Here is a 57,509-nt window from a genome sequence, read left to right on the forward strand (position 1 = left end):
CCAGCCAGCGGTTGGTCTCCAGCGCGCCGCGCAGCACCGCCTCCACCACGTCCGGGTGTTCGTCGAGGAAGGACTGGGACACCACCACCAGCGCGGTGACGAACGCCCCGTCCCGCCACAGGTCCGCCTCGTCCACCAGCACCCGCCCGCCGGCCGCGACGAGCTGCGCGGCCACCGGCTCCGGCACCCACGCGCCGTCGATCGCGCCCCGCCGGAAACTGGTCGGGATCTCCTTCGCGGACTGGCGTACGACGGTGACGTCGCCGCGGCCGGTGTGCGGATCGACGTCCCAGCCCTGGGCGCGGATCCAGTGCAGCAGCGCCACGTCCTGGGTGTTGCCCGCCTCCGGGGTGGCGATCCGCAGGCCCCGGATGTCGGTGCCCCGTACGCCGGTGTCCTCGTCGACGACCAGGGAGACCCCGCCGGAGGCGGCGCCCGACACGATCCGCAGCGAGCGGCCCCCGGAGCGCAGATAGCCGTTGACGGCGGGCGACGGCCCCATCCAGGCGATGTCGACCGCGCCCGCGTTCAGCGCCTCCAGCGCCGACGGGCCGCCGTTGAACACTTGCGTCCGCAGCCGGGTGCCGCCCAGCTCCTCGGTGAAGAAGCCTTTCTGCACCCCGGCCAGCGGCGTGGCGTGGGTGACGTTCGCGAAGTACCCGAGCGTCACGGACTCCGCCGACAGCGGCGGCCCGCTGCCGACCTCGGGCGCGGCGGCGGCCCCGGGTGCCCGGGAGCCGTAGCCGCACCCGGCCACGCCGAGCAGCAGGAACACCAGCAGCAGCGGTGTCAGGGCCGCGCGGGCGCGCTCACACCGGCGCATCGCTCGGGCCGATCATGCCGGCGGTGAGGGTCGCGCCGTCGGCCGGGTCGATGAGCAGGAAGGAGCCGGTGCGGCGGCTGTCCTCGTAGGCGTCGAACGCCAGCGGTTCGGCGGTGCGCAGCTCGATCCGGCCGATGTCGTTGAGGTCCAGGTGCCCCGCGCCGGCGACGCGGTGGACGACCGCGCGGACCGTGCGCGTGGTGTGCCGCAGCAGGACGTGGTCGCCGGGGCGCAGCGGCTTCTCGTGCAGGTGGCACACGGCCGCCGTGATCCGCCGCGCCACGGTGGGCGGCGCGTCCGCCGGGGCGATGAGGTCGCCGCGGGAGACGTCCAGGTCGTCGGCGAGGCGCAGCGCCCCCGACTGGGGTGCGGTGATCCGCCCGGCGTCCGCGCCGAGCAGGTCGACGCCGGTGACGGTGGTGGTACGGCCGGACGGCAGTACGGTCACCCGGTCACCGGCCCGCAGCGTGCCCGCGGCGAGCTGACCGGCGTACAGGCGGACGTCCCCGGACCGGATGACGTACTGGACCGGGAAGCGCGCGGGCGTCCGGGCCGTCTCCTCGGCGACCGGCACGGTCTCCAGGTGGGCGAGGACCGTGGGGCCGCCGTACCAGTCCATCCGGGTGGACGGCTCGACGACGTTGTCCCCGGCGAGCGCCGAGATGGGGATCGCGGTGACGTGGGGGATGCCCAGCCCGGCGGCGAGCCGGCCGAACTCCGCGGCGATCTCCGCGAAGACCGGCTCCGCGTAGCCGGCGAGGTCCATCTTGTTCACCGCCAGCACCACGTGCGGCACCCGCAGCAGTGCCGCCACCGCCGCGTGCCGCCGGGTCTGCTCGACCACGCCCTTGCGGGCGTCGACGAGGATCACGGTCAGTTCGGCGGTCGAGGCGCCCGTGACCATGTTGCGGGTGTACTGCACATGGCCGGGGGTGTCGGCGAGGATGAAGCGTCTGCGGGGCGTGGCGAAGTAGCGGTACGCCACGTCGATGGTGATGCCCTGTTCCCGTTCGGCGCGCAGGCCGTCGGTGAGGAGGGCGAGGTCGGGGGTGCCCTGCCGGGACACCGACTCCAGCTGGTCGGCGAGGACCGACTTGGAGTCGTGCAGCAGGCGGCCCACGAGGGTGGACTTGCCGTCGTCGACCGAGCCCGCGGTGGCCCAGCGCAGCAGGTCCGGCTCGGCCGCCGGGCCGGTGCCGGCCACGGCACGGTCCTGGGTGAGGTGGGGCATGGGGTTCGGGTGTCCCTCCTGTACGGCGGCCGGGGACCCGCTGGTCAGCCGGGACCTGGCCTCCTGGAAGATGCCGCGCATCATGAGGGCGGCGGTGGAATGCGGGGGGTGGCCGTAGGCCCACACGTCTGCCGTCATGTCAGAAGTACCCCTCGCGTTTACGGTCCTCCATGGCGGCCTCGGAGAGCCGGTCGTCGGCGCGGGTGGCGCCGCGCTCGGTGAGCCGGGACGCGGTGATCTCGGCGATCACCTGCTCCACGTCCGCCGCCTCGGAGAGCACCGCTCCGGTGCAGGACATGTCGCCGACGGTCCGGTAGCGCACCCGGCGCCGCTCCACGGGCTCGCCGTCCTTCGGGCCGCCCCACGCGCCGGGCGCGAGCCACATCCCGGAGCGCAGGAACACCTCCCGTTCGTGCGCGAAGTAGATCGACGGCAGCTCGATCCGCTCGCGGGCGATGTAGTGCCACACGTCCAGCTCGGTCCAGTTGGAGAGCGGGAAGACCCGGACGTGCTCGCCGGGCAGATGGCGGCCGTTGTACAGCTGCCACAGCTCGGGCCGCTGGCGGCGCGGGTCCCAGGTGCCGAACTCGTCCCGCAGCGAGAACACCCGCTCCTTGGCGCGGGCCTTCTCCTCGTCGCGCCGCCCGCCGCCGAACACCGCGTCGAAGCCGCCGCCGGTGATGGCCTCCAGCAGAGGCAGGGTCTGCAGCGGGTTGCGGGTGCCGTCGGGGCGTTCGCGCAGCACACCGCGGTCGATGTAGTCCTGTACGGAGGCCACATGGAGCCGTAGCCCATGGGCGGCCACCACACGGTCGCGGTAGGCCAGCACCTCGGGGAAGTTGTGCCCGGTGTCCACGTGCAGCAGCGCGAACGGCGGCGGTGCCGGCGCGAACGCCTTCAGTGCCAGATGCAGCATCACCACCGAGTCCTTGCCGCCGGAGAACAGCAGCACCGGCTTCTCGAACTCCCCGGCCACCTCGCGGAAGATGTGCACCGCCTCCGACTCCAGCACGTCGGTGTGCGTCAGGAAACCGGTCGCGGCCGTCACAGCAGCCCCCGCTCGGCCATCAGCGCGTGCAGGGTGTCCACCGACTCGGCGACGGACTGGAGCTGGGTCTCCACCCGGGCGTCCGGCGCCTGCGGCGGCTCGTACGGGTCGTCGACGCCGGTCAGCCCGGACAGCCGCCCGGCGCGGGCCTGCGCGTACAGGCCCTTCACGTCACGGACCGCGCACACCTGGAGCGGGGTGGCGACATGCACCTCCAAGTACGGGGTGTTGCTCGCCTCGTGCCGTTTGCGCACCGCCTCGCGGCTGTCGGCGTACGGCGCGATCACCGGGACCAGGACGAGGATGCCGTTGCGGGCCAGCACCTCCGCGACCAGCCCGATGCGCTGCACGTTGGTGTCGCGGTCCTCGCGGGTGAAGCCGAGGCCCGCGCTGAGGAAGGTGCGGATCTCGTCGCCGTCCAGCACCTCGACCCGGTGCCCCTCGCGGGTGAGCCGGCTGGCCAGCGCCTGCGCCAGGGTGGTCTTGCCGGAGCTGGGCAGCCCGGTCAGCCAGACGGTGGCGCCGGGGGTGGGGGGAGTTCTCATGCGCCGCTCCCCACGGTCGGGGCCGCCGTACCGGCCGTCGGGGCCGCCGTACCGGCCGTGAGGGCTGTCGTACCGGCCGTCGGAGTCGCAGTCCCGGCCCGGGGCACCACACCGTGCGCGGCGAGCACCGAGAACCCGGCCGCGCACGCCTCGTCCAGCTCCGCGCGCTCGGCGGCGGGCAGGTCCCGCCAGGTGGAGGAGGGCGCGCCCACCTTGGCCGCGGCCCGGCTCTCCCAGTCGGAGTCCACGAAGTCCGGCCCGAGGAACTCCGCGATCCGGCGCAGTTCCTCACCGGGCTCGGCCAGCAGGTCCTCGTACCAGACGTGCAGCACGTTCTCCGGCGGCAGCGCGGCCATCGCCTCCATGCCGCGTTTCATCTCGTCCGACCAGTAGGTGCCGAACAGCGAGGTGGGGATGCGGTAGTCGCGCACCGCCGCCGCGTCGAAACGTTCCGGCAGGAACGGCGCCAGCTCCTCCGGTACGAAGCCCAGGTCCCGCTCACCGGCACCGGCCGGCTCCTCGGCGTACGGGTCGTGGCCGAGCGTGAGGTGCAGGGCCATCACCACGGCCGCCATCCGGAAGCCGTTGTGGCGGCTCATCGACAGAGCGGTGTCCCGGCCGTCGCGCACGATGTGCAGATAGCGCGCGCCGGGGAAGTGGTCGCGGAACTGCCCGGCGAGGATCAGCGAGCCGCCGCTGCGCTCGGCCCACAGGGACTTGCCGAAGCGGGCGCACAGCCAGGAGAACAGGCGGGCGTAGTGCTCGCCGACGACCGCCTCCGGGAACCCGGCGACGGCCGCCTCCAGCTCGTCGTACAGCTCGTCCGGGGTCTCGCTCAGATGCGGCAGGGTGGTTAGCAGGACGGCCGGGATGCCGGTGTCGGCCTGGAAGCGGGTCGCGGGCGACGGGCGGTAGAGGACTTCCTTGGGGGCCAGTCCGTGTGTGGTCAGCAGCCGGTTGACGGCGTTGCGGGAGGACAGGATCCCCCAGAACTCCCCGGCGGTGACCTTCCCTTCGGGGAAGACCCGGGCGGTGAGCCGGTACATGTCCGTGAGGTGGTTGAACAGCTCCGACAGGCTGAGCACCTGAGGATGCTCACGCAACAACTCGGAGACGAGCGTGGAACCACACCGCCCGGTCCCGGTCACGAAGACCTGACCCGGCTGGTTCTGATGAGGCATGAGAGGCGTTTCCTTCCGTGCGTCCGTTGAGATGCGGGGTCGTACGGGGAAGGGGGTGCCGGAAGCGCGCCACAGAGGGGCGCGGGGCTGTGTCGATAGGCGGCTCCGCCGCGTGGGCGCGACCAGCCATGACGCCGCCGCGGACAACAGACGACAGCACACGGCCGACGCACAGGAACACGGCACCCGGCGGAGCGCTACGCGCGGCGCAGCAACGCCGCGTACAGCGTCAGACCGGGCCCGAAGGCCATCGCCACCACGGGCCCGTCACTGCGCGGCAGGCGCTCCAGCACCATCAGCACGGTGGGCGAGGAGCAGTTGCCCGCCTCGTCGAGGACGCCGTACGACGCGTCCAGCGCGCCCGCCGGCAGCTTCAGCCGCTCGCCGACGACCTCCAGGATGCGCTTGCCGCCGGGGTGCACGGCCCAGCCGGTGACGTCCTCCGGGGTGAGCCCGTGCGGGGCGAGCAGCTGGTCGCGGACGACTTCGCCGACGTGCCTCGCGAGCACGTCCGGCACCTTGGGCGACAGGCCCATCTTGAAGCCGAGGTCGGTGATCTGCCAGCTCATGTGGTCGGCGGTGGTGTGGTCGGTGACCGCGACGACGTCGATCACCTCGTAGCCGCTGCCCGCGTCGGGCTCCAGGACGACCGCGGCGGCGGCGTCCGCGAACAGCGCGTGCGCGACGATCTGCTCGATGTCCTTGGAGGGCGGCTGGACGTGCAGCGAGGTGAGTTCGAGGCAGAGCAGCACGGCCGGGCGGCCACGGGAGGCGACGAAGTCGGAGACCGCGCCGAGCGAGGGCACGGCGGCGTAGCAGCCCATGTGGCCGATGAACAGCCGCTGGACCCTGCTGCTCATGCCCAGCTCGTCGGCGAGCCGTAAGTCCAGGCCGGGCGTGGTGTAGCCGGTACAGGACGCCACCGCCAGCAGGCCGACGTCCTGCGGGGCGAGGCCGGCGGACTCCAGGGCCCGGGTGACGGTGCGCTTGCCGAGCGGGACGGCCTCCTCGATGTAGCGGGCCATCCGCTGCCCGGTGCTCCACCGGGAGACCTCCTTCTCGGCGCGCGGGTCGACGGCCGTGGAGCGGGAACTGATTCCGGAATTCTGGAATATCCGGCGGGCCAGCGGAAAGCCTTCGTAGTGCTCGTGGAAAAAGTCCTGCCACAGTTCGTCCTGGCTGCTGCGGGTGCCGGGAAACGAATGTGACGAGCCGGTGATGACGGGCCTGGCGGCGGCGCGCAGACCACGCGGAGCAGGGGCAATCTTTTCTTCGAGGTGCATGCCTGATTCCTTTTCTTGGGCACGGCAAAAGGCCGTATGAGGGTAGGAGGGGGAATCGTGCATGAAGGCGCGGCAAAAGCGCCTGAGAACTCGGCGCCGCGCGACTTTGCGCAGGTCAGGCCGAGTAGTCGAGGTTTCGTAGCCTCAGTCAAACACAGGTTCTCCGGTGGAATCAAATATTCCGGAGGTAATTTCCTCACCGGAAACAATGGGGGCCGAAAAACGACGGCCTGCCTTCCGGGGTCCCGGAAAGCAGGCCTGATTTATGCGTGAGTAATTCAGCCAGTCGGGTCTCGATTTCAGTCGGCGGTGACGTGGCTCACGGAGACTTCGTGGGGTGTTTCACTTTTCTCCGCGGATGGTTTCCCGTGCAGTCGCGCACCCTCGATGTCGAGGTCCGGAAGCACCCGGTCCAGACCCCGCGGCAGCCACCAGGCGCCGCGCCCCACCATGGCCAGCACCGCCGGCACCAGCGTCATCCGGACGACGAAGGCGTCCACCAGCACCCCGAACGCCAGCGAGAAGGCGATGGGCTTGACGATGGCGTCCTCCGACGTCACGAAACTCGCGAAGACGAAGAACATGATGAGCGCCGCCGCCGTCACCACCCGCGAGGCGTGCGCCGCCCCATCGACCACCGCGTCCCGGGCCCGGCGGGTGCGCACCCACTCCTCGCGCATGCTGGACACCAGGAACACCTCGTAGTCCATGGCCAGTCCGAACAGCACCGCCATCAGCACGATCGGCAGGAAACTGACCACCGGCCCGGTCCGCGCCACGCCCAGCGCGTCGGCGAGCCAGCCCCACTGGAACACCGCCACCACCGCGCCGAACGACGCCCCGACCGACAGCAGGAAGCCGGCCGTCGCCTTCACCGGCACCACCAGCGACCGGAACACCAGCAGCAACAGGATCAGGCACAGCCCGACGACGACCGCCGCGAACGGCAGCAGCGAGGCGCGCAGCCGGTCGGAGACATCGATGCCGATGGCCGTCGTACCGGTCACGGACACCGTGGTGCCCGTCTCCCGCTCGATGGTGTCCGCGTCGGCGCGGATCGCGTCGACCAGGTCCTTGGTGGCGTCGTCCTGCGGTCCGCCGTCGGGGACCACGGAGATCACCGCCCGCCCGGACTCCGGCGCGTACTGCGGCTGCCCGACCTTCACCACGCCCGGCAGCTCCTTCAGCCGCGCGGCCACCGCCCCCGCCTGGCGCTGCCCGGACTCCCCGGGGGTGTCGGCCTCGGCGAGCACCAGCAGCGGCCCGTTGAAGCCGGGCCCGAAGGCCTCGTCGATCGTGTCGTACGTCTCGCGCTGCGGGGTGTCGTGCGCGGCGCTGCCGTTGTCGGGGAGGGCAAGGCGCAGATCGGCGGCGGGCACCGCCGCGGTCACCAGGGCCGCGACCGTGGCGAGGAGGAAGAGGAGGGGGCGGCGGGTGACGAGCCCGGCCCAGCGGCGGCCCATGACGGCGGGGGGACGCTCGCCCTCCCAACGCTCACCCTCCGCGTGTTCGGCCTTCGGGTGTTCGGCCTCCGGGCGGTCGGCCTCGGGGGTCCTGCCCTCCGGCGTGCCGGGGCCCTCCGGCTCGGCGGGGCTCTCGGCGTCCTGGTTCCCGTGGGTGATGGCCGCCGCCCGGCGGGCCGCCCGCGATCCCGGCCGGGGTGCGAGCCGCGCGCCCGCGAAGCCGAACAGCGCGGGCAGCAAGGTGACCGCGACCAGGACCGCGATCAGCACGGTCGCCGCCGCGCTGAGACCCATCACGGTCAGGAAGGGGATCCGTACGACGGCCAGCCCGACCAGCGCGATGATCACCGTCGTCCCCGCGAACACCACCGCGCTGCCCGCCGTGCCGACCGCCCGCCCCGCCGACTCGCGCGGGTCCATGCCCTGGGCGAGCTGGGTGCGGTGCCGGGAGAGCACGAACAGGGCGTAGTCGATGCCGACCGCGAGCCCGAGCATCAGCGCGAGGCTCAGCGCGGTGGAGGACACCGTCACCGCGGAGGACACCGCCAGCAGCCCCACCAGCCCGGTGCCGATCCCGACGAACGCGGTGAACAGCGGCATCCCGGCCGCGAGCAGCGAGCCGAAGGTGAGGGCGAGCACGACCAGAGCGACGACCACGCCGAGCAGTTCGAGGACGCTCGGGGTGAGGACGCCGTTGCCGTACGCCTGCCCGCCGACCGAGACCTCCAGGCCCGCCTCCTCTGCGGCCTTCGCGGTGTCCTCCAGCGCGTCGAGGGTGCCGTCGTCGAGGTCGGAGCGGGTGACGTCGTAGTTGACCTGGGCCAGGGCGGTACGGCCGTCGGGCGTGACCGTGCCGGCCTTGTCCGGCGGGATGACGGCGGCGACCTGCGGGGCGTCCTGGGCGGCGGTCAGGGTGTGCTGCACCGCCCGGGCCGCCGCCGGGTCGGTGATCTTCGACCCCTCGGGCGCGGTGAACACGATCTGGGCGCTGGTGCCGGCGGCGGCCGGGAAGTCCTCCGCCATCGTGTCCTGCGCCTGCTGGGATTCGGAGCCGGGGATCGTGAACTCGTTGTCGAGTCTGCCGCCGACGGCGATCAGCGTGCCGACGGCGGCGGCCAGGACGGCCAGCCAGGCCGCCAGGACCAGCCGTCGGCGGCGGTGGGCGCCGAGCCCGAGCCGGTAGAGCCAAGTCGCCACGGAAATGCTCCTCGTGCAGTAGTGGCAGGTGCGGGAGGGAGGAGGAAGCAGGGGGGAGGAGAAGGGGGGAAGGGGGAGAGGAGAAGGGGGAGAAGGGGAGGAGGGGGAGGAGGTTCAGGCCTTCACGGTCGCCGGGCCTCCCGTCAGCTCCAGCCGGAGCCCGTCCGGGGTGACCGCGACGCGTTCCGGCTCCAGCCCGAGCGGCAGCCCGGACAGATCGAGTTCCTGCGGGGTGTCCCCGAGCAGCTGGGAGGCGAGGGAGTCAGGGACGACCCGGTCGCCGATCCGTACGCCGGTGCGCTCGAACCGGATGCCGTCCTTCTCCAGCTCCGGCCGGAATCCGACGGCGATCCGCCCGGCGGGCCCCGCGTGCACCACCAGCTCGCGCGCGGCCGGGTCGGTCGTCACGGCCGCCTGGCCCAGCGCGCCGCCGGTCATGGTGGACACCGCCTCGGCGAGCGCCGCGTCGGCCAGTTCCGCGCTGACCCGGCTGTCGCGCACCGACAGTCCCTCGCCGGTACGGACCACGTCGGCCAGCTCGGCGTGCAGGTCCACCCCGCTGAACCGGCGGAACGTGGCGCCCTCGCCCTCGACCTCCACGCGCGGGAAGGAGCCGCGCGCCAGCTGGTAGGTCACCGGCGTGGGGCCGAAGCCCACGTCGAGACCGGTGTGCAGCCGCTTCTCCATCCGGTCGGCGAAGCGGTCGGCCGTGTAGTGGCGGGCCACCGCCTCCGCGATCCCGCCGACGGCCAGTACGGCGCCGACGGTGGCGAGCGCGACGAGACGCGCCCTGCGGGGTACCGGCCGTGACGCCGGCCGTCGCCCGGGGCGCGTGCCGGACCGGGCCCCGGGCGGGGACACACGCCTCCTCCGTAAAAGTGTCATGACTGACAGCATAGCGAAAGTGTCATGACTGACAGATTCTTTGCCGTCGGTTTTGAGCCTGCGATACTCCTCGCATGGCAACCCTCGACACCCCCGCCGCCGAGCCACGGGGCCGCCGCGAGGCGCACAAGGCGGCGACCCGCAAGGCGCTCCAGGAGGCGGCCCACCGCATGTTCGAGGAGCGGGGGTACGCGCGGACGACCGTGCGGGACATCGCCGCAGCCGCCGGGGTCACCGAGCGGACCTTCTTCCGCTACTTCCCGTCCAAAGAGGACCTGGTCCTCGACGAGATCCTGGACCTGATCCCGGTCGTCCGGGACAAGGTCGTCGCCCGCCCCGCCGCGGAGGACCCGTACGCCGCCGTGCTCGGCGCGGCGCTGGAGCTCACCGCCGCCGGCGGGGTCGGCCTGATGTTCAGTGGGCCGCCGCAGCACTTCCCCGGCCGGCAGGTACGCCAGTTCCTGCCCGTGCTCAGCAAGTTCGAGACCGGCCTCGCGGACGCGCTGCTGGAGCGGCTGACCGCGCAGGACCCGCAGACGGCCACGCCGCTGCGCGCGGCGGTGCTGGCACGGGCGGCCGTCGGCGCGATGCGCTCCGCGCTCTTCGCGTACACGGACCTGCCGGAGGAGCGGCGTGAGCCCGCGGTCGCCCGCGACCTGCTGCGGGAGGCCTTCGCGTATCTACGGCAGAGCTGAGGCGGGAGCCGAGGCCGGAACCGAGGCCGGAACCGAGGGCCGGAACCGGCGCGGGGAGCTGACGCGGGACCATTGCCCGCCGGAGACTCCATGAGTAGCCTGTGTTCGCTATTCCGACCATCTGTTGAAATCTCGAACACAGGGAGGGGGCCGGTCGTGGGACGCCTCGTACCTGCCGTGACCCGGGCTCTCGACATCCTGGAGCTCTTCCTCGACGGTGACGGGACGCTGTCCGCCCCCGACATCGTGCGCAAGCTCCAGCTGCCCCGCACCACCGTCCACGAGCTGGTCACCACGCTCGCCGCCCGGTCGTACATCGTCCAGGTGCCCGGCCAGCCCGGACGCTACCGGCTCGGCGTACGGCCGTACCAGCTCGGCAGCCGGTACGCCGAACAGCTCGACCTCGCCGCGGAGGGCCAGCAGGTCGCCCGGTCCGTCGCCGAGACCTGCGACGAGACGGTCCACGTGGCGATCCTCGAGGGCACCGACGTCATCTACATCGCCAAGGTCGACTCCACGCACGCCGTGCGCATGGTCTCCGCGGCCGGCCGCCGCCTTCCGGCGCACTGCACGTCCGTCGGCAAGATGCTGCTTGCCTCCCTCCCGGAGCAGGAACTCGCGGCCCGCGTCCCGGACGACGCCGAGCTGGTCGCGATGACGCCGAACAGCATCACCGAACCGGCCGCGCTGCGCGAGGCCCTGGCCGAAATCCGCCGCCGCGGGATCGCCGTGGAGAGCCGTGAGTCCAACCCGGACGTCAGCTGTGTGGCCGCCCCGGTCCGCGACCGCACCGGCCAGGTCGTCGCCGCGCTCTCCATCTCCGTGCCGATGATCCGCTGGAGCGAGGAGCGCCGCGCGGAACTGGAAGAGCTCGCCGCGAAGGGCGCCGCGGAACTCTCCGAGCGGCTCGGCCACCGGAGCGTGGCATGAGGACGTACGAGATCGAGGTCGCGGTCCGTGCCGAGGCCACCCTGGGCGAGGGCCCGACCTGGGACGCGGCGCGGGGCCGCCTCCTGTGGATCGACATCCTCGGCTCCCGCATCCACGGCTACGACCCGTCGACGGGCCGCCGCACGGTCCGTACGACGGAGCAGCACATCGGCGCGGTGAAGCCACGCGCGGGCGGCGGGCTGGTCCTCAACCTCCGCGACGGGGTTGGTCTCCTCGACCCGGACGGCAGCTTCCGCTGGCTCCACCACGAGCCGGTCCCCGGCCGCCGCGCCAACGACGCGGCCGTCGCCCCCGACGGCGCGCTGTGGGCGGGCACCATGCGCTACGACGAGGCGCCGGGCGGGGGCACGCTGTCCCGGGTGACCGGCGACGGCACGGTGGACGTCGTCCTCGACGACGTCGCGGTGAGCAACGGCACGGGCTGGAGCCCCGACGGCCGCCGCATGTACTACATCGACTCCCCGACCCGCCGCGTCGACGTCTTCGACGTCGACGGCCCCCGCGTGGTGAACCGCCGTCCCCTCGCCGAGATCGAGGAGGGCGCCGGCTTCCCCGACGGCCTCACCGTCGACGCCGACGGCTGCGTCTGGGTCGCCCTCTGGGACGGCGCCGCCCTCCGCCGCTACACCCCCACCGGCGCCCTGGACCGCGAGATCCCCCTCCCCACCCCCCGAGTCACCGCCTGTGCCTTCGGCGGCCCCGACCTGAGGGACCTCTACATCACCACAGCCAGAGTCGGCCTCCCCAGCCCGCACCCCCTCTCGGGCTCCCTCCTGGTCATCCCGGGAGCGGGCCAGGGCTTTCCCCAGCCGGCGTTCGCCGGCTGAGACCTCCGGCCCACGGCGCCCTACGGCAACCCCGCCACCTTCCGCTCCTCCACACTCAACGGCGGCCCGGTCAAAGGCGGTTTGACCGGGCCGATCGCCGCGGCGAGGACCGCGCGGGGACGCAGCAGCCGAGTCGGCCCCGCGGTCATGCTGGTGACGTCCCAGACGGCGGTGGCCGCGCTGTAGGAGCCGGTGGTGGCCCGGATCATGCGGCGGGTGTAGCGCATCATCAGCCGGTCCGGGAGGCCCGGACTGCCGCCGCGCGTCCCGGGAAACCAGATGTCCTGCCCGACGGCCAGGGTCCAGGCCGCCTCCACGACCCCGGCGACCCCCCGCTGCACCCGCCGGGCGAGACCGGGCTCGTCGACACCCGTGCGGCCCAGCTCCCGGGCGAGCACCCGCGCGCCGAGCGCCGCCACCGACATCCCCTGCCCGTACGCCGGGTTGAAGCCGGCCAGCGCGTCCCCGAGGACGACGAACCGCTCGGGCCAGTGCCGCGCCTTCTCCGCATAGCGGCGGTGGTTGCTGGTGGAGCGGCTGACGTGGACGCCGGTCAGGGGTTCCGCGCCGGAGATCAGCCTGCCCACGAGGGGATGCGGCAACTCCAGCGCGTACCGGAGGAAGGCGTCCGGGTCCGACGGCGGCTCGCCGCCGCGCGTACCGGCGAGGCTCGCCATCCACCGGCCGCCCTCGATCGGCAGCACCATCCCGCTGCGGCCGGGCCGGGACCCGTACGGGTCGGCGTTGAGGACCGTGACGGGGAAGTCCTCCGCGCCCTCGGGTATGCGGTAGATCCGGGTCGCGTTGACCAGCCCCGCGTCGACGGTCCGCTCCCGCACGTCCGTGACGCCGACCGCCCTGAGCCAGCCGCTCACCCGCGAGCCCCGGCCGCTCGCGTCGACCACGAAGTCCGCGTGGAGGTCCTCGTCGCCGTCCGGCGTCGACACCCGTACGCCCTCGATCCGCCGCCGGTCACCGGCCAGTTCGACGACCTGCCCCTTGCGCAGCCGCACGGCGGTGTGCGCGAGCACCGCGTCCCGGACCACCCAGTCGAGCAGCGCCCGGCTGCACGACAGCATCCGCGGCCCCGGCCCGCGCCAGCGCCGGAACCAGCCCTCCGTGCCCAGCGACACCATGCCCGAGGCGAGCGAGACCTCCCGGGCGCCCGCGGCGAGCAGCCGCTCCCGGATGCTCACCCCCGGCACCAGGGCCTCCATCGCCTCCAGGCCCCCGGCCATCAGCAGATGCGCGTGCAGGCCCTGCGGCAGCCCCTTGCGGTGCTCCGGCCCGTCGGGCAGGTCGTCACGGTCCCAGAGGACGACCTCGTCCACGACGGTGGACAGCGCCGCCGCGGCCAGGACGCCGGCCAGACCGGCACCGATGACGACACCTCTACGCGACACGGGGCTCCTCGCACTCCGCCATGGGATACCCCCCTAGTCCTGGAAAGCTCTCACCGTACCTTCACGCCCCGTCCCCCAGGGAGGGGTTCGGCCCAGGGCCTGGGCCAGTTCGACGAGGCCGCCGGCGCCGGAGACCTCCGTGGCGTGGAGGCGGTAGGTGCTGGGCGTGGCCAGCGGGGCCTCGCGGGCGGCGGCCCGGTGCGCGGCGGCGGCGAGCATGGCCGCCTCCGCGGCGACCCGCGCCTCGTGCGGCGAGCGGCCGTCGCCGAGGGCGGCCGACAGCGCCGTCTGCCGCACCCGTTCGTCGAAGTACGGCGCCAGGGCGAGCAGCGCGTCATGGATGGCGACCTCGCGCCAGTGCAGCCGCTCCAGCGGGAGCTGCCACCAGGACGTGGGCGGCTTGGGGGCCGTCGACACGAACGCCACCCGCGACCACAGCGGCCCCAGCCGCCAGTAGTCCCGCAGCCCGCACCAGTGCGCCACGGCGGCGGGCAGCAGCCGCGGCAGCACGAACCCGGCGGAGCAGACGAGCGCCCCGAGGGAGGCCATCGGCGGCGCCACGCTCGTGGAGAGGAAGTCGAGGTCGTGCCCCGTCCAACGCGCCGCGACCGCAGTGTACTTGGCGAGCTGGAACCCCACCAGGTCGAGCAGCGCCCCGATGAGGATCAGCCGCAGTCCCGCGCGCAGCAGCCCGGTGACCTCGCGGCCCCACTTCCGGCACACGGCGCACATCGCCACCATGGCCGCGGTGTGCCCGAGCAGATACAGCACGATCATCTCGCGCATGAACGGCGTGTTCGCGTAGTACGTGTCGAGGTCGGTCAGCCGCTCGGTGCGCGCGTCCGCGAGGGCGAACAGCGCGACGATGGCCACGATCAGCAGGCCGTAGGCGACGACGCAGTCCCGGATCAGCCGCCGCACCCGGTCGCGGGCCCCGCCCCGCCAGTTGATCAGCAGGATCAGCAGCGAGCAGCTGTACGCCGAGAGCATGCCGTAGGTCAGCGGCGCCCCGAAGTTGGGGACGCCGGTCAGCTCGTTGACGGCGGCCAGCGTCGCCGGCGCCGAGCAGCAGAACACGAGCGCGCCGAGCAGGATCGCCACACAGGTGGACACGGTCAGCGGGTTGCGCACGGGCCGCGGTGGCCGCCGGAACAGCACGACGGCGGACAGCGCGAGCGCCACGGCCGCCACGTACACGACGAGGCTCATGCGCGCGAGCCCCGCGCGGCCGGCACCGGCTGCGGCCCGTCGGCGCCGCGCGGCGGCGCGCCGGTGGCGAGAACATCGACGAGCGCGTCGGCGATGTCCACCAGCGCTTCCGGGTCGGGCGCCCGGTCGGGGAACCGGTCGGGCGGCGCCTCGGGCGGCCGGACGGCCGCCGGACCCGCGGCGTCGCGCACGGCCGCCGGACCCGCGGCGTCGCGCACGGCCGCCGGACCCGCGGCGTCCCGCACGGCCGCCGGACCCGCGGCGTCCCGCACCGCCGCCGGGTCCGCGGGGTGGCGCACCACGGCCGGGTTCCCGGCGTCCCGCACCGCCGCCGCGATGACCGCCGCCCACGCCATGGCCGCGGCCCGCTCCGGATCGCCCGTCGTGCGCAGCGCGGCGCGCAGGGTCTCGTCGTACAGCTCCCGGTCGACGTACGCGTCGAGATAGCTCAGCGCGTTGTGGATGCTGGTCTGCCGCCACACCAGCCGGGTCGCGGGCGACGCCCAGCGCGGGCGGGGCAGGCGCAGGGCACGGCGCGCGAGGATGTCGTCCAGTTCGCGCTCCAGGGGTGCGAGGCGCAGGTACGCCCGCCGGGCCCGCCGCCACTCCGTCAGCCGGGGCCCGGCGAGCGGGATGAGGATGCCGAAGACCGTCACGAGGGCGCCCAGACCGGCGGCGGCCGGGGACACGCTGTGGTCGAGCGCCGACCAGTCGAGGCCGTTCCAGCGGGCGACGACGGCGATGAGCTTGGTGACGCTGTACCCGGCGCCGCACAGGGTGCCGAGGCCGAGCGTCACCAGGCCGGCGCGCAGCCAGCCGTGCACCTGGCGGGCCCAGCGCAGGGCGGAGACGGTGGTGAAGCCGACGGCGGTGAGGTGCGCGAGCAGGTAGAGCAGGATCATCTCGCGGATGTACGGCGTGCTCGCGTAGTAGGTGTCCAGGTCGGTGCGGCGCTCCACGGGGGCGTCGCCGAGGACGAACATGGTCACGATGCCGGTGACGACCGCGGCGTAGGCGAGGACCCAGCGCCGGGTGGTGCGCCGCACCCCGGGACCGCCGCGCCAGCGGACGACCAGCACCTGGGAGGCCGCGCTGTACGCGGTGATCGTCACGTACGTCACCGGCGCGGCGAGGTTGGGGATGCCGCTGATCCGGTTGACGGCGCCGACGGTGGGCGGGGCGCCGAGGACGAAGCAGAGGCCGGCCAGGGCGAGGACCGTGCACAGGGAGCGCAGGTAGGGGTCGTGCCGGTGGCGGAGCAGGTCCGGTGACTTCAGGAGCAGGCCGAAGCCGAGGAGGCCGGCGCTGAGGTAGTTGGTCAGTGCGTTCATCGCCGGGTCCCGCGGTAGTTGAGCGCGGCCCCGATACGGCCCGCGAGGTCCTGCGGGTCGCCGCCCCGGTCCGCGTACACGGAGTCCGCCGGGGCTTCCAGCCAGGTGCGCAGCCGACGGCCCATCAGCATGCCGAAGCGGTCGGCCTCCTGCTCGTCGGCGAGTGTGAAGTCGGTGCGCGCGGCGGTGGCCCTGCCGTCGTCCTGGCGGGCGGCGGTCTGCCGCTGGTGCATGTGCCACACCTCGTGGCAGAAGATCACGATCTGGTGCCAGACGGCGGCGCGCCGGTCGACGACGACGTCGTCGTGCGTCTCGCCCTCCAGCCAGAGTCCGCTGGCGGTGTGCGGCGGGAACACCTCCCGGTGGACGACGATCTTGCGGCCCCGCCACTTGACGGCCGACTCGACGACCGCCTGGAACATGACCTCGGGATCCGCGGGAACCGGCACTCGGATGGGTTCGATGAGGGCGTCGGCGAGGCGACGCATCTCCCTGTTCGTACGCACGGTTCTCCCCGTGGCTGCGCGGGTGTTCGATGCAGCAATATGCCAAGACCGGTGGCGCTTCAGCCACCTCCCGGCACCCCGCCGCGCACGGTGCGGCGGGAGAAATGAGGCCGTTAGGGACGAAGAAGGCCGCCGCACCGGACAACAATGGCCGAAAAGCGGACACCCGCCCCCGGCGGGGCCGTGGGGTGGGTGTGCCGGGGTGTGCGGTGAGTTCCGTTCGTGGTGGATGGGGTGGCGTCCCGGACCGCGTACGACGGTGCGCCCGGCGCACGGACCGTGGCCCGACCCCGCCCGCCGGCCACCGAGGCCCCCGGCGGGCCCGTACGGCCACGGCGGGCCGGCCGGACGGACCGGGAGCGCGCGACCGGCCGGGCTCGCGGCCACCGCCGACGGCCCGCCGCACCGGCGCCGCCGCACCGGTCACGCCCCGTCCACCTCCCGGACCTGCGCCTTCACGACCGACCCCGGCCCGGGCAGGCGGCCGGACGCGCCTCCGCCGGTGGCGCCGCCACCACCGGCCCTCCTGGGCCGGCGGCCCACCGGCGAGCCGGTGCGGCAGTGCCTCGGGAAGCCCGGCCGGGCCGCTGGGGGCGGCGCCCGGGCCCGCCGTCGCCGACACGGGACCGTCCCGGCGCCCCTCGGGCACCTGCGGCCTCTGCGGCGGGCGCCGTTCCGCGCGACCGGGCGTGTGCGCCAATTCCGGTCGTTGTCAGACGTCTTCGCGCGACCTGGCCGAACCCGGCGCGGCGGCGGCCGCGTCGGCTAGGGCGGCGCCGTCCCCGCCGCCCAGCGGGTCGGTGCCGGACCAGGCCCGCACCGCCCATGCCCGCTGGGCGGGCATGGGGCCCGGCAGGGACCGTGGCAACGTCTGCCCGGTCGTGCCGTCGGGGCCCGCGTACGGCAGGCCAGAGGCGGTCGCGGCAGGTCAGTTGGCGACGCTCACCCCCTGCGCACCGGCGGAAACCCGGGACCGTATCCGCTCGACGGCCGTTCGCCGGCCCAGGGCGCGGGAGACCGCGCCGATGTCGCGGAGCAGGGCCGTGGTGTCCACCTGGGTGGTGGGGGGCTTGCGGGGCCGGTGTTCGGCGGCGTCCAGGATCGTGACCGCTGCGGCCAGCGCGGCGGCCTGGTCGGCGGGGAAGCCGAGGGAGAGGGCGGTGGCGCAGGAGCGTCGGCGCAGGTCCTCGTCGAGGAAGCGGCCCAGCGGCAGCAGTACGTCGCGGATGAACGTCTCGCGGCGGATGAGCCGCAGTTCGAGGCCCGCCCGCAGGGCGCGCGGGGGGCCGCCGCCGTGCACCGACCGCATCAGCAGGTACAGCGGGCGCAGTTCGCGGTGGGCGAGCCGGAGCCGTCGGCGGTCGCGCAGATACTGTCCGGCGTGCGGCAGGATGAAGCCCGCCGCGACGAGGACGGCGGACAGGGACGCGAGGGGCGGCGCGACGGCCGTGGACAGCCAGTCCAGGTTCCGGCCGGACCAGCGGGCGGCCACCGCGGTCAGCTTGACGGCGTCGAAGAGCAGCTGGAGCGCGAAGCCGACCCCGAGGAGCCGCAGCCCGGCGCGCAGCCAGACGTCGAGGCCGCCGGCGCTGACCCAGTCCCAGATCAGCCGGTTGACGATCAGCCCGGCGACGGTGTGCGCGAGCAGATAGAGGAGGATCATCTCGCGCGCGTACGGCGTGTCGGCGTAGTAGGTGTCCAGGTCCCGTAGCCGCTCGCGGGGCATCTCCGCGAGGAGGAACAGCACCCAGAGGGCGACGATCACCCCGAGGTAGCCGGCGCGCACCGCGCCTCTCACCCGGCGGGTGCGGTCCATCCGGTCCATCCGGTCCGTGCGGTTCGTCCGGTCCGTGCGGTCCGTGCGGTCGGCCGGTCCGTCGCGCCAGGTGACGATCAGCAGCAGGCAGGCGCTGGAGAACGCGGTGAGCAGGGAGTACGCCCAGGGCGCCGCGATGTTCGGCACGCCCGTGACCCGGTTGATCCAGCCGATCGTCGACGGCGCCACGAAGACGAACACCGCGCAGGCGAGCAGCAGCAGACCGCCGACCGCGCGCATCAGCGGGTCCCGCCACAGCCGGATGATGCCGGGCAGCTTGATGGCCAGGGCGGCGGCGAGGATGCCGGCGGGGATCCACCAGAGGGTGGGGTAGAACGCGTGGACGGTCTCGGCGGGGTCGAGGGCCAGGGGTGCGGCGGTGGCCGTCACCGGGCCGCCCTTCGGCCGCGGTAACCGAGGGACCGCTGCACCGGGTCGAGCGGCGTGCCGGGCGCGTCCCCGCCGCACACCAGTGGCCGCAGCGCACCGGCCAGCCGGTGTCCGAAGTCGTCCGCCTCCGCCTCCTCCCGCTGCCGGGAACCGTTGCGGGCGGCGACGGTGAGGGCGAGTTCCCGCCAGCCGGACCGGGCGGCGAGCGCGTCCGCGGCGGCCGTGCCGGACAGGTGGTGATGGCAGTGCCCGGCGTGCATGTGCCACAGCTCGTGTCCGAGGATGACGAGCTGCTGCACGGCCTCGGCCCGCTCCTCGACGATGACCAGGTCGAAGTCCTGGAACTCCACCCACAGGCCGGTGACCTCGATCTCGTCGGGGAACCGCTCGAAGCGCAGCTCCACCGGCCGGCCGCCGCGGCGCGCGGTCATCTCCTCGCACACCGCCCGGCACACCTGGCGTACGTCGGTGGGGGGTTCGGGCCGGGCCCGCAGCGCGGCGTCGAGCTGGTCCGCCAGCTCGCGCATCGCGGCACCGGTCCGCGCGCGCCGCAGCGCGGTGGCGATCCGGCCCGCCCTGGGCCGCGCGCCAGGGTTGTCCATCGCGCCCCTTTCTCGCACCGCCGGAGCGCCGCGTCTCTCGCACCGCCGCACCGCCGGAGCGCCGCGTTCTCGCACCGCCGCACCGGCCGAACCGCCGGGCGGCGACCGTCCGAGGGTACGCGGCGGGGTCCGGGCACGACCATGCCCGTCACGAAAGATTCGTGCCGAACCCATTGACGCGCACGCGCTTCGACCTTACGGTCCGTTCGAAGTTACGAGCGGCATCCGAAATACCGAACAATCCTCGTGCAATCTTTGAGAGTAAGGGCAGGGAATGGGACAACCTGGCCTGAACCGCAGGCAATTGCTGGCCACCCTCGGCGGACTGACGATCGCGGGAAGCTTCGGCTTCGCCGCACTCGGCACCGGCGCCGACGCCCTCGCCTCCGGGGCCCGTACACGCGTCCGGTACTGGAACCTCTTCAGTGGCGGCGACGGCTACAACATGATCGCGATGCTGGACGCCTTCCGCGCGGAGCACCCGGACATCGCGGTGAAGGACTCCACCCTCCAGTGGGGCAGCCCCTTCTACACCAAGCTGGCCATGGCCGCCGCGGGCAACCGCGCCCCCGACCTCGGTGTCATGCACCTGGGCCGGGTCCCCGGCTTCTCACCCGGCCGCCTCCTGGACCCCTGGGACGTGAACCTGCTCGCCAAGTACGGCGTCCACGAACGGGACTTCAACCCCGCCCTGTGGCAGCGCGCCGTCATCGACGGCAAGCTCTACGCCCTGCCCCTCGACATCCACGTCCAGCTCTGCTTCTACCGCAAGGACGTCCTGAAGAAGGCGGGCCTGCTCGGCGCCGACGGGCGGATGGTCACCCCGACGTCGACCGGCGAGTGGTTCGACATGCTCAAGGAGGCGAAGGCCGCCACCAAGAAGGGCCTCCAGACCATCGGCCTCTGGCACAACGACCAGAACTTCCAGTGGTGGTTCTTCGTCGCCTTCTACACCCAGCTCGGCGGCACCTGGTTCGACGACGCCAACACCGGCGTCACCTTCGACACCGGCAAGGCCGCCCAGGTCCTTCAGTTCCTGCGCCGTCACATCACCGACGGCTACGCCAACCCCGGCTACGGCGGCGCCGCGGGCGCCGAACAGCTCATCAACGGCTCCCCGTTCGCCTGGGAGGGCAACTGGTCGGTGCCCGTCTTCGACACGGCGAAGGTCGAGTACGGCGCGGCCCCGCTGCCGCCCGTCTTCGGCAAGCCGGCCACCCACGCCGAGTCGCACGCCTTCGTCCTGCCCCACCAGTCGGAACGCGGCGGCGCCGCCAACGAGGCCGCGCACCGGCTCGCCGCGTACATCGTCCGGCACGCCCAGCAGTGGGCGGGCGGCGGCCACATCCCCGCCTACACCCCCACGCTCTCCACGCCCGCCTACCGGAAGCTGAACCCCCAGAGCGAGTACGTCTCGGCGATGGACCACCAGGCCACCGAGCCCAAGGTGTGGTTCGCGGGCTCCACCGGCATCCTCGCCCAGCGCGTCGGCCCGATCGTCGTCTCCGCGACCACGGGCTCCGCGACCCCGGACGCCGCCGCCCGCCGGATGAAGCGCACGCTCACCGAACTGCTCGCCTCGAAGAACCCCATGGACGGCCGGACCGCCGCGCAGGGAGGTGCGGTCGCATGACGACGACCAGCGCAGAGACCGTCATCGCACCGGCCCGCACCCGGGCCGTCGCCGCCGGCGCCACCACCCGCCGGGGGCAGGGCTTCCAGCACGGCGGCTGGTTCGTCGCCCCGTTCCTGGCCCTGTTCGCGCTGTTCGTGGTCTGGCCGCTGCTGCGCGGCCTGTACCTCAGCTTCACCGACGCCAACATCTCCGGCGAGGGCGCGAGCTTCGTCGGCCTCGACAACTACCGCGAGGCCCTGCGGGACGACCTGATGTGGGAAGCCCTCGGCCACAGCGCCTACTTCACGCTCCTGGTCGTCCCCTGCATCACCGTCATGGCGTTCCTGCTCGCGATGCTCGCCCACCACATCGAGCGCGGCAAGTGGCTGTGGCGGCTGTGCTTCTTCGCCCCGTTCCTGCTGCCCTCCACCGTCGCCGCGAACCTGTGGCAGTGGCTGTTCAACCCCGGCACCGGGATGATCAACCACGTCTTCGGCATCGACACGCCCTGGCTGACCGACAAGTCGTACGCCATGCTCGCCGTCGTCATCACCACCCTGTGGTGGACGGTCGGCTTCAGCTTCCTGCTCTACCTCGCCGCCCTCCAGGGCATCCCCGGCCACCTCTACGAGGCCGCCAAACTGGACGGCGCGAACGCCTGGCACCGCATGGTCCACATCACCCTGCCGATGCTGCGCAACATCACCGGCCTCGTCATCGCCCTCCAGATCCTCGCCTCGCTCCAGGTCTTCGACCAGGCCGTCGTGATGCAGGACTTCGGGCCCGGGCCCGAGGGTTCGACCCGGACCTTCGTGCAGTACACCCTCGAAGAGGGCTTCACCAGCTACCGCGTGGGCTACGCCTCCGCCATCTCCATCATCTTCTTCGTGATCATCGCGGCCGTCGCCCTCGCGCGGATGTGGCTGCTGCGCAACCGTGAGGAGGGCGGCCGATGAGCGACGCCGCACAGATCCGCGTCAAGCCCCGCAAGGTCTGGACGCCGAGCCAGATCGTCCTCACCCTCCTCGGCACCGCCGTCTCCGCGGTGTTCCTCGCCCCGCTCGCCTGGGCGCTGTTCACCTCGCTCAAGTCGGAGACCGAGGCCGTCGAGGTGCCGACGCACTGGCTGCCGAGGGAGTGGACCGGCCAGGCCTGGAAAGCGATCTTCGAGAACGGCAACATCACCGACTGGTTCGTGAACTCGCTCGTCGTCTCCGTCTGCGTGACCACCATCGTGCTGGTCGTCTCCGCGCTCGCCGGATACGGCTTCGCCCGCACCGAGTTCCGCGGCAAGGCCGCCCTCATGGGTGTCGTCATGGCGGGCCTCATGGTCTCCCCGGCCGTCCTCGGCGTCCCGCTGTTCACCACCGTCCAGCAGATGGGGATGGTCGACACCTACTGGGGCATGATCCTGCCCCAGTGCGCGCCCGCCGCGATGGTCTTCATCCTCTACAAGTTCTTCCAGGGCATCCCGCGCGAACTGGAGGAGGCCGCGTTCATCGACGGCGCGGGCCGCTGGCGGGTCTTCTTCACCATCGTCGTCCCGCTCGCCCGCCCCTCCCTCGCGGCGGTCGGCATCTTCACCTTCATCGCGTCGTGGAACAACTTCCTGTGGCCGTACATGGTCACCAACAACCCCGACCTGATGACGATGCCGAACGGCATCGCGACCGTCATGAACTCCTACGGCATCCAGTGGGCGCAGCTCATGGCCGGCGGTCTGATGGCCGGCCTGCCCCTGATCGTCGTCTTCGTCTTCTTCCAGCGGCAGATCGTGGCGGGCGTCGCCCACACGGGATTGGCGGGACAGTGACCGTGACCGTGCGCAGAACCCTCACCGCCGTCGCGACGGCGACCCTCGTGGCCCTGCTGCCCCACACGGCCCAGGCGGCGGAGACCTATCCGGACCCGCGCCCCCTCACCGGCCAGGAGATCATCCACGACCCCACGGTCGCCCGCCTCAAGTCCGGCGGCTACGTGGCCTACTCGACCGGCGGCGTCATCGGCGCCCGCCTCTCCGAGGACGGCCGGCACTGGGACGACGCGGGCAACGCCTTCGCTACACCCCCCGCCTGGTGGTACGAGTACAACGACAAGGCCGACCCCTGGGCCCCCGACCTCTCCTGGCGCGACGGCCGCTACTGGCTCTACTACGCCGTCTCCTCCTGGGGCAGCAACCACTCCGCGATCGGCGTCGCCACCTCGCCCTCCGGCCGCCCCGGCACCTGGACCGACCACGGCAAGGTCCTCACCTCCGAACGCACCGACACCTGGAACGCCATCGACCCGGCGATCGTCAAGGCCGACGGCAGGCTGTGGATGTCGTTCGGCTCCTACTGGACCGGCATCCGCATGGTCGAAATCGACCCGGCGACCGGCAAGGCGCTCCCCGGTGCCACGGTCCACCACCTGGCGACCCGCCCCGACGCCCCGTACGCCGTCGAAGGCCCGTACATCGTCAAGCACGGCCGCCACTACTACCTCTTCGCCTCCTACGACGCCTGCTGCTCCGGCGTGAACTCCACCTACAAGATCAAGGTCGGCCGCTCCACCTCCGTGACGGGCCCGTACGTCGACAGCGACGGCACCCCGATGCTGAACGGCGGCGGCGACCTCGTCCTGGAGGGCCACGGCCGCTTCATCGGCACCGGCGGCCAGTCCGTCTTCAAGGACAAGGGCAAGGACTGGCTGGCGTACCACTACTACGACGCGCAGGACGAAGGCACCCCGAAGCTGGGCCTGAACAAGCTCACCTGGACAAGGGACGGCTGGCCCAAGGCTCTTTAGGGGCCCGGGGCTGCGTCCATATGCGGCTCCGCCGCGTGGGCGCGACCAGCCACAGACAACCGGCACTCGCCACCGAAACACAAGCCACACACACGGAAAGGCGCCCATGCGACCCGCCCGCTTCACCCTCGACCCCGCTTTCACCGTCGGCGAGGTCAACCCCCGCCTCTTCGGCAGCTTCGTCGAACACCTCGGCCGCTGCGTCTACACCGGCATCTTCGAACCGGACCACCCCACCGCGGACGAGGCCGGCCTCCGCCGGGACGTCCTGGACCTGGTCCGCGAACTCGGCGTGACGGCCATCCGCTACCCCGGCGGCAACTTCGTCTCGGGCTACAAGTGGGAGGACTCGGTCGGCCCCGTCGAGGACCGCCCCCGCCGCCTCGACCTGTCCTGGCACTCGACGGAGACGAACCGCTTCGGCCTCTCCGAGTACATCGCGTTCCTGAAGAAGATCGGCCCGCAGGCGGAGCCGATGATGGCCGTGAACCTCGGTACGCGGGGCGTCGCGGAGGCCCTGGAACTCCAGGAGTACGCCAACCACCCCTCCGGCACGGCCCTGTCCGACCTGCGCGTCTCCCACGGCGACAAGGACCCGTTCGGCATCCGCCTGTGGTGCCTGGGCAACGAGATGGACGGCCCCTGGCAGACGGGCCACAAGACGGCGCGGGAGTACGGCCGTATCGCCGCCGAGACGGCCCGCGCGATGCGCCAGGCGGACCCGACCGTGGAACTGGTCGCCTGCGGCTCGTCCGGCCAGTCGATGCCGACGTTCGCCGAGTGGGAGGCGACGGTCCTCCAGGAGACCTACGACCTGGTCGACTACATCTCCCTGCACGCCTACTACGAGCCGGTCGACGGCGACGTGGACTCCTTCCTTGCCTCCGCCGTCGACATGGAGTCCTTCATCGAGAACGTCGTCGCCACCTGCGACCACGTCGGCGCCCGGCTGAAGTCGAAGAAGAAGATCAACCTCTCCTTCGACGAGTGGAACGTCTGGTACCTCTCCCGCTGGGAGGCCCGGGCGAAGACCTTCGAGCAGCACGACTGGCCGGAGGCGCCGCGCCTGCTGGAGGACAACTACAGCGTCACGGACGCGGTGGTCTTCGGCTCGCTGCTGATCGCCCTGCTCCGCCACGCCGACCGCGTCACGGTCGCCTGCCTCGCCCAGCTGGTGAACGTGATCGCGCCGATCATGACGGAGCCCGGCGGCCCGGCCTGGCGCCAGACGACGTTCTTCCCCTTCGCCCAGGCGTCGAAGTACGGCCGCGGCGAGGTGCTGGACGTCCGCGTCGACTCCCCGACGTACGAGACGGCGAAGTACGGCGAGACCGACCTCCTCCACGCCACCGCCGTCCGCGCCGAGGACGGCACGGTCACCGTCTTCGCCGTCAACCGCAGCCGCACGGACGCGCTCCCCCTGGAGGTGACCCTGAACGGCCTCGGCCTCACCCGGGTCGTCGAGCACACCGCCCTCGCCGACGCCGACCCCGACGCCCGCAACACCCTCACCGAGCCCGAGCGGGTCACCCCGCACCCGGTCGAGGGCACGACCCTCACCGAAGGCCGCCTCACCACCGTCCTGGAACCCCTGTCCTGGAACGTCATCCGCCTGGCCTGACCCACCCCGCACACCACGCGACGGAACCACCGGAGAACCTCACCCTCCGGTGGCTCCGCCGCGCCCGCTACCGTGGCCGGCATGGCGGTACGTGACGTATGAACAGGCGACGGCGGAAGAAGCTGACGCGGGGGCTGGTGCTGGCGGCGATGCTCGGGGAGGAGGCGGAGGTGCGGCGGCTGTTGCGGGCCGGGGCCGATGCGGGCGGGCCCGATTCCGAGGGGACCACGCCGCTGTACGCGGCTTCCGTGCACGGGGCCGCCGCGGTCGCGCGGATGTTGTTGGAAGCCGGTGCCGAGCCCGACGCGGAGAGCGGGCACGGCAGCGAGGGGACGCCCCTGTGCGCGGCGGCGTGCTGGGGGTACACCGAGACGGTCCGTGTCCTTCTCGAGTACGGGGCGGATCCCCACCTGCGGGAGGACGGCGGGAGCGGGATGAGCCCTCTGGAGTGGGCGCTCAGGGGGCCGTATCCGAAGACGGCCGAGGTGCTGGGGAATGCCGCGGCCCCCGGCGGGGGGAGCCGGGGGCCGGGCGTGGGGTGTGGCTCGGGGGTGCTCAGAAGGTCAGAGTCCAGCCGTTGAGGGTGCCGGTGGCGCCCTCGGAGATGTCCTCGACGCGGAGCTTCCAGACGCCGTTCGCCGGGGAGGTACTGGCGTCGACCGTGTAGACGTGCTGGATGGTGCCACCGGTCTCCGTCGCGGAGTCCGGCTTGACCAGGTACAGCTTGCCGTCCGGGGCGACCAGGTTGATCTCCAGGTCACCGCGCCACTCGTGGGTGGCGTCGACGTACACCCGCAGCTTCTTCGGCGCGTTCCCGGCGAGCCCGGCGACGGTGACCGGCACGTCCACCGTGCCCGGGTCGGGCAGGGTGTGCTTGGTCTGGTTCTCGTACGACGGGAACGTCAGGGACCAGCCGTCGAGGGTGCCGGTGGCGCCCTCGGAGGTGTCCTGGACCTTCAGCTTCCAGGTGCCGTTCGCGACGGACGCGCTCGCGTCGACCGCGTACGTCGTCTTGATGACGCCGCCGTCCTCGGTCGCCGAAGGCGCCTTCAGCGGGAACGTGGTGCCGTTCGGGGCGACGAGGTCGATACGCACGTCACCGCGCCACTCGTGGACCGCGTCCACGGCCACCTGGAGCGCCGCCGGCGCGTTGCCGGCGATGCCGTCCACCGTGATCTCGGAGGTCAGCGTGGCGTTGTCCGGGACGGCGACCGCGCCGGTCTTCGTGAACGGGGTGGGGAACGCCAGCGACCACTGCTTGAGGGTGCCGGTGGCGCCCTCGGAGCCGTCCTGGACCCTCAGCTTCCAGGCGCCGTTGGCGGCGGACGCGCTCGCGTCGACGGTGTACGTGGTGTTGAGCGTGCCGCCGTCCTCGGTGCCGGACATCGCCTTCAGCGGGAACACGGTGCCGCCCGGGGCCACCAGGTCGATCTTCATGTCGCCGCGCCACTCGTGCGTGGCCTCGACGGACACCCGGAGGTTCTTCGGCGCGCTGCCGGAGATGCCGGACACCGTGATCGGCGACTCGACCGTGCCCGCGTCGGGGATCGCGTGGTCGGTGTCGTTCACGATGTGGGAGGCGCGGGGCTTGGCCGACGGCTGGGGCTCCGGCTCCGGCTGGGGCTCGGGCTGGGCCGAGCCGAGCGCCTGGCCGAGGTCGATCCGGGGCGTGGTGGCGCCGGTGTACGTGACGGCCTTGCCGGAGGACTCCAGCAGCGTCTCCAGCTCGGCGACGCTCTTGGCCGGGAACGCCTCCCGGAGCACCGCGTAGGCGCCGGCCACGTGCGGCGCGGCCATCGAGGTGCCGTTCTTCGAGCCGTAGGTGTCGCCGGGCAGGGCGGAGACGATGCCGGTGCCGGGCGCGAGGACGTCCAGCAGCGCGCCGCGGTTGCCGAACGAGGACAGCTGGTCGTCGTCGGTGGAGGAGCCGACCGCGATGGCGGACGGTACGCAGGCGGGGGCGCTGACCGCGTCGCCGTAGCCGTTGTTCCCGGACGCGACGACGGTGGCGACACCGGCGCCGAGCAGGTTGTCGATGGCCAGCTTGCGCGGGTCGCGGTCGCAGGCCGTGGTGTACCGGCCGCCGCCGAGGCTCAGGTTGGCGGTGACGATCGGAGTGCCGGCCTGACGCAGCTTCAGCACCTTCTCCAGGCCCGCGATCTGGGCGCTGGTGAAGCTGAGCACGCAGGGCGCGGCGCCGGGACCGCAGAAGTCCTCGGAGGCGAACCTGGAGAAGACCTGGATGGCGACGATGTCGGCGCCGGGCGCGACACCCCGCTTGGGCGCCCCGGTGAGCCCCGTGCCGTCACCGGCGGCGATACCGGCGACGTGGGTGCCGTGGGAGCAGGCGGCGCCCATGGTCGTGCAGGCCCCGGCCTCCGCGTCGGCGGTGCCCGGTCCCTCCTCGGCGGGAGTGCCGCCCGGGCAGAGGCTGGTGGCGGAGTACTCCTCGTCGGCGGGCGAGAAGCACGCCTCGGCGACGACCTTGCCGTCGAGGAAGGGGTGGCCGGTGGCGACGCCGGTGTCGAGGACGGCGATCGCGCTGCCCGCGCCGGTTTTACCCGCGGCGGCGGCCTTGTCGCCGCCGATCAGCGGCACGCTCTGGTCCAGGGTGGGCGGGACCGGCACGTCCTCGGTGACGCTGACGACGCCCGGCTGGGCGGCCAGTTCGTCGAGGCCGCCGCGGTCGACCTTCAGGGTGACGAGCGGCAGGGTCTGGAAGGTCTGCACGGTGTCACCGGCGCTCGCGGCACCGGACAGGTCCGTGCGGTTCTCGGTGACGACGTTGACGCGGACGGTGCCGCCGTCGGCGGTCTCGTCGTACAGCGGCGGGTCGACCGGGTCACCGCTCGCCGCGGTGGCGGCCGGGGTGCTCTGCGGGACCGCGGCGTGGGCCGGCAACGCCCCGAGGGACGCGGTGACCAACGCCAGGGTGACCGCGGAGGACCACAGGGGTCTCTTCAATGTCTCTCCATCGAGGAGGCGGGCAGGCTCGTGCCCGCGTGGAGGGGGTGGTGACGCCGAAGGCCGGATGGTGAGAGAACCGCCATCCGGCCTTCGGTCCGAGCGCGTGGCTCGTCAAAGAGCGCTGTCGCCGGGGATCAGGTCGCGTTCGCGCCGTTCTTCGCCCGGCCGATGACCGCCACGAACACGAAGTACGTGTTGGCGAGGGAGCGGCAGGTGCTCTTGAACCAGTAGGCGCTGCAGGTCTTCCAGTAGAGCGAGTTCCAGAAGACGCCGTCCACGTTCAGGCCCTTGGAGCGGGACAGGTACTTGTAGTAGCCCTTGTACGAGTTGCCGATCGTGCCGTAGCCGTAGTCGTGCTGGTCACAGGCCGGGCGGAAGTTGTAGCCGAGGGGCGCGTCGGGCGAGGTGGTGCAGTGGTCCTCGTGGATGCCGCGCACCTTGGTGCCGTTCGGCAGCGTCTTCCACGTCGGGTTGTGCCAGCCGTAGTGCGCCACCTTCGTGGTGCAGCCGGACTTGGTGTAGTACATCCAGCTCGTCGCGGTGTCGCAGTGCGACGGGTAGGACTGCGGGCCGGAGACCTCGCTGCCGAGGAACTCCGAGGAGGCCGGCGCGTCGGTGCCCGTGGCGTCCGAGCTCGGGGCGTCGCCCGGGACGGCGGCACCCGGGACCGGCACCTCGCCGCCGGTGGAGGTGGCGGTCGGCTGGGCGGTGCCGGAGGAGAACTCCAGGTGCCAGCTGCCGTTGGTCTCCGAGGAGAGGTCGGAGACACGGTCGGTGGCGTCGTAGTCGTACGTCGCCAGCGGGTCGCCGGACTCGGTCGGGTTGGTCACGGTGCGCAGCAGACCGGAGGAGTCGTAGGCGTACCGGGCGAGGGTCTGCGTGGTGGCGCCCTCGGTGACGGTGATCTGCTTGACCTGGCCCGCGTAGTCGCCGGGGGCGGAGGAGGTGGCCGTGGTCGACGTCGCGTAGACGACGTCGGTGGAGGACGCGGGCTTCTCGCCGTACGCCGGGTTGGTGATCTCGGCGACGCGGCCGTGCGTGTCGTACTCGACCTTGGTGGCGTAGGTGTTGTTGCCGACGCTGGTCACGCGCCAGGCGTCGGCGCCGGTGCCGGCCTGCTGCCACTTGTAGGTGGGCTTGAGGTTGGTGGCGGAGATCGGCTGGCCGGAGGCGTCGACGAAGGCGTCGTCACCGGCGGGCGTCGAGGCCAGGTCCACGTTGATGACCTCGGTGATCGAGGTCTCCATGGTCCCGGTCAGGTCGTTCCACTTGGTGGTCTCGGTGACCGTGGACCCGGTGGTGGTGGCGTACTTCTTGACGCCGCCGCCGCTCGGGTAGTCGATGCTGGACTTGAGCTCGTAGCGCAGCGTCTCGTCGACGCCGAGGTCGGTCACGAGGACCGCGTCGCCCTGCTGCTCCAGCTTCCGGTTGAGCTGGCCGCCGACGAACTCGGCTTCCCAGCTCGGGCCGAAGACACCCATGTCGGCACGGGTGTCCGGGGCGTCCTCGGGCGAGGCGACGCCGTCGGCCTGGGCACTGACCGAGTGGCGGCGGTTGACGAGAACGCCGGGCACGTCGATCTCGGTGACCTCGAACGACTCGGTCGACGAGAAGTACATTCCCGGGCCGACGTCCTGAATCGTTCCTTCAGCCAACGGCTGGTCGACGGTCTCCGCGGCCACGGCCTGGTGCTGCGGGAGCAGCAGCGAAAGGCCGAGCACAGCGGCGACGGGCAGCGCAGTTCTGCGCACAAGTCCCCCTAGGTGGTGCTCATTGCGAGTGATCGCTGCGGACACTAGGTGCCTGTTGATCATGTCCACAAGGAGTCAGAAACGGAGCTACAGGCTCCAGTTGGCGTTCACGGCGTAACGCGTCAACTCCTGTGCGTTGCACGGGGAAAGAGGGTGTGCCGTGCACGCATCGGGGGGCGGCCTTTGCCGGTCCGGCATATGACAGCCGTAGTTGCGAAGATCGTGTGATCAAATTCGTTCACTCAAGGGAAGGAAAAGTAATGAGCGTCCGCTTAGTGTGATCGGCGTCACATTAAAATTGACGGACCGTCGGGAACCGGCCGCCGGGTGCCGACATCGGGTCAGTGTCCCGTGAGACCTGCTAAAACAGCGCAGAACAGCGGTAGTTCATCCGAACACGGTGGTGTCCGGCGTGCGAGGCGATCACACTGGGGCTGCGCGGAACCGGCGGGCAGGACGAGGGGGAGGCACCGTGCAGGGTCCGATCACGGTCACCGGGGCGGGACGGGACGACTGATGCCACTGCCCGACCCCTCGGCCTCACGTGCCGTGCTCATCGGCGTGGACACGTACGACGACCTCGCCGATCTGCCCGCCGTCGCCAACAACGTCGAGCGCCTGGCCGCCCTGCTCACCGCCGACGACGTCTGGGGCCTGCCCCCGCAGCACCTCACGGTCCTGACCAACCCGACGAGCAAGGACGACGTCCTCGACGCCGTCCACACCGCCGCCACCGAGGCCGAGGACGCCCTCCTGTTCTACTTCGCCGGACACGGCCTGCTCACCGTGGACGCCGACCTCCGCCTCGCCCTGCCGCACACCGACACCGAGCGGCTGTACCGGGGCGTGGCCTACGACGACATCCGCGAGCTCGTCGCGCACACGGGCCGGCCCCGCGCCCGGGTCGTCATCCTGGACTGCTGCTACAGCGGCAGCGCCCTGACCGGCTACATGGGCGCCGCGCACGGCATCGCCCACCGCACCATGGCCGAGGGCACCTATGTGATGACGGCCTCCGCCGAGACCAAGCCCGCCATGGCGCCACCCGGCGAGAAGTACACCGCGTTCACCGGCGAACTCCTCCGCGTCATCGAGGAGGGCGTCCCCGGCGGCCCCGACCCGCTGCCCATGGACGTGCTCTTCACCGAGGTCCGCGACCGCCTCGCCGCCCGCCCCGGCATCCCGGTACCGCAGCAGCGCGCCCGCAACGCGGGCCACGCCATCGCGCTGGTCCGCAACCGGTCGCGGACCCGGCCCGCCGAGGAGGCCGCCCCCGCTCCGCCCCCGGAGGAGATCACCCCCGTACGCCCGCCCGTGCTCAGCCGCCTCGCCGGGCTGCTGCACCCGCTGCTCGTCATCGCCGCCGCGGTGAGCCTGCCCTTCGCCGTGACGTCGAGCGCGCTGCAGGGCGGCTCCGACGACCGGTGCGGGAGCTGGACCACGCCGGAGTACGGGGTTTCGGGCGCATGCGTCGGAGTCTCCGACGGAAGCCATTCCTTCATGTCCGAACTCGACAACGTCTCCCGGGCCATCGCGGGGGCCAACGCCGACATCCCCGACGGCGCGCCGTTCGTCACCGTGGCGCTGCTCGCTCCGATGACCTCTTACGACGACGTCGACATCAAAAGGATCGTGCACCAGGTCCAGGGCGCGTACGCGGCGCAGCGCAGGATCAACCAGGCCGACGCCACGCCGTACGTCCGTCTCGTGCTCGCCGAACCGGGCGGGTGGTCGGTGGAGCAGGAGGTGACCGACCAGCTCGCGGAGATGTCGGTGTCGAAGGAGCACAACCTGCGCGCGGTCGTCGGCTTCGACGGGTACGCCTTGACCAACCGCGAGGCTGTCCGGGCCCTCACCGATCGGGGAATCCCCGCGATCGCCGGCCGCTTCACGCCGAACGAGCCGGACGACCACGGGCTGGGCGACCGTCCCATCGCCTGGATCATGCCCAGCCCGGACGATCAGGCGTCCGCCCTGGCGGCATCGAAGGCGAAGAGTGCCGTCGCCGAGCGGCGCAGCATCCTCGTCTGGGACGTGGACGACATGGGTTACGCGCAGGACCTGCGCGACGCCTTCCGCGAGCACCTGGGAGAGACCGTGCGCGACACGGCCCGCTACGGATACATCGAGGACGACGAGGAGATGGAGGCGCAGTTCACGGGCATCGCCGACCAGATGTGCAAGCTGCCCGCCGACGTCGACAACGTACTCTTCGCCGGCGATCCGACGGAGCTTCGGGATTTCGTCCGCGCCCTGGGCAACCGGCAGTGCCAGCACCGCGAGTTCACGGTCGTCACCGGCTCCGGGGCTGCCGCCCTCCACCGGGACTCCGATCTGGACTGGGGTGCCCTGCGCGGGGGCGTCACCGTGGAGTACACCTCCGGGGCGCACCCCGACGGGTCGAAGGGGCGCGTCATGGAGGACCTGAGGAACGACGTCGAGGAGCTGGAGTCGATCACGGGCACGGTGGATCTCACCGACGGCGAGACCATCGCCGCGTACGACGCGACGCTGACCGCGGCCTACACGATCCGGCGCGTCGCCGGGGCCGGCGGCAGGGTGCCGAGCCTCGCCGCGGTGGCGGCGGGGCTCCTCAACGTGCGGTTCGAGGCGGCCACGGGCCGCATCTGCCTCGACGAACGGGGCCGCGCGTCCGGCAAGGCGGTGCACGTCCTCCGCCTGGACCCGGCCCGCAGGGCGCCGAGGCTGATCTCTACGGAGTATCCCGGCCCAGGCGGGTGTGGCTGAGGAAGTCGCCCCAGGCGGCGGGGGAGAGGGCGAGGCGGGGGCCCGCCTTGTCCTTGGAGTCGCGGACGTGGATGGTGGCGGGGGTGAGGGCGACCTCGACGCAGTCGCCCTGGCTGCCGCTGCTGTAGCTGCTCTTGAACCAGGCCAGCTCCGACGTGCTCATAGCGCTCCTCGCATTCGCTCCAGCAGGCTCCTGGAGTCCTCGGGGGTGAGGGCCTGCGTGCGCAGTTTTCCATACCGCTGCTGGAGGATGCTGAGCTCTTTCGGGGCAGAGATGAGACGGCCATTCTCCTGCCCCTCCGAGTACCCGAACCACCGGTTCTCCGGTGACTCGAGCAGCTGCAACGGCCCGTCCAGCCCCGGGTGATCCGGCTGCCGCAGCGGCATGATCTGAAGCTGGACGTTCCAGTGCCGGTCGATCACCCGCAGCAAGTGGTCGAGTTGTTCCCGGGTGACGTCCTCGCCGCCCGTGTGCCGCTCCAGCACCGCCTGTTCGATGATGAAGCTGAACTCACTCGGCGGCTTACGCCGCGTCGACATCAACTCCTGCCGCGCCAGGCGTGCGGCCACCCGTTGGTTGAGATCGTCCTCGTCGGGAATCGGCGGCACACTCAGCGACACCGCCCGTGCGTACGCCTCCGTCTGCAACAGCCCCGGCACGAGTCGGCACTCGTAGGTGTAGAGCGCGATCGCCTCGCGCTCCATCCGCGCCCACTGCCTGAACCACGCCGCCAACCCCGGCTGCCGAGCCAGATGTGCCGCCGCCGCCCGTACCGCCCCGGTGTTCCCCGTCGCTTCCTCCGTGCCGTCCACGAACGGTGTGTCCGGCATGCGACGGCCCAATTCCACCGACGCGACCATGTGTTTGGAGTAGCCGATCCGCTCGGCCAGCTCCTCCCTGGTCAACCCGGCGTGCTCCCGCAGGGCCTGGACCACCGCCCCGAACGCCCTCATGCTGTCCGACGACTCGGGCTCGCCGCCCGTCCCCACCGTGCCCTCGACCACCATCGGTCACCTCCCGCGCATATCGTCACGGGCAGTCACCGGTACTGTCCAGGTCGTGACCGCGTACGCTGTGGCGGCGTACGCGGCCCGGGCCTGGTGAACGGCCCTTTCGTGGCGTCACATTGGCCGCATGACCGCACCCTCGGCCCACCACCGGGCGATTACCGTACGTATGTTCACCCAGCGCCTGAGCGCCACACCGCGCGGTGCCCGCCTCGCCCGTCGCCTCGCGGTGGGCCAGCTCGCCGCCTGGGGCATCCCGTACGGCACCGACGCGTCGGAGACCATCGCGGCCATCGTCGCGGAACTGGCCGCGAACGCGGCGACGCACGGCCGGGTGCCGGGGCGGGACTTCGAGCTGCGGCTCTCGCTCGTGCCCGGCGGTGTCCGGATCGAGGTCGCCGACAGCCGTGGTGAGCGCCGCCCGCCCGGCCCGCGTGACGTACGGCCGCCGCATCCCCTGGCCGAGGGCGGGTGGGGCCTCGTACTCGTCGACGCGCTGGCCGACCGCTGGGAGGTGCTGGACCGCGCGCCGGGAAAAGCGGTGCGGGCCGAGGTCGATCTGCCGGGATGGCTGGGTTTGTTCCGCGCATGACAGGCGAATCCGTGCGCGAACCGTTGACGGCGAAACCATTCGATTCTACGGTCCCGTTCGCAGTGGCGATCGATGTTCGAAATGTCGAACCTTTGAAGTCCAGAACGGGAGCACCCCCACATGAGCCGCACCCGCGCCACCCTCCTCGCCCTCCCCGCCGCCGCCCTCCTCGCCCTGGTCCCCTCCACGGCGTCGGCGTACCCCAACCCCGGTTACGTCACCGGGTCCACCGTGGTGCACGACCCGACGATGATCCGCACCTCGTCGGGGCAGTACCTGCTGTACGCCACCGGCGGCGGCATCGCGAACAAGACGTCCACCGACCGCACCGCCTTCCGGGCCGGCGCCGACGCGTTCTCCTCGCGGCCGGGCTGGTGGTCCACCTACTCCTCCGTGCCGGAGGCGTGGGCGCCGGACATCTCGTACCACGGCGGGAAGTACCTGATGTACTACTCCGTCTCGAAGTTCGGCTCGAACACGTCCGCCATCGGTCTCGCCACCTCGACCACCGGTCAGCCGGGCAGCTGGGCCGACCAGGGCATCGTCTACACCTCGAACGCGTCGAGCGACTACAACGCCATCGACCCGAACCTCTTCGTGGACGGCGACGGCAAGTGGTGGCTGTCCTTCGGCAGTTGGTGGAGCGGGATCAAGATGATCCAGATCAACCCGAGTACCGGGAAGCAGCTCTCCGGCAACACCACCCGCTACTCCCTCGCCTCCCGGCCGACCGGGACGAAGGCCGTCGAGGCGCCGTTCATCGTCAAGCGGGGCGGCTACTACTACCTGTTCGCCTCGTACGACACCTGCTGCGCCGGCACCAGCTCCACGTACAAGGTCAAGGTCGGCCGCGCCACCTCCGTCACCGGGCCGTACGTCGACAGGAACGGCGTCTCCCTCATGAACAACGGAGGGACGCCCGTCCTGGAGTCGCACGGCAGCGTCATCGGCCCCGGAGGGCAGTCGATCATGAACGACGTGGACGGTGACCTGATCGTCTACCACTACTACGACGGCAACGACAACGGCACGCCCAAGCTCGGCATCAACCTCCTGAACTGGAGCAGCGGATGGCCCGTCGCCTACTGACCCTGCTGGCCGCGCTGGTCTGCGTCCTCGCCCTGGGACAGACGCCCGCCGGTGCCGCCTCGTTCGCCAACCCCGTGAAGTCGGTCAAGGGCGCCGACCCCTGGATCTCGTACCACGACGGCCACTACTACCTGATCAGCACCAGCTGGACCGACGTCATCACCCTCCGCAAGTCCGCCACCCTGGCCGGGCTCGCCACCGCGCCCAGCGTGCAGGTGTGGAAGGGCGACGCCGCCTCCCGGTGCTGCAACATCTGGGCGCCGGAGCTGCACTACGTCAACGGGCGCTGGTACCTCTACTACACGGCCGGGCAGAACGTCGCCGACTACAACCCGACGCAGCGCAGCCACGTCCTGGAGAGCGCCGGCTCCGATCCCATGGGGCCGTACACCTACAAGGGGCAGCTGAGCAGCGCGTGGATGCTGGACGCGAGCCTGCTGAACGTGGGCGGCCGGCTGTACATGCTGGGCAGCGCGATCACCGGCGGCACCCAGAACCTCGTCATCGCGCCGATGTCCAACCCGTACACGGTCAGCGGGTCGTACGCGACGATCTCCACGCCGACGTACGACTGGGAACGGCAGGGCGGGACCGTCAACGAGGGCCCGGAGGTGCTGCAACGGGGCGGGCGGACCTTCCTGATCTACTCCGCCAGCGGCTGCTGGACCCCCGACTACAAACTCGGTCAGCTCGAGCTGACCGGCTCCAACCCGCTGTCGGCGTCCTCCTGGACGAAGAAGCCCACGCCCGTCTTCCAGCGCAGCGACGCGAACGGGGTGTACGGGCCGGGCCACAACGGCTTCTTCACCTCGCCGGACGGGCGCGAGAACTGGATCGTCTACCACGCCAACGACCAGGCGGGCGAGGGCTGTGACAACGGGCGGACGACCCGGGCGCAGAGGTTCACCTGGAACGCCGACGGCACACCCAACCTCGGGACGCCGGTGCGGCTGGGCGCCTCCCAAGCCGGGCCCTCCGGTGAGCCGGCCGCCGTCTCCACCACCTACACCCTCACCAACCGCAACAGCGGCAAGTGCCTGGAGGTGGCGGGGGGTTCGGCCGCCGACGGCGCCGACGTGCGGCAGTACGCCTGCAACGGCGGCAGCCACCAGCGGTGGCGGCTGGAGGACCTGGGCGACGACACCCACCGGCTCGTCAACGCCGCCACCGGGAAGGTGCTCGACACCCAGGACTGCTCCACCGCCGACGGCGCCGACCTGCGCCAGTGGTCCTGGCTGGACAACACCTGCGAGCGGTTCCGCTTCCTCGCCACCGACAGCGGCCACGTCCGCCTCGTCAACCAGGCCACCGGCAAGGTCGCCGACGTCGCCAACTGCTCCACCGCCGACGGCGCCGACGTACGCCAGTGGACCTGGCTGAACAACGCCTGCCAGCAGTGGAGGCTGAACCCGGCCTGACCCATCGATGGCGTGCGTACGCGGGTGGGTGGGCCAGGCGGGCTCAGCCCGCCTGGCCCATGCCGGGCGCGTTCGGCAGGGAGCCGGGGCTGGGCCAGCCCGTCGCGGGGGCCGGGGTCAGGCCGTCGGTGCCGCGGACCTGGGCGGCGGTGAGGCCGCCGCGGGCGGGGACGCCGGGCGGGGTGGGGCCCGTGGCGACGGCCGCCGCGGGGGCCACCGGGGGCGGGGCCGGTGCCGGGAAAGGCGCCGGGGCCGGGGCCGGGAACGGGGCCGGTGCCGGGGCCGGGGACTGCGGAAGGGCGGCGGCCGGGGCGGGGGCGGACAGGGGCTCGGGATCGGGCACGTGCATCGGCTCGGATACCGGCACGGGCATGGGCTCGGGTACCGGCACGGGCATGGGCTCGGGGAGCACATGCATGGGCTGCGGTGCCGCGGGCCGGGGAGCCGCCGGCTGGGCCACCGGCCGCGGTGCGGGCTGGGCCGCCGGCAGCGGGACTCCCGCGTTCAGTCCCGCCGTGAGGCCCTGCATGCCCGACCCGTTCGTCGCCCCGATCAGCCGGTCAACCGCCGCCGTGCCCGAGCTGTAGCTGGTCCCGTTGCCCAGCTCGGGCACGGCGGCTCCCCTCCTGGTCCCGTAGAGCACCTGTTCCAGGCCGGACACCAGGCGACGCACGTCGACCTGGGGGCGCACCACGAGCCGCAGGAAGCGGCTGGACGAACCGATCTTGTTGCCGCACTCGCGGACGAGGATCCGGTGCTCGGTGAGCAGCCGGTCCCGGACCACGGTGCCCTCGGCGCCGACGGGGAGACGGACGAAGAGGAAGTTCCCCTGGGAGGGGTAGACGGTGAGGCCGGGCAGCGCGGAGAGCAGGCTCGACATCTCCAGGCGGTCCCGGCGCACCTGCTCCAGGCTCTGCGCGTACTCCCGGCCGTGGTCGCGCAGCATGAAGACGACGTGCTCGGCGAACGCGTTCAGGTTCCACTTCGGCAGCATGGAGCGGACCCGCCCGGCCAGCGCCGGGTTGGCGACCAGGTAGCCGAAGCGGATGCCGTGCAGGCCGAAGTTCTTGCCGAGGCTGCGCAGCACGATCACGTTGGGGCGGAGCATCGCCTCCTGGACGACGGACGGTTCGCTCTCGGCGTCGCAGAACTCCAGGAACGACTCGTCGACGATGACCAGGTCCCGGTCCGCCATCGCGTCCAGGAACTGCACGACCGCGTGCTTGCGCAGATAGCCGCCGTCGGGGTTGTTGGGGTTGCACAGGACGGCGACCTTCGTGCCCCGGGTGCGGATGAAGTCCGCGTACTGCGCCAGGTCGAGGGCGAAGCCGCTCGACTCCTGGAGCGGGAACATGTCGACCCGCTTGCCCGTCTCCATCGGCTGGTCGGTCCAGCGGCCGAAGGTGGGGACGGGCACCGCCAGCGACTCGCGCACCAGGAGGTGGTCGATCCAGGTGATCAGCTCCGTGGAGCCGTTGCCCATGGCGACGCACTGCGGCGGCAGCCGGAGCAGGTCGCACAGTTCGGCGGTGATGGTGTCGGCGCCGCTCGGGTAGTACGTGAGGATGTCCCGGATCCTCGCCGCCATGTCCTCGAACATGGCGGGGGTGGGGAAGTACGGGTTGCAGGGGATGCAGAAGTCCACCGGGCCGGCCCCGTCGTCCCCGCTGTGCCGGGTCAGCGTCGCCATCGACGGGCTGTGCGCGGCGCCGTCGCGGAACAGCGCGGTGACGTTGTCAGCCAAGGGGCCGGCCAAGGGAACCTCCGTCTCGGGTGGCCCGCGCGGGGGAGCACGGGCCGCCCTTACATACGGAGGCGGCCGGGACGCCGTTCAACTCCTGTGGAGGAAGCGTGCGTTCAGGCGCTGAACGAGTGCACCGTCGTCGAGCGGTACGTCTGCCCGGGGCGCAGCACCGTCGACGGGAACGACGGCTGGTTCGGGGAGTCCGGGAAGTGCTGGGTCTCCAGGCAGAGCGCGTCACCCTGGCGGTAGATCCTGCCGCCGCTGCCGACGAGGGTGCCGTCGAGGAAGTTACCGGAGTAGAACTGCAGGCCCGGCTCGGTCGTCGCGATCCGCATCGTGCGGCCCGACCCCGGTTCCCGCAGGGTGGCGACGTGCTCCGGCCGGCTGGTGATGCCCTTGTCCAGGACCCAGTTGTGGTCGAAGCCCTGGCCGTACAGCAGCTGCTGGTGGGCGTCGCGGATGTCCTCGCCGATGGTCTTGGCGCGGCGGAAGTCGAAGGGGGTGCCCGCCACCTTCGCCCGCTCACCCGTGGGGATCAGACCCGCGTCGACCGGCGTGTAGCGGGACGCGGCGATGGACAGCTCGTGGTCGTAGACCGTGCCGCTGCCCTCGCCCGCCAGGTTGAAGTAGACATGGCTGGTGAGGTTGCAGACCGTCGGCTTGTCGGTCGTCGCCTCGTAGTCGATACGCCAGTCACCGGCCCGGGTGAGGGTGTACGTCACCGTCGTCCTCAGCGTGCCGGGGTAGCCCATCTCGCCGTCGACGCTCGTGTAGTACAGGCGCAGGCCCACGTCGGAGCCGCGGGTGAACGGCTCGACGTCCCACACCCGCTTGTCGAAGCCCTGCGCGCCGCCGTGCAGGCTGTTGTCGCCGTCGTTGACGGAGAGCTGGTACTCCTTGCCGTCCAGGGTGAAGCGGCCCCGCGCGATGCGGTTGCCGTAGCGGCCGATCAGCGCGCCGAAGTAGGGGCTGGAGGAGACGTAGTCCTCGAGGTTGTCGAAGCCCAGCGACACGTTCGCGTACCGGCCGCGCCGGTCCGGCAGCTCCAGGGACTGGACGATGCCGCCGTAGGAGAGGACCTTCATCCGCGTGCCGCCGTTCTCCAGCGACCAGCGGTACACCTTGGTGCCGTCCGCGAGCTTGCCGAAGAGTTCCTTCACCGGCTTCCTGCCTCCCGTGGCGTGGGCGGTGCCGCTGAGCGCGGCGGTGACACCGGCGGCTGCCGCCCCGGCGATGACGGTACGTCTGCTCATGTCCGTGTGCATAGTGCGGCTCCCGCATATGGAGGGGGCCCCGCCTTCCGGCGGGGCCCCGGCTGACTTACGAACCGGACTTGCGCTTGTTCCACACGTCGAACCCGACCGCCGCCAGCAGGGCGAGTCCCTTGATGACCTGCTGCCAGTCGGTGCCGACGCTGAGAAGGTTCATGCCGTTGTTCAGCACGCCGAGGACCAGGCCGCCGATGATCGCGCCGAGCACGGTGCCGACACCGCCGCTCATGGACGCGCCGCCGATGAACGCCGAGGCGATCGCCTCGAGTTCGTAGTTCAGGCCCGCCTTCGGAGACGCCGCGTTCAGCCGGGCGGCGATCGCCAGACCGGCCAGGGCCGCGAGCACGCCCATGTTCAGGAAGACCAGGAAGGTGACCTTCTTGTCCTTCACACCGGACAGCTTCGCCGCCGGCAGGTTGCCGCCGATCGCGTAGATGTGGCGGCCGAAGACCGAGTTGCGCATCAGATAGCCGTAGCCGACCACCAGCGCGCCCAGGATCAGCAGGATGATCGGCGCGCCCTTGTAGCTGGCCAGCAGCAGGGTGACGGTGAGCAGCGCGGCGACGATGGCGACCAGCTTGAGCAGGAACAGGTTTCGCGGGACCACGTCCAGCGAGAACTCCTGCTGCCGCTTGCGGTCGCGCAGCTCCTGGAGGACCACGAAGGCGATCAGGACGAAGCCGAGGAGCAGCGTGATGTTGTGGTAGTTGGTCTCCGGGCCGACCTCGGGCAGGAAGCCGTTGCCCATCTTCTGCAGGCCGTCGGGGAACGGGCCGAGGGTCTGGCCCTCCAGCAGGATCTCCGTGACACCGCGGAAGACCAGCATGCCGGCGAGGGTGACGATGAACGACGGTATGCCGAGATACGCGATGAAGAACCCTTGTGCCGCGCCCGCGACCGCGCCCGCCAGCAGGCACAGGACGACGGCGACCGGCCACGCCATGTCGTGCTGCACGGTCAGTACGGCCGCGAACGCGCCCACGAACGCCGTCAGCGAGCCGACCGACAGGTCGATGTGGCCCGCGATGATCACCAGCATCATGCCGATCGCGAGGATCAGGATGTAGCTGTTCTGCAGGACCAGGTTGGAGACGTTGCGCGGCAGCAGCAGGTCACCGTCGGTCCACACGGCGAACAGGGCCACGATCAGGCCGAGGGCGAGCAGCATGCCGTACTGGCGCATGTTGCGTCGCAGGCCGTCCAGCACCAGGTGGAGCAGGCCCCCGCCCGACGCCGATCCGGAGGAGCCCGGCGGCGCCGGGGCCGGGCTCTTGGCGGTCACATCCGTGCTCATCGGGATACCTCTTTGTCCTTCGTCATCTGGCGCATCAGCGATTCCTGCGAGGCCTCGGCCCGCGAGAACTCACCCGTCAGCCGCCCGGCGGCCATGGTGTAGATGCGGTCGCACATGCCGAGCAGCTCGGGCAGCTCGGAGGAGATGAAGACGACCGCCTTGCCCTCGGCGGCCAGCTTGTCGATGACCGTGTAGATCTCGTACTTCGCGCCGACGTCGATCCCGCGCGTCGGCTCGTCCAGGATCAGCACGTCCGGACCCGCGAAGATCCACTTGCTGAGGACGACCTTCTGCTGGTTGCCGCCGGACAGCTTGCCCACCGGCTCGAACACCGTGGGCGCCTTGATGTTCATCGACTTCCGGAACCGCTCGGCGACCTGGCGCTCCTCGTGTTCGTCGACGACGCCGTGCCGCGCGACCTTGTTCAGCGCGGTCAGCGAGATGTTCCGGTTGATGGTGTCGATCAGGTTCAGGCCGTAGTGCTTGCGGTCCTCGGTGACGTACGCGATGCCGTTCGCCACCGCCTCCGCGACCGTCTTGGTGCGGATCTCCTTGCCGTCCTTGAGGACCGTGCCGCCCGCGTAACGGCCGTAGGTGCGCCCGAAGACGCTCATCGCCAGCTCGGTGCGGCCCGCGCCCATCAGGCCCGCGATGCCGACGATCTCCCCGCGCCGCACCTGCAGCGACACATCGTCGACCACCTTGCGCTGCTGGTCGATCGGGTGGTGCACGGTCCAGCCCCGGATCTCCAGCGCGGGCGCCGTGCCCTCCTCCGGCTGGTGCGGGGTGCGCTCGGGGAAACGGTGGTCGAGGTCGCGGCCGACCATGCCGCTGATGATCCGGTCCTCGGTGGTGCCCGGGTCCTTCACGTCCAGCGTCTCGATCGACCGGCCGTCCCGGATGATCGTCACCGAGTCGGCTACCTTGCGGATCTCGTTCAGCTTGTGGGAGATGATGATCGAGGTGATGCCCTGGTTCTTCAACTCCAGGATCAGATCGAGGAGTTTGTCGCTGTCCTCGTCGTTCAGCGCCGCGGTCGGCTCGTCGAGGATGAGCAGCTTCACCTTCTTGGACAGCGCCTTGGCGATCTCCACCAGCTGCTGCTTGCCCACGCCGATGTCGGCGACGCGGGTCTCCGGGTGGTCGCTCAGCCCCACCCGGCGCAGCAGCTCGGTGGCGTGCCGCAGGGTCTCGTTCCAGTTGATCAGCCCGCGGGTGGCGTGCTCGTTGCCGAGGAAGATGTTCTCCGCGATCGACAGGAACGGCACCAGCGCCAGCTCCTGGTGGATGATCACGATGCCGTGCTGCTCGCTGGCCCGGATGTCCTTGAACCGGCAGACCTCCCCCTCGAAGAGGATCTCGCCCTCGTAGCTGCCGTGCGGATGGACGCCGGAGAGCACCTTCATCAGGGTGGACTTGCCGGCGCCGTTCTCCCCGCAGATGGCGTGGACCTCGCCCTGCCGGACGGTCAGCGTGACGTCCGACAGCGCCTTGACGCCGGGAAAGGTCTTGACGATCGAGCGCATTTCCAGGACGGGTCCCGCCATGGTCGTGCCTTCCAATCAGTGGTGAATCGTCGGGTGGCGGCGGTTACTTGAGGTCCGATTCCTTGATGTAGCCGGAGTCGACGACGGTCTTCTGGTAGTTGCCCTTGTCGACGGCGACCGGCTCCAGCAGGTACGCCGGCACGACCTTCGCCCCGTTGTCGTAGGTCTTGGTGTCGTTGACCTCGGGCTTCTTGTCGTTCAGCAGCGCGTCGACCATGTTCGAGGCGACCTTCGCCAGCTCGCGGGTGTCCTTGTAGACGGTCATCGACTGCTCGTCGGCGATGATCGACTTCACCGAGGCGACCTCGGCGTCCTGGCCGGTGACGACCGGCAGCGGCTTGTCCTTGGAGCCGTAACCGTCCGACTTCAGCGCGGAGAGGATGCCGATGGAGATGCCGTCGTACGGCGACAGGACCGCGTCGACCTTGCCGCTCTTGTACGACTTGGTGAGGATGTCGTCCATGCGGCGCTGGGCGGTCGCGCCGTCCCAGCGCAGCGTGGTGACCTGGGTCAGCTCGGTCTGGCCGGACTTCACGACGAGCTGCTTCTTGTCGATGTACGGCTTCAGGACGTTCATCGCGCCCTGGAAGAAGTAGCGGGTGTTGTTGTCGTCGTTGGAGCCGGCGAACAGCTCGACGTTGAAGGGGCCCTTCTCACCGCCGTCCTTCAGGCCCAGCTTCTCGACGATGTAGGTGCCCTGGAGCTCGCCGACCTTCTCGTTGTCGAAGGAGGCGTAGTAGTCGACGTCGTCCGTGCCGAGGATCAGGCGGTCGTAGGAGATCACCGGGATGTCGGCGTCCTTGGCCTGCTGGAGGACGTTGTTCATCGACTTGTTGTCGATGGCGGCGATGATCAGGGCGTCCACGCCCTGGGTGATCATGTTCTCGATCTGGGAGACCTGCTGGTCGGGGTCGTCCTCCCCGTAGACCAGCTTGGTCTTGTAGCCCTTGTCCTCGAGGTGCTGGACAACGTTGTTGCCGTCGGCGATCCAGCGCTCGGAGGACTTGGTGGGCATCGAGATGCCGATGGTGGCACCCTCGCTGCTCCCCTTGCCCTCCTCGCTGCCGCCCTCGCTGTTCTGGCCGCAGGCGGTCAGGGCGAGGGCCAGGGAGGCGGTGGTGGCGATGGCGGCGAGTGCGGCTCTGCGGTTGCGCATGGTCATCTTCCTTGATGTCGGTGCACAGCGGGGTGGGGATGTGTGGGATTCTGTTGGGCTGCGTCTTCTTCTGTGAAGAGGGCGTTCGAAAAGTTATGAATGCGTTTCGAAACGCTGGAGCTGCCCGGGCAGTCGTGAGCCCAGCGGTGCCATGTCCCCGTCAGCCCCGTGCCGGGCCAGCAGATCGAGCGCCAGCCGTCCGCGCCGCACCCGCTCCTTGGCGGTGGCCAGGGTGAGATCGCGCAGGTGATGGCCGTAGGGGTAGATCCCGGGAGCCTTCGACAGGCCGAACTTCAGATACAGCGGCGCCCCCCGCCGGATCAGCTCGGCCACGTCGTACATCCGGACATAACCGCCGAGGTCGTCCGGCGCCTCGATGTACATGTCCATCGGCGCGCCCGACACCCGCCGGATCTCGGTGAGGTGATCCAGCGTGAGATCGCTCGGCACGTTCACCGAGTCCGCGCCCAGCCGCTCGTACACCGCGAACGAGGCCGGGTTGACCGGGCCGATCAGCGCCGAAACTTTCAGCGTGGTGTCGGCGGGGATGATCCCGGCCTCGCGCGCCCGGTGCAGCGTCCACAGCACGCCCTCGTCGGCCACGAGCAGGCACTTCACCCCCAGCTCCGTGGCGCGTACGGCGTCCTCGACGCAGCCGGCGACCGCGTCGTGGCCACGGGCGCGCAGCCCGGCGCCGCGGGAGTCGGTGCGGGTGGAGCCGCCGATGTCCCAGGTGCCGCGCGGGCCGGTGAACAGGCACAGCTCGATGTCGCGCTCGGCGGTCGCCTCGACCATCTCGGTGATCTCGGCGTCGGTCAGCATCCACACGCCGCTGCCCTGGCTGATCCGGTGGATCGGCACATCGAGGCGCGAGGCCTCCTTGAGCACCACGGCCAGCGCCTCCGGACCCTCGCACGAGGGGATCTCGGTGCGCCAGCGGCCGCCCCCGGGGAAGGAGTGCGGCGAGGCGTCGGCGGGGTCGAGGGCGGGCGCGCCCAGGCCGAGTGCGGCGAGCGCCTGCTCACCGGGTCGACGGGGGGCCGTGGCGGAAGCGTCGGTCACAGGGGTGTCCTTTGTGTTCGAAATATCGGACGAAGTTCGCGGCTGAAGGCGTACGGGGCTGGAAGTACGCCGGTACGGGGGCCGTCAGGTAACCCCCGTACCGGCGTACGGCTGGGGTGGCTAGGGACGCAGCAGCACCTTGCCCACCTTCGGATCACCGGCCCCGACCAGCTCGATGGCCTGCGAGAACTCGGCGAGCGGCAGCTCGTGCGTGACCAGCGGCACCGGGTCCAGGAGCCCCGCCCCGAACACCCGCACCGCGTGCGACCAGGCATCCGGCGGCGCCCCGAAGACGGTGTGCACCTCCAGCTGCCGTACCACCAGGTCGGTCGGGTCCAGCCCGTCCGCGCCCGGTGCCGGGATGCCGGTCAGCACCAGCCGGCCGCCGCGCCGCAGCAGCGCCGCCGAGAGGCGGGCCGCGTCCGTGGAGCCCGCGGTCTCGACGACGACGTCGAAGTCGTCCGGCAGCTCCTGCTCCCTGGTCCGGAAGTCGGTCGCCCCGAACCGCCGGGAGAGCTCCTCGCGGTCCCGCCGGGTGCCGACCACCAGCAGCTCGGCCGGGGACGCCGCGCGCAGGAACTGCACGGCGAACATGCCGAGCGTGCCCGTGCCCACCACGGCGACCCGCTCACCCGGCCGCGCGTGCGCCTTCAGCGCGGCGGCCGCGATACAGGCCGCCGGCTCCAGCAGCGCCGCGGCGGTCAGGTCCGCGTCGTCGGGCAGCACGTGCAGCAGCCGCGCGGGCAGCGTCAGCGTGGCGGCCATCGCGCCCGGCTGGGTGAACCCGGTCTCCTCGTACCCGGCCGTGCACAGCGTCGTCTCACCCGCGTGACAGCGGTCGCAGACCTGGCAGTTGCGGAAGCCCTCGCCGACGACCTTGCGGCCGACCAGGCCCTCCGGCACCCCGGTGCCGACCGCCTCCACCGTGCCGGACCACTCGTGGCCCGGCGTCAGCGGATAGCGGACGTACCCCTCGGGCCGGTTGCCCTGGTACACCTCGCGGTCGCTGCCGCAGATCCCCACGGCGTGCACCCGCACCAGCGCCTCCCCGGCCTCGGGGCGGCGCGGCGAGTGCTCCACCAGCCGGTGGCTGCCGGGGGAGTCGACGACGACGGCGGAGCTCACCGGGCGTCCTTCGGGTTCCGCTTCTCCCAGCCCTCGGCCCACAGGTCGAAGTGGGCCCGCTGCTGCGGGAACTCCGCGGCGGCGTCGACGTCCAGCTCGACGCCGAGACCCGGCGCGTCGGAGAGGTGGAAGTACCCGTCGATCACCTGCGGCGCGCCCTTGACGACCTTCTTGATCTCCGCGTCCGCGAAGTCGTTGAAGTGCTCCAGGATCTTGAAGTTCGGCGAGGTGAAGCCGACCTGGAGGGAGGCCGCGGTGAGCACGGAACCACCCACGTTGTGCGGGGCGATCAGCATGTAGTGGGTCTCGGCGGTCGCGGCCAGCTTCCGCGTCTCCCAGATGCCGCCGATGTGGCCGACGTCCGGCTGGATGATGTCCACGGCCTGGCTGTCGAACAGCTCGCGGAACTCGATCCGGTCGTGGATGCGCTCACCGGTGGCGACCGGGATGTCCACCTTCGCGGCGACCTTCTCCAGCGCCTTCAGGTTCTCCGGCGGGCACGGCTCCTCCAGCCAGGCCGGCTTGAACGGCGCCATCTCCTTGGCCAGCCGGACGGCGGTGGCGGGGGAGAAGCGGCCGTGCATCTCCAGCATCAGCTCGGCGTCGGGGCCGATGGCGTCGCGGACGGCCTCGATGAGGGAGACCGCGTACAGGGTCTCCTGGTGGTCCAGCTCGAAGTGGCCGGTGCCGAAGGGGTCGATCTTCAGCGCCTTGTACCCGCGCTCCATGACCCCCTGGGCGGCCTTGTGGTACGCCTCGGGCGTCCGCTCGGTCGTGTACCACCCGTTGGCGTACGCCTTCACCTTGTCGGTGACCTTGCCGCCGAGCAGCTGCCAGACCGGCACGCCCAGCGCCTTGCCCTTGATGTCCCAGCAGGCCATCTCGATGACGGCGATACCGGACATGACGATCTCGCCGGCCCGGCCGTAGTCGCCGTACTTCATCCTCTTCACGAGGTCCTCGACGGCGAACGGGTCCGAGCCGAGAATGTGGTTGACCTCGGCTTCCTTCAGATAGCCGAGGAGAGCGTCGGTGTGTCCCAGCATCCGGGTCTCGCCGACTCCGGTGATGCCCTCGTCGGTGTGCACCTGGACGTACGTCAGGTTGCGCCACGGCGTCCCGACCACGTGTGTGCTGATTCCGGTGATGCGCACGGCAGTTGCCCCTCGTGAAGCGTTCGGCTCTGTTCGAGATTTCGGCACTCGTTCGAAATGCTGGCGTGACAGTAAGGACGGGGCGGCGGGGGTGTCAATGGGTCGAACGGATAACGGTTTCGGCACTTTCGAAAGCCGTCGCCGCCGTCGCTTTCGGCCGATGAGGGTGGGATGCCTGAGCTGTCCTCAACTCACCACGCCGGAAGTGGGCGTTTCCCACAGAACATTCACAGTGTCGACTAGGCACGTTACCGACCCGGAACTTAATCTTCCCGCGTCATGGACTACTGCCACCCGTGCCGACGGCACCTGAACGGCGCCCTCGCCTGCCCCGGGTGCGGCACGCCGGCCGAGCAGCTTCGCGCGTACGCGGAGGAGGACGTCGCGGGCTCCGGGGGCGCGTACGAGGGCGCACTCGGCGCGCCCGCTCCCCACCACGCGCCCGCGAGCCACCCGATGGCCGGCTATGGCGGCTACGGGGCGGTGCCTGAGCACGGGGGCCACGGGGCGGTACCGGGGCTCGGTGACTACGGGCCGGGCCCTGGACACGGTGACTACGGTTCGGCGCCCGGGCAGGGCGGTCACGGGGCGGTGCCCGAGTACGGCGGTTACGGCGTCGCGTCCGGGCACGACGGCCACGGCGCGGCTCCCGGGTACGGCGCCCACGGGGCGGGCCACGGTCACGGCCACGGTGAGTACCAGCCCGTGCCCGGGCACGGTGATTACGGCGCGGCTCCCCCGCACGGTGACCACGGGACGGCCCCGGGCCACACCGCCGGCCAGGCGGCACCCGGCCACCACGGTGACCACCAGCCCACGTCCGGCCATCACGGCCACGAGGCGCCCGGCCACCCGGGGCGCGAGGCCACGCCCGGCCACGGTGGCCACGAGCCCCGGTCCGGCGACCGCGACCACCACGACGACGAGGCCACGTCCGACGGCCACGACGACGACCACGACTACGGCGACCACCAGGACGACGAGGACGACCACGACGACGAGACGACGACCCCCGGTCGTCGTGACCGCCGGGCCGAGGAGAGCCGCCGGGACCGCAAGGCCGCGGCCCACCGCCGGCGCCGGCGCCGGGCCCTCCTCGTCACCGCCGGTTTCGTGCTGGCCGCGGGCGGCCTCAGCCTCGCCGAACTCGGCATGGACGCCCCCGGCTCCGACCCGTCGCCCGCGGCGGCGGGCGACGCGTCCGCGGACGGCGGCGCGGAGGAGGCGGGCGAGACGGCGGACCCCCTCTCCGGTGCGACGGCCGCCCCCGGCACCGGCCACGGCGGCACCACGTCCCCCTCGGACTCCGCCTCCCCGTCCGCGTCCGCCTCCAAGGACAAGGACAAGAAGAAAGGCAAGGACAAGGACGAGGACGAGGGCGAGGAGTCGGGCGAACCGAAGGACAGGGCCACCCTGACCCGGGACCCCCAGTCGGGCCCCACCGACACCCCCCAGGGCACGTCTCCCACCACGGCGGCCCCGCCCGCCCCGGAGCCCACCCAGGCCCCCACCTCGGACCCGACCACGGCCCCACCGCCCCCGGACCCCGAGCCGTCGGAGACCTGCGACCGCTTCCTCTGGTGGTGCACGTAGGGGGTGTCTCGCCCGCCCGCGCCGTTTGCGATGATCCGGCGGTGAACAGAGCGGACGAGCAGGTCGTGGAGGCCGTCGAGGCGCATGTGCGGGCGTTCTTCGCGGGGCACGAGGTGGAGTCCGTCCCGTACGACATGGGGCCGCGGCGCCGTGAGTCGGTGTCGGGGCTGCGCGTGCTCGTCGTGGGGCCGGGGCCCCGTGCGGACTCCTGGGCGTATGTGACCGCCGGGTGCGCCTCCTTGGCGGACGACGACGGCCACGGGCTGGAGTTCGTCATGACGGCGCCGGTGCGCGACCGGCGCTTCCTCGACCTCCTGGCGATGATCGCCTTCTACCACTGCACGGGGGCACGGCTCGGCCCGGCGCACAGCGTGCCGATCGGCGAGCCGTGGACACCGGGTTCGAGCTGCGACCACCTGCTGGTCAGCCTGCCGTACCTGCACGGCCCCGACCTCGAACACTGCCCGCTGCCCGGCGGCCACGCCCGGATCCTGTGGACCCTGCCGGTGACGGCCGCCGAGATCGCGTACCGCAGGGAACACGGCCACGAGGCCCTGGAACGGCTCCTCGACGAGGCCGCGATCATCCCCACGCACCCCTTCCGCGCCTCGGTCGTCTGAACCACAGCCCGGCGCCCGCCTCGGCGTGCCGGAACTCACGGGGCGCCAAGTCCCCCTTGTGACAGGTGAGTCGAACAGGTACACCTCGCCGTACCGATCTCAGCAACCCCGGAGGAGGTACGCGTGCGCACCAAGGGAACCGGAACCACCGCTGCGAGACCCGTCCTGACCACCGCCCTCGCCCTCACCTCGGCGAGCGCCCTCCTGCTCGCCGGGCCCGGCCCGGCCGGCGCGGACCAGGCCCCCGTCACCCGGGAGGCCGCCGAGTCCCCGGCCCTCGACCGCCAGGGCGCCGCCAAGTCCCCGCAGAGCGCGGCCCGCAGAGCCCTCACCGACCCCGGGCCGGGACCCGGGCTCACCGGCGGCACCCACGACGCACGCGGCTATCCGCGCGAACAGACCCTCACCCCCGACCCCGAGAACCCCGCCGACAAGTCCCTCAAGCTCGGCCTGACCCCGTATCACGCGATCGCGGACCGGCTGAACGCCCTGCAAGCCCTCGGCGACCGGGTGAGCGTGGAGATCGCGGGCCGCTCGGCGGGCGGCCACCGGCTGTATCTCGTCACCGTCACCGCCCCGGAGACCGCCGCCCAGGCCCGCGCCCAGCACCGGATGCGGGACCTCATCGAGCGGGCCCCGGCGACGGCGGCCAAGGACCCGAGGCTGAAGAAGGCGTACAAGACCCCGGTCTTCTTCAACAACAACATCCACGGCAACGAGTGGGAGGGCACCGACGCCGCCCTCCGCGTCATCGAACGCCTCGCGACCGCGAAGGACGAGAAGACCCGGGACCTGCTGGCGCACAGCCGCCTCTACTTCAACGTCACCGCCAACCCGGACGGCCGGATCGCGGGCACCCGCGCGAACGCGAACGGCTTCGACCTCAACCGGGACTTCGTCACCGCCTCGCAGCCGGAGACCCGGGCGATGCGGCAGATCATGCTCGACAAGCAGCCCGCCGTGATGGTCGACCTGCACGGCTACGTCAACGGCACACTGATCGAGCCCACGACCCCGCCGCACGGCGAGAACTACGAGTACGACCTCTTCCTGAAGAACACCTACGCCAACGCCCTCACCATGGAGGCCGCCGTCAACGGCCTCGGCCACACCGCCGAGAAGGACGGCGTCCAGCCCGCGCAGATACCCTTCCGCGACCAGGAAGAGGGCTGGGACGACTGGCCGCCCATCTTCACCCCGCAGTACGCCGCCTACCACGGCGCGGTCGCCGCGCACACCGTCGAGATCCCGCTGCGCGTGAACAACGCCTCCTACGACACCCTGCCGGTGAGCGAGCTGCGCCGCCGCTCGGCCGTCAACACGGACATCGCGGAAGCCGCCATGACCGCCACCCTCGACCATGTGCGCCGGCACCGCGCAGGGCTCCTCGCCGACCAGATCGAGGTGTTCCGCCGCGGCGTCGCCGGCGCCCCGCAGGTCCCGGTGTCGGCCGAGACCGTCCCCGGCGTGCCCGGCATCGGCCCCGAGGACGTCTACACCACCACCTTCCCGCGCGCCTACGTCCTGCCGCCCGGCGGCCCGGCCACCGCCCGCCTCGTCGACCACCTCCTCGCCAACGACATCCGCGTCACCCGCGTCGCACACCCCGCCCCCGGCTATCCGAAGGGCGCGTACGTCGTCGACATGCGCCAGCCCAAGCGCGGACTGGCCAACGCGCTCCTCGCGGACGGGCGGGACATCAGCGACAAGGTCTCGGTGATGTACGACATCTCCGGCTGGAGCCTCGGCCGGCTCTGGGGAGCCACGGTGCGGCCCGTCCCCGACGGCAAGCTGCCCCACTCCGCGCTGCGCCCGGTGCGCGCCGCCGCGCCCGTCGCCCACGTCGCCCCGCGCGGCGACCTGCGCCTGCGCCTCGACGACCCGCGCGAGATCGCCGCCCTCAACTCCCTGCTCCGCCAGGGCGTGCGGGTACGGCAGTCCGCCGACGGCGCCGCGATCGTGCCGGGCTCTGCGCGCCGCCGGGCGGTGGAGGCGGCCCGGACGTACGACGTCGCCTTCGGCCGTACGACCCAGCGGGGCACCACCCCGCTGGAGCGGGTCCGGGTCGCCGCCGCCGTCACGCCGGGCGAGCTGTTCGCGCTGCGGGAGATGAACTTCGAGGTCGCCCCGGTCTCCACGGCCGTGCTCAACGCGGGCTTCGACTGGTCCCGGGTGGACGTCCTGTTCGTGTCGGCGGGCCTCGACCGGGACGCCCTGAACGAACCGGCGCGCCACGCCCTGGACGCCTTCCTCGAAGAGCACGGGCTCGTCGGCCGCGGCGCCGTCGGCGCGGAGCTGAACGCGGACGCCGGGCTGCTCGCCGTGAAGGCCGTGCGGGGCAACGAGGACGCCAACGGCGTGGTCCGGGTGGCGAACACGGGTCCGCTGACGCGCGGCGCGCCCGCGCACGGTTTCGTCTACGCGCCGCTCTGGTTCACCGACCTCGGCCCGGGCGTGCGCGTCGAGCAGTCGTACGCGACGGGGAACCCGCTGCTGTCCGGCCACTGGCGCCCGGCGGCCGACGGCACCGGCGGCCCGGCGGACGCGGCCGGACGGGCCTCGGTGGTGAGCGGACCCGGTGTGGTGCTCTTCGGCACGGAACCGCTCTTCCGCGCGCATCCCAAGGGAGAATTCCCCCAGGTCGGCCGGGCCCTGCTGACCACGCCACGCACACAGGTCGAGGAGAGCGGATGACACAGGAGATCCACGGCACGGTCGCCGACGGCTTCGAGGCCGTACGGGAGGAGTTCGCTGCCTTCGTCGCCCGGGAGCGGCGGGAACGGCCGGACTACGAGGGCCAGGTGTGCGCGTACGTCCACGGCCGCCGGGTCGTCGACCTGTGGGCCGGCCCGGAGGTGACCGCCGAGTCCCTGTACGGCGTGTTCTCCTGCACCAAGGGCGCCGCCCATCTGGTCGTCGCCCTGCTCGTGCAGGACGGCACCCTGGAGCTGGACCGGAAGGTGACGTACTACTGGCCGGAGTTCGGCGCCGAGGGCAAGGGCGCGCTGACCCTGCGCGATCTGCTCGCGCACCGGGCGGGCCTGGTGGGTCTGGACGCCGGGTTCACCGACGAGGAGCTGGCCGACGACCGGGTGATCGCGGAGCGGCTGGCGGACCAGCGGCCGTTCTGGCGGCCGGGCACCGCGTTCGGCTATCACGCGCTGGTGATCGGCGCGCTCACCGGCGAGGTGGTCCGGCGGGCCACCGGCCGCACCCTCCAGGAGGTGTACGAGGAGCGGGTGCGCGCCCCCCACGGGCTGGACTTCTTCCTGGGCCTGCCCGAGTCCGAGGAGCCCCGCTACCGCTCCGTGCAGCCGATGGCGCCGACGCCCGAGCAGCGGTCGGTGCTGGACGACCGGCAGACGGGGCCGCACACGCTCGCCTCGATCGCGTTCAACACGCATGTGCCGGGCGCGGGCGAGCTGGTGGACCACGCGAACTCGCGGCTGGTGCGCGCGAAGGGCCCGGCGTCGGCGGGCGGCGTCGCCTCGGCGCGCGGGCTCGCCGGGATGTACGCGGCGGCGGTCGGCGAGGTCGACGGGCGTCCTCCGCTGCTGAAGCCGGACACGATCGCCGAGGTCGGGCAGATCCACTCGATCGGCCACGACCTGGTCGCCCGGGCGCACAAGGCGTACGGGCTGGGCTTCCAGGCGACGGCCGAGAACTGGTACCCGTTCCTGGGCGCCGGCGCCTTCGGGCACAGTGGCGCGGGCGGCGCGCAGGCGTTCGCCGACCCGCGCAGCGGACTGGCGTACGGCTACACGCGGCGCCGGTGCGCGTTCCCGGGCGGGGCGGCGCCGGAGAACGTGGCGTTCGTCCGGGCGGCCCACCGCGCCGCACTGGCCCTCTGAGCACGGGCGAAGGCCGCACCCCACGTCCAAGGGTGCGGCCTTCGTCGTGCGCAACGAGCGCCGTCAGGCAAGCGTCACGGTGATGTTGCCGCGGGTCGCCTTCGAGTACGGGCAGACCTCGTGGGCCTTCTTGATCAGGCTCTGGGCGGTCTCCGCGTCCACGTTCGGGATGGTCGCGGAGATCTCGACGATCAGGCCGAAACCCTCGTCGTTCTTGCCGATGCCGACCTTGGCGGTGACGGTCGAGCCGGAGACGTCGGCGCCCTCCTGGCGGGCGACGACGCCGAGCGCGCCCTGGAAGCAGGCGCTGTAGCCGGCGGCGAACAGCTGCTCCGGGTTGGTGCCGGCGCCGCTGCCGCCCATCTCGACGGGCGGGTTGACGACGACGTCGAGCTTGCCGTCGTCGGTGGCGACCCGGCCGTCGCGACCGTTCTCGGCGGTGGCGACGGCGGTGTACAGGACGTCCGACTGCTGAATGGCCATGCGGTGGTCTTCCTCCTCGGTCCGCCGCGACTCGCGCCCACGATCGCCGACGGTTTTCGGAAAGAAGTTACCGCATACCGGAAAGCGACAGAAGGGCCGCCGGGGGTCAGAGCTTGACGATCATCTTCCCGGTGTTGTCGCCGCGCAGGACGCCGAGGAAGGCCTCCAGGTTGTTCTCGATGCCCTCGACGACCGTCTCGCGGTACTTCAGCGCGCCCGAGGCGACCCACGGGCCGACCTCCTGGACGAACTGCGGCTGGAGGTCGTAGTGGTCGCCGACCAGGAAGCCCTCGATCCGGCCGCGGGTCTGGATCAGCCGGGCCAGGTTCCTCGGGCCGGGGGCGGGCTCGGTGTTGTTGTAGACGGAGATCATGCCGCAGACCGCGATCCGGCCGCCCTCGTTGAGGGAGCCGATGGCGGCCTCCAGGTGGTCGCCGCCGACGTTGTCGAAGTAGACGTCGATGCCGTCCGGGGCGGCCTCCCGCAGCTGCTCGCTCACGGGGCCGTCCTTGTAGTTGAACGCGGCGTCGAAGCCGTACTCCTCGACCAGCAGCTTCACCTTCTCCTCCGACCCGGCCGAGCCGATCACCCGGGAGGCGCCCTTGAGCTTGGCGATCTGGCCCACCTGGCTGCCCACGGCACCGGCCGCGCCGGAGACGAAGACGCTGTCGCCCTCCTTGAAGGAGGCGGTGCGCAGCAGGCCGGCGTAGGCGGTCAGGCCGGTCATGCCGAGGACGCCGAGGTACGTGGACAGGGGCGCGGCGTTCGCGTCGACCTTGACGGCGTGCTCGGCGCTCACCGCGGCGTACTCGCGCCAGCCCAGGAAGTGCAGCACGTGGTCGCCGACCCGGAAGCCCTCGGCGTTGGAGGCGACGACCTCGCCGACCGCACCGCCCTGCATGACCTTGCCCAGCTCGAAGGGGGCGACGTACGACTTGGCGGCGCTCATCCGGCCGCGCATGTACGGGTCCACCGACAGGTACAGGTTCCGCACCAGCACCTGGCCCTCGCGCGGGGTCGGGACCTCGGCCTCGACCAGGGCGAAGTCCTCCGGCTGCGGCCAGCCGACCGGGCGGCTGAGCAGGTGCCACTCACGGTGGACGGCGGGAAGCGTGGGGGTGTCGGACATGAGGTGGTGCCTCTCGTGCGGTGCAATGTTTCAGAACCTGAAACAACCATGCTCCTGAATATTTCATGATGTCAAGCAACGGGTACCCTGGAACCCATGCCCGCCACCCCGCACCCCACCCGCCGCCCCGACGACCTCTCCCTGGAAGTCGTCGACCTCATCGGCGCGATCGTGGCCCGCTATCACGAGGAGTTCGAGGAGGCCGCCGCCGGGCACGCCCTCACCGGCGCCCAGGCCAAACTCCTCACCCTGCTCTCCCTCGATCCGCTGCCCATGCGCAAGCTCGCCCGGAAACTGCGCTGCGAGCCCTCCAACGTCACCGGCATCGTCGACCGCCTGGAGTCCCGCGGCCTGGTCGAGCGCCGCCCCGACCCCGCCGACCGGCGCATCAAGGTCGCGGCCGTCACCGACGAGGGCCGCCGGGTCGCCCGCGGCCTGCGCGACTCCCTGCGCTTCGCCCGCGCGCCGCTGGCCGCGCTCACCGAGGAGGAGCGGCTGGCGCTGCGCGACCTGCTGCGCCGGATGGTGGAGTCCGGCACCGGGCCCGAGGAGACGCCCGGCGGCTAAAGTGCACCCCATGCGCGATCTCGGGGTGGGCTTCGGCTATCTGATCAAGGGCCAGCGCTGGGTGGCCCGGCACGGCAGGCAGTTCGGCTTCGGGCTGCTGCCCGGACTGATCACTCTCGTCCTCTACGCCGCGGCGCTCACCGCGCTCGCGCTGTGGGGCGCGGACTTCGTCGCCTGGGCGACACCGTTCGCGGACGACTGGTCGAGCCCCTGGCTCGGACTGTTCCGCGGCCTGCTCACCGTCGTCCTGTTCGCGCTGTCGCTGCTGCTGGCCGTCGTGACCTTCACCGCGGTGACCCTGCTGATCGGCCAGCCCTTCTACGAGAGCCTGTCGGAGGAGGTCGACCGGGACGTCTCCCCGGACGGCACCGCGCCCGAGTCCGGACTGCCGCTGTGGCGGGAGCTGTGGATCTCCGGCCGGGACAGCCTGCGGATCGTCCTGCGGGCCGCCGTATGGGGCGTCCTGCTGTTCGCGCTCGGCTTCGTGCCCGTCGCCGGGCAGACCGTCGTCCCCGTGCTCGGGTTCTTCGTCACCGGCTTCTTCCTCACCGAGGAGCTGACCGGCGTCGCCCTCCAGCGCCGCGGCGTCGGACTGCGCGACCGCCTCGCCCTGCTCCGCTCCCGCAAGACCCTCGTCTGGGGCTTCGGAACGCCCCTCGCCCTGGCCTTCGTCATCCCCTTCGTCGCGGTCTTCCTGATGCCGGGCGCGGTCGCGGGCGCCACCCTGCTCGCCCGTGACCTGCGCGGCGAGGAGACCACCGGAGACGACACCACCGACCGCCGGCAGGAGGACGCCGTCCGATGACCGAGATACTCGCCGTGGCCGTCATCACCGTCCTCGCGGTGATCGCCCCCGGCGCCGACTTCGCCATGATCGTCCGCAACAGCTATCTGTACGGCCGCCGCACCGGCCTGCTGGGCGCCGCCGGAGTCGCCGCGGGCGTCCTGGTGCACGTCACCTACACCATGCTCGGCGTGGGCCTGCTGATCGCCTCCTCGACCTTCCTCTTCACGGTCGTCAAGCTGATCGGCGCCGCCTACCTCGTCTACATCGGCGTCCGCACCTTCCGCACCCGCGGCGACGTCCGCGTCGACCTCGACCACAAGACCGGGCTGACACCGCTCGCCGCCCTGCGCACCGGCTTCCTCACCAACGTCCTCAACCCGAAGACGACCCTGTTCGTCGTCTCCACGTTCGCCCAGGTCGTCAGCCCCGGCACACCCCTCTGGCAGCAGGCGGGCTACGGCCTGTTCATGTCCCTCGCCCACCTGCTGTGGTTCGCCGTCGTCGCCGTGTTCTTCTCGCAGGACCGGATGCGCACCCTGATGCTGCGCGCCCAGAAGGTCCTCAACAAGGTCATCGGCTCGGTCCTGGCCGGCCTCGGCGTCAGCCTCGCGTTCGCCCCGTCGCACTGACGGCGACCGCCACGATCGACCGCACCTGCGCGATGATGTCCCGCCGGTTGCGGACGAACTCCGCATCGGTGACCTCGGAGGTGTTCCCCGCGCCGAACTGGAGCACCGGCGTGTGGACGTGCCCGCCCGGCAGGGCGTCCAGCCCCAGCCGGTCCCGCAGCAGCGTCGCCCGGTAGGCGATCTCGTTGGACAGGTAGTTCCCGCCGCCCCCGGCCCGCGCCGTCGAGCCGGGGGTCGGCCCGTCCGGCCGTACGACGGGCTCGGTGCCCCCGGCCGGGATCTCCGTCACGGACGTGTTGTCGTACACCGGGAAACGGCCGGTGTCCGCCGCCACGATGTCCCGGTACGGCAGCGTCGTCGACGTCCACTGCGGCGCCGCGCCCGGGCCCGGGACCGGGATCGTCTCGGTGCGGCCGACGTTCTCGTTGTCGGGGAAGCCGCCCCGCCAGGCCCCGTTGGTCCGCTCGACGTCGAACCGGCCGACCCGCCCCTGACTGACGGTCGCGAACAGATCC

General features: G+C 71.8%; 49 protein-coding genes and 1 pseudogene (2 of these 50 cut by a window edge). 20 read left to right on the forward strand and 30 right to left on the reverse strand.

Annotated features, from left to right (window positions below; translation table 11 throughout):
* The 8 genes from ACIG0D_RS03425 to ACIG0D_RS03460 all read right to left on the reverse strand — a co-directional run.
* Window positions 1–823: the 5' portion of an ABC transporter substrate-binding protein gene (locus ACIG0D_RS03425; protein ID WP_399795982.1), read on the reverse strand. 296 nt of this gene lie to the left of the window's left edge; the window shows 823 of its 1,119 coding nt (coding positions 1–823); its start codon is at window positions 821–823; its stop codon lies off the left edge, out of view.
* Window positions 810–2,054 carry a sulfate adenylyltransferase subunit 1 gene (locus tag ACIG0D_RS03430; protein WP_399796351.1) on the reverse strand — a complete coding sequence of 415 codons (1,245 nt, stop codon included), beginning with the start codon at window positions 2,052–2,054 and terminating at the stop codon, window positions 810–812. The genes ACIG0D_RS03425 and ACIG0D_RS03430 overlap by 14 nt, the downstream gene beginning before the upstream one ends.
* A gap of 139 nt (window positions 2,055–2,193) precedes the next feature.
* Window positions 2,194–3,102: a sulfate adenylyltransferase subunit CysD gene (gene cysD / locus ACIG0D_RS03435; RefSeq protein ID WP_399795983.1), complete on the reverse strand. Its 909-nt coding sequence runs from the start codon at window positions 3,100–3,102 to the stop codon at window positions 2,194–2,196.
* Window positions 3,099–3,647, reverse strand: a complete 549-nt coding sequence (gene cysC, locus ACIG0D_RS03440) for an adenylyl-sulfate kinase (RefSeq protein WP_399795984.1) — start codon at window positions 3,645–3,647, stop codon at window positions 3,099–3,101. Before cysC ends, cysD begins: the two co-directional genes overlap by 4 nt.
* On the reverse strand, window positions 3,644–4,828 hold the full coding sequence (locus tag ACIG0D_RS03445; protein WP_399795985.1) for a sulfotransferase family protein: 1,185 nt from the start codon (window positions 4,826–4,828) through the stop codon (window positions 3,644–3,646). Before ACIG0D_RS03445 ends, cysC begins: the two co-directional genes overlap by 4 nt.
* Before the next feature lie 197 nt (window positions 4,829–5,025).
* A complete protein-coding gene (locus ACIG0D_RS03450; RefSeq protein ID WP_399795986.1) occupies window positions 5,026–6,111 on the reverse strand; it encodes a type III polyketide synthase in 1,086 nt (361 codons plus the stop codon).
* Between the two features lie 299 nt (window positions 6,112–6,410).
* Window positions 6,411–8,771, reverse strand: a complete 2,361-nt coding sequence (locus ACIG0D_RS03455; protein ID WP_399795987.1) for an MMPL family transporter — start codon at window positions 8,769–8,771, stop codon at window positions 6,411–6,413.
* A 114-nt stretch (window positions 8,772–8,885) separates the two neighbouring features.
* The gene (locus tag ACIG0D_RS03460; RefSeq protein WP_399795988.1) at window positions 8,886–9,632 is read right to left on the reverse strand and encodes a DUF2993 domain-containing protein; all 747 of its coding nucleotides are present in this window, start codon (window positions 9,630–9,632) and stop codon (window positions 8,886–8,888) included.
* 98 nt (window positions 9,633–9,730) lie between these two features.
* Here ACIG0D_RS03460 and ACIG0D_RS03465 point away from each other — a divergent pair, with 98 nt between their 5' ends.
* The 3 genes from ACIG0D_RS03465 (at window position 9,731) to ACIG0D_RS03475 (ending at window position 12,129) form a co-directional block, all read left to right on the forward strand.
* Complete coding sequence (locus ACIG0D_RS03465) at window positions 9,731–10,351, forward strand: helix-turn-helix domain-containing protein (RefSeq protein ID WP_399795989.1); 621 nt, start codon at window positions 9,731–9,733, stop codon at window positions 10,349–10,351.
* 156 nt (window positions 10,352–10,507) lie between these two features.
* Complete coding sequence (locus ACIG0D_RS03470; protein WP_399795990.1) at window positions 10,508–11,281, forward strand: IclR family transcriptional regulator; 774 nt, start codon at window positions 10,508–10,510, stop codon at window positions 11,279–11,281.
* Window positions 11,278–12,129 (forward strand): SMP-30/gluconolactonase/LRE family protein, encoded by an 852-nt coding sequence (locus ACIG0D_RS03475; protein ID WP_399795991.1) that lies wholly within the window; start codon window positions 11,278–11,280, stop codon window positions 12,127–12,129. The genes ACIG0D_RS03470 and ACIG0D_RS03475 overlap by 4 nt, the downstream gene beginning before the upstream one ends.
* A 20-nt stretch (window positions 12,130–12,149) precedes the next feature.
* Here ACIG0D_RS03475 and ACIG0D_RS03480 read toward each other — a convergent pair whose 3' ends face one another.
* The 7 genes and pseudogenes from ACIG0D_RS03480 to ACIG0D_RS03510 form a co-directional block, all read right to left on the reverse strand.
* Window positions 12,150–13,532 (reverse strand): FAD-dependent oxidoreductase, encoded by a 1,383-nt coding sequence (locus ACIG0D_RS03480; RefSeq protein ID WP_399795992.1) that lies wholly within the window; start codon window positions 13,530–13,532, stop codon window positions 12,150–12,152.
* Between the two features lie 33 nt (window positions 13,533–13,565).
* Complete coding sequence (locus tag ACIG0D_RS03485; protein ID WP_399795993.1) at window positions 13,566–14,741, reverse strand: MAB_1171c family putative transporter; 1,176 nt, start codon at window positions 14,739–14,741, stop codon at window positions 13,566–13,568.
* Complete coding sequence (locus ACIG0D_RS03490; protein WP_399795994.1) at window positions 14,738–16,072, reverse strand: MAB_1171c family putative transporter; 1,335 nt, start codon at window positions 16,070–16,072, stop codon at window positions 14,738–14,740. The genes ACIG0D_RS03485 and ACIG0D_RS03490 overlap by 4 nt, the downstream gene beginning before the upstream one ends.
* Window positions 16,069–16,578, reverse strand: a complete 510-nt coding sequence (locus ACIG0D_RS03495) for a toxin (RefSeq protein ID WP_399795995.1) — start codon at window positions 16,576–16,578, stop codon at window positions 16,069–16,071. Before ACIG0D_RS03495 ends, ACIG0D_RS03490 begins: the two co-directional genes overlap by 4 nt.
* Window positions 16,579–17,311: 733 nt before the next feature.
* Window positions 17,312–17,500: pseudogene (locus ACIG0D_RS03500) on the reverse strand (myo-inositol-1-phosphate synthase); the annotation flags it as partial.
* A 6-nt stretch (window positions 17,501–17,506) separates the two neighbouring features.
* On the reverse strand, window positions 17,507–18,784 hold the full coding sequence (locus tag ACIG0D_RS03505; protein WP_399795996.1) for a DUF6545 domain-containing protein: 1,278 nt from the start codon (window positions 18,782–18,784) through the stop codon (window positions 17,507–17,509).
* Window positions 18,781–19,386 (reverse strand): toxin-antitoxin system, toxin component family protein, encoded by a 606-nt coding sequence (locus ACIG0D_RS03510; RefSeq protein ID WP_399795997.1) that lies wholly within the window; start codon window positions 19,384–19,386, stop codon window positions 18,781–18,783. The genes ACIG0D_RS03505 and ACIG0D_RS03510 overlap by 4 nt, the downstream gene beginning before the upstream one ends.
* A 274-nt stretch (window positions 19,387–19,660) precedes the next feature.
* Between ACIG0D_RS03510 and ACIG0D_RS03515 the strand changes: the two genes are divergently transcribed.
* From ACIG0D_RS03515 to ACIG0D_RS03540, 6 genes are all read left to right on the forward strand, one after another.
* Window positions 19,661–21,019, forward strand: coding sequence for an extracellular solute-binding protein (locus ACIG0D_RS03515; RefSeq protein WP_399795998.1), 1,359 nt, complete (start codon window positions 19,661–19,663; stop codon window positions 21,017–21,019).
* Entirely contained in the window at window positions 21,016–21,957 is a 942-nt protein-coding gene (locus tag ACIG0D_RS03520; RefSeq protein ID WP_399795999.1) for a carbohydrate ABC transporter permease, read from the forward strand. Before ACIG0D_RS03515 ends, ACIG0D_RS03520 begins: the two co-directional genes overlap by 4 nt.
* On the forward strand, window positions 21,954–22,814 hold the full coding sequence (locus ACIG0D_RS03525) for a carbohydrate ABC transporter permease (RefSeq protein WP_399796000.1): 861 nt from the start codon (window positions 21,954–21,956) through the stop codon (window positions 22,812–22,814). The genes ACIG0D_RS03520 and ACIG0D_RS03525 overlap by 4 nt, the downstream gene beginning before the upstream one ends.
* A 2-nt stretch (window positions 22,815–22,816) precedes the next feature.
* The gene (locus tag ACIG0D_RS03530; RefSeq protein WP_399796001.1) at window positions 22,817–23,788 is read left to right on the forward strand and encodes an arabinan endo-1,5-alpha-L-arabinosidase; all 972 of its coding nucleotides are present in this window, start codon (window positions 22,817–22,819) and stop codon (window positions 23,786–23,788) included.
* Between the two features lie 106 nt (window positions 23,789–23,894).
* Window positions 23,895–25,409, forward strand: coding sequence for an alpha-N-arabinofuranosidase (locus ACIG0D_RS03535; protein ID WP_399796002.1), 1,515 nt, complete (start codon window positions 23,895–23,897; stop codon window positions 25,407–25,409).
* Between the two features lie 98 nt (window positions 25,410–25,507).
* Window positions 25,508–25,990, forward strand: coding sequence for an ankyrin repeat domain-containing protein (locus tag ACIG0D_RS03540; RefSeq protein ID WP_399796003.1), 483 nt, complete (start codon window positions 25,508–25,510; stop codon window positions 25,988–25,990).
* Here ACIG0D_RS03540 and ACIG0D_RS03545 read toward each other — a convergent pair.
* Window positions 25,965–28,373, reverse strand: coding sequence for a proprotein convertase P-domain-containing protein (locus tag ACIG0D_RS03545; protein WP_399796004.1), 2,409 nt, complete (start codon window positions 28,371–28,373; stop codon window positions 25,965–25,967). The two genes, ACIG0D_RS03540 and ACIG0D_RS03545, sit on opposite strands and share 26 nt — an antisense overlap.
* Window positions 28,374–28,510: 137 nt before the next feature.
* The gene (locus tag ACIG0D_RS03550; RefSeq protein WP_399796005.1) at window positions 28,511–30,127 is read right to left on the reverse strand and encodes a phospholipase A2; all 1,617 of its coding nucleotides are present in this window, start codon (window positions 30,125–30,127) and stop codon (window positions 28,511–28,513) included.
* 516 nt (window positions 30,128–30,643) lie between these two features.
* Here ACIG0D_RS03550 and ACIG0D_RS03555 point away from each other — a divergent pair.
* Complete coding sequence (locus ACIG0D_RS03555; protein ID WP_399796006.1) at window positions 30,644–32,875, forward strand: caspase family protein; 2,232 nt, start codon at window positions 30,644–30,646, stop codon at window positions 32,873–32,875.
* Here ACIG0D_RS03555 and ACIG0D_RS03560 read toward each other — a convergent pair.
* The gene (locus ACIG0D_RS03560) at window positions 32,841–33,038 is read right to left on the reverse strand and encodes a DUF397 domain-containing protein (RefSeq protein WP_399796007.1); all 198 of its coding nucleotides are present in this window, start codon (window positions 33,036–33,038) and stop codon (window positions 32,841–32,843) included. The two genes, ACIG0D_RS03555 and ACIG0D_RS03560, sit on opposite strands and share 35 nt — an antisense overlap.
* Window positions 33,035–33,883, reverse strand: coding sequence for a helix-turn-helix domain-containing protein (locus ACIG0D_RS03565; protein WP_399796008.1), 849 nt, complete (start codon window positions 33,881–33,883; stop codon window positions 33,035–33,037). Before ACIG0D_RS03565 ends, ACIG0D_RS03560 begins: the two co-directional genes overlap by 4 nt.
* Before the next feature lie 127 nt (window positions 33,884–34,010).
* Here ACIG0D_RS03565 and ACIG0D_RS03570 point away from each other — a divergent pair, with 127 nt between their 5' ends.
* The 3 genes from ACIG0D_RS03570 to ACIG0D_RS03580 all read left to right on the forward strand — a co-directional run bounded on the left by ACIG0D_RS03570 (window position 34,011) and on the right by ACIG0D_RS03580 (window position 36,982).
* Window positions 34,011–34,475, forward strand: coding sequence for an ATP-binding protein (locus ACIG0D_RS03570; protein WP_399796009.1), 465 nt, complete (start codon window positions 34,011–34,013; stop codon window positions 34,473–34,475).
* Between the two features lie 120 nt (window positions 34,476–34,595).
* Window positions 34,596–35,564 (forward strand): arabinan endo-1,5-alpha-L-arabinosidase, encoded by a 969-nt coding sequence (locus tag ACIG0D_RS03575; RefSeq protein ID WP_399796010.1) that lies wholly within the window; start codon window positions 34,596–34,598, stop codon window positions 35,562–35,564.
* Window positions 35,546–36,982, forward strand: a complete 1,437-nt coding sequence (locus ACIG0D_RS03580) for a family 43 glycosylhydrolase (RefSeq protein ID WP_399796011.1) — start codon at window positions 35,546–35,548, stop codon at window positions 36,980–36,982. The genes ACIG0D_RS03575 and ACIG0D_RS03580 overlap by 19 nt, the downstream gene beginning before the upstream one ends.
* 43 nt (window positions 36,983–37,025) lie before the next feature.
* Here ACIG0D_RS03580 and ACIG0D_RS03585 read toward each other — a convergent pair whose 3' ends face one another.
* The 8 genes from ACIG0D_RS03585 to ACIG0D_RS03620 form a co-directional block, all read right to left on the reverse strand.
* Window positions 37,026–38,726, reverse strand: a complete 1,701-nt coding sequence (locus tag ACIG0D_RS03585; protein ID WP_399796012.1) for a pyridoxal phosphate-dependent aminotransferase — start codon at window positions 38,724–38,726, stop codon at window positions 37,026–37,028.
* A gap of 113 nt (window positions 38,727–38,839) precedes the next feature.
* Window positions 38,840–39,979: an aldose epimerase family protein gene (locus ACIG0D_RS03590; RefSeq protein ID WP_399796013.1), complete on the reverse strand. Its 1,140-nt coding sequence runs from the start codon at window positions 39,977–39,979 to the stop codon at window positions 38,840–38,842.
* 67 nt (window positions 39,980–40,046) lie between these two features.
* Window positions 40,047–41,291: a multiple monosaccharide ABC transporter permease gene (mmsB, locus tag ACIG0D_RS03595; protein WP_399796014.1), complete on the reverse strand. Its 1,245-nt coding sequence runs from the start codon at window positions 41,289–41,291 to the stop codon at window positions 40,047–40,049.
* A complete protein-coding gene (mmsA, locus tag ACIG0D_RS03600; protein ID WP_399796015.1) occupies window positions 41,288–42,838 on the reverse strand; it encodes a multiple monosaccharide ABC transporter ATP-binding protein in 1,551 nt (516 codons plus the stop codon). The genes mmsB and mmsA overlap by 4 nt, the downstream gene beginning before the upstream one ends.
* A gap of 43 nt (window positions 42,839–42,881) precedes the next feature.
* The gene (gene chvE, locus ACIG0D_RS03605) at window positions 42,882–43,994 is read right to left on the reverse strand and encodes a multiple monosaccharide ABC transporter substrate-binding protein (RefSeq protein ID WP_399796016.1); all 1,113 of its coding nucleotides are present in this window, start codon (window positions 43,992–43,994) and stop codon (window positions 42,882–42,884) included.
* Between the two features lie 93 nt (window positions 43,995–44,087).
* Window positions 44,088–45,056, reverse strand: coding sequence for a hypothetical protein (locus ACIG0D_RS03610; RefSeq protein WP_399796017.1), 969 nt, complete (start codon window positions 45,054–45,056; stop codon window positions 44,088–44,090).
* Between the two features lie 120 nt (window positions 45,057–45,176).
* On the reverse strand, window positions 45,177–46,181 hold the full coding sequence (locus ACIG0D_RS03615) for a zinc-binding dehydrogenase (RefSeq protein WP_399796018.1): 1,005 nt from the start codon (window positions 46,179–46,181) through the stop codon (window positions 45,177–45,179).
* On the reverse strand, window positions 46,178–47,335 hold the full coding sequence (locus ACIG0D_RS03620) for a mandelate racemase/muconate lactonizing enzyme family protein (protein ID WP_365760212.1): 1,158 nt from the start codon (window positions 47,333–47,335) through the stop codon (window positions 46,178–46,180). The genes ACIG0D_RS03615 and ACIG0D_RS03620 overlap by 4 nt, the downstream gene beginning before the upstream one ends.
* Window positions 47,336–47,614: 279 nt before the next feature.
* Between ACIG0D_RS03620 and ACIG0D_RS03625 the strand changes: the two genes are divergently transcribed.
* From ACIG0D_RS03625 to ACIG0D_RS03640, 4 genes are all read left to right on the forward strand, one after another.
* Window positions 47,615–48,928, forward strand: coding sequence for a hypothetical protein (locus tag ACIG0D_RS03625; protein ID WP_399796019.1), 1,314 nt, complete (start codon window positions 47,615–47,617; stop codon window positions 48,926–48,928).
* Between the two features lie 41 nt (window positions 48,929–48,969).
* Window positions 48,970–49,548 (forward strand): suppressor of fused domain protein, encoded by a 579-nt coding sequence (locus ACIG0D_RS03630; protein ID WP_399796020.1) that lies wholly within the window; start codon window positions 48,970–48,972, stop codon window positions 49,546–49,548.
* Window positions 49,549–49,671: 123 nt separating this feature from the next.
* Window positions 49,672–52,242 (forward strand): M14 family zinc carboxypeptidase, encoded by a 2,571-nt coding sequence (locus tag ACIG0D_RS03635; RefSeq protein WP_399796021.1) that lies wholly within the window; start codon window positions 49,672–49,674, stop codon window positions 52,240–52,242.
* The gene (locus tag ACIG0D_RS03640; protein WP_399796022.1) at window positions 52,239–53,399 is read left to right on the forward strand and encodes a serine hydrolase domain-containing protein; all 1,161 of its coding nucleotides are present in this window, start codon (window positions 52,239–52,241) and stop codon (window positions 53,397–53,399) included. The genes ACIG0D_RS03635 and ACIG0D_RS03640 overlap by 4 nt, the downstream gene beginning before the upstream one ends.
* A 63-nt stretch (window positions 53,400–53,462) precedes the next feature.
* On the opposite strand, the gene ACIG0D_RS03645 is transcribed toward ACIG0D_RS03640, so the two are convergent.
* Window positions 53,463–53,882 carry an organic hydroperoxide resistance protein gene (locus ACIG0D_RS03645; protein ID WP_365760223.1) on the reverse strand — a complete coding sequence of 140 codons (420 nt, stop codon included), beginning with the start codon at window positions 53,880–53,882 and terminating at the stop codon, window positions 53,463–53,465.
* 106 nt (window positions 53,883–53,988) lie between these two features.
* Entirely contained in the window at window positions 53,989–55,011 is a 1,023-nt protein-coding gene (locus ACIG0D_RS03650) for an NADP-dependent oxidoreductase (RefSeq protein WP_399796023.1), read from the reverse strand.
* A gap of 96 nt (window positions 55,012–55,107) precedes the next feature.
* Between ACIG0D_RS03650 and ACIG0D_RS03655 the strand changes: the two genes are divergently transcribed.
* From ACIG0D_RS03655 to ACIG0D_RS03665, 3 genes are read left to right on the forward strand one after another with little or no spacing between them, the layout of a single operon-like run.
* A complete protein-coding gene (locus tag ACIG0D_RS03655; protein WP_399796024.1) occupies window positions 55,108–55,578 on the forward strand; it encodes a MarR family winged helix-turn-helix transcriptional regulator in 471 nt (156 codons plus the stop codon).
* A 10-nt stretch (window positions 55,579–55,588) separates the two neighbouring features.
* On the forward strand, window positions 55,589–56,383 hold the full coding sequence (locus ACIG0D_RS03660) for an EI24 domain-containing protein (protein WP_399796026.1): 795 nt from the start codon (window positions 55,589–55,591) through the stop codon (window positions 56,381–56,383).
* Complete coding sequence (locus tag ACIG0D_RS03665; protein ID WP_399796027.1) at window positions 56,380–56,994, forward strand: LysE family translocator; 615 nt, start codon at window positions 56,380–56,382, stop codon at window positions 56,992–56,994. Before ACIG0D_RS03660 ends, ACIG0D_RS03665 begins: the two co-directional genes overlap by 4 nt.
* On the opposite strand, the gene ACIG0D_RS03670 is transcribed toward ACIG0D_RS03665, so the two are convergent.
* A protein-coding gene (locus ACIG0D_RS03670; RefSeq protein WP_399796028.1) for a pyroglutamyl peptidase crosses the window boundary here: on the reverse strand, window positions 56,966–57,509 show its 3' end. Its footprint extends 716 nt past the window's final position; 544 of the gene's 1,260 nt are visible here — the last part of the coding sequence; the start codon falls outside the window, past its right edge; it ends in the stop codon at window positions 56,966–56,968. The genes ACIG0D_RS03665 and ACIG0D_RS03670 overlap by 29 nt on opposite strands.

Origin of the sequence: Streptomyces sp. NPDC052773 (genome assembly GCF_044547145.1) — a bacterium.
Classification (GTDB): domain Bacteria; phylum Actinomycetota; class Actinomycetes; order Streptomycetales; family Streptomycetaceae; genus Streptomyces.

Bases quoted from the DNA above. Each gene is read 5' to 3' on its own strand.
- ACIG0D_RS03430 (WP_399796351.1), bottom strand. From the start codon at position 2,054: ATGCCCCACCTCACCCAGGACCGTGCCGTGGCCGGCACCGGCCCGGCG.
- cysC (WP_399795984.1), bottom strand. From the start codon at position 3,647: ATGAGAACTCCCCCCACCCCCGGCGCCACCGTCTGGCTGACCGGGCTG.
- ACIG0D_RS03445 (WP_399795985.1), bottom strand. From the start codon at position 4,828: ATGCCTCATCAGAACCAGCCGGGTCAGGTCTTCGTGACCGGGACCGGG.
- ACIG0D_RS03450 (WP_399795986.1), bottom strand. From the start codon at position 6,111: ATGCACCTCGAAGAAAAGATTGCCCCTGCTCCGCGTGGTCTGCGCGCC.
- ACIG0D_RS03465 (WP_399795989.1), top strand. From the start codon at position 9,731: ATGGCAACCCTCGACACCCCCGCCGCCGAGCCACGGGGCCGCCGCGAG.
- ACIG0D_RS03475 (WP_399795991.1), top strand. From the start codon at position 11,278: ATGAGGACGTACGAGATCGAGGTCGCGGTCCGTGCCGAGGCCACCCTG.
- ACIG0D_RS03485 (WP_399795993.1), bottom strand. From the start codon at position 14,741: ATGAGCCTCGTCGTGTACGTGGCGGCCGTGGCGCTCGCGCTGTCCGCC.
- ACIG0D_RS03490 (WP_399795994.1), bottom strand. From the start codon at position 16,072: ATGAACGCACTGACCAACTACCTCAGCGCCGGCCTCCTCGGCTTCGGC.
- ACIG0D_RS03510 (WP_399795997.1), bottom strand. From the start codon at position 19,386: ATGGACAACCCTGGCGCGCGGCCCAGGGCGGGCCGGATCGCCACCGCG.
- ACIG0D_RS03515 (WP_399795998.1), top strand. From the start codon at position 19,661: ATGGGACAACCTGGCCTGAACCGCAGGCAATTGCTGGCCACCCTCGGC.
- ACIG0D_RS03520 (WP_399795999.1), top strand. From the start codon at position 21,016: ATGACGACGACCAGCGCAGAGACCGTCATCGCACCGGCCCGCACCCGG.
- ACIG0D_RS03525 (WP_399796000.1), top strand. From the start codon at position 21,954: ATGAGCGACGCCGCACAGATCCGCGTCAAGCCCCGCAAGGTCTGGACG.
- ACIG0D_RS03535 (WP_399796002.1), top strand. From the start codon at position 23,895: ATGCGACCCGCCCGCTTCACCCTCGACCCCGCTTTCACCGTCGGCGAG.
- ACIG0D_RS03540 (WP_399796003.1), top strand. From the start codon at position 25,508: ATGAACAGGCGACGGCGGAAGAAGCTGACGCGGGGGCTGGTGCTGGCG.
- ACIG0D_RS03555 (WP_399796006.1), top strand. From the start codon at position 30,644: ATGCCACTGCCCGACCCCTCGGCCTCACGTGCCGTGCTCATCGGCGTG.
- ACIG0D_RS03560 (WP_399796007.1), bottom strand. From the start codon at position 33,038: ATGAGCACGTCGGAGCTGGCCTGGTTCAAGAGCAGCTACAGCAGCGGC.
- ACIG0D_RS03565 (WP_399796008.1), bottom strand. From the start codon at position 33,883: ATGGTGGTCGAGGGCACGGTGGGGACGGGCGGCGAGCCCGAGTCGTCG.
- ACIG0D_RS03570 (WP_399796009.1), top strand. From the start codon at position 34,011: ATGACCGCACCCTCGGCCCACCACCGGGCGATTACCGTACGTATGTTC.
- ACIG0D_RS03575 (WP_399796010.1), top strand. From the start codon at position 34,596: ATGAGCCGCACCCGCGCCACCCTCCTCGCCCTCCCCGCCGCCGCCCTC.
- ACIG0D_RS03580 (WP_399796011.1), top strand. From the start codon at position 35,546: ATGGCCCGTCGCCTACTGACCCTGCTGGCCGCGCTGGTCTGCGTCCTC.
- ACIG0D_RS03590 (WP_399796013.1), bottom strand. From the start codon at position 39,979: ATGAGCAGACGTACCGTCATCGCCGGGGCGGCAGCCGCCGGTGTCACC.
- mmsB (WP_399796014.1), bottom strand. From the start codon at position 41,291: ATGAGCACGGATGTGACCGCCAAGAGCCCGGCCCCGGCGCCGCCGGGC.
- mmsA (WP_399796015.1), bottom strand. From the start codon at position 42,838: ATGGCGGGACCCGTCCTGGAAATGCGCTCGATCGTCAAGACCTTTCCC.
- chvE (WP_399796016.1), bottom strand. From the start codon at position 43,994: ATGCGCAACCGCAGAGCCGCACTCGCCGCCATCGCCACCACCGCCTCC.
- ACIG0D_RS03625 (WP_399796019.1), top strand. From the start codon at position 47,615: ATGGACTACTGCCACCCGTGCCGACGGCACCTGAACGGCGCCCTCGCC.
- ACIG0D_RS03640 (WP_399796022.1), top strand. From the start codon at position 52,239: ATGACACAGGAGATCCACGGCACGGTCGCCGACGGCTTCGAGGCCGTA.
- ACIG0D_RS03645 (WP_365760223.1), bottom strand. From the start codon at position 53,882: ATGGCCATTCAGCAGTCGGACGTCCTGTACACCGCCGTCGCCACCGCC.
- ACIG0D_RS03650 (WP_399796023.1), bottom strand. From the start codon at position 55,011: ATGTCCGACACCCCCACGCTTCCCGCCGTCCACCGTGAGTGGCACCTG.
- ACIG0D_RS03655 (WP_399796024.1), top strand. From the start codon at position 55,108: ATGCCCGCCACCCCGCACCCCACCCGCCGCCCCGACGACCTCTCCCTG.
- ACIG0D_RS03660 (WP_399796026.1), top strand. From the start codon at position 55,589: ATGCGCGATCTCGGGGTGGGCTTCGGCTATCTGATCAAGGGCCAGCGC.
- ACIG0D_RS03665 (WP_399796027.1), top strand. From the start codon at position 56,380: ATGACCGAGATACTCGCCGTGGCCGTCATCACCGTCCTCGCGGTGATC.